The following is a 56,978-nucleotide window of genomic DNA, read 5'->3' as shown; positions in this document are numbered from 1 at the left end:
TCCACGTCGTAGGGCGAGAACAGGTACATGTCCTCGTCTTTTTTGGCCAGCTCGAACGTGATGTCGGGCACGACGACGCCGAGGGACAGCGTCTTGATGCGCACCTTCTCGTCGGCGTTCTCCCGCTTGGTGTCGAGGAAGCGCATGATGTCGGGGTGGTGCGCGTGCAGGTAGACCGCACCGGCACCCTGGCGGGCGCCGAGCTGGTTGGCGTAGCTGAAGGAGTCTTCGAGCAGCTTCATCACGGGGATGATTCCGCTGGACTGGTTCTCGATCTGCTTGATCGGTGCACCGGACTCACGGATGTTGCTGAGCAGCAACGCCACGCCGCCGCCGCGCTTCGACAGCTGCAGCGACGAGTTGATGCCGCGGGAGATCGACTCCATGTTGTCTTCGATGCGGAGCAGGAAGCAGGAGACGAGCTCGCCGCGCTGCGCCTTGCCGGAGTTCAGGAAGGTGGGGGTGGCCGGCTGGAAACGGCCGGCGATGATCTCCTCGACGAGGGAGATCGCGAGCTGCTCGTCGCCCTGGGCCAGGCCCAGCGCGGTCATCACGACGCGGTCTTCGAAGCGTTCGAGGTAGCGCTTGCCGTCGAACGTCTTCAGCGTGTACGAGGTGTAGTACTTGAACGCGCCGAGGAAGGTCTGGAAGCGGAACTTCTTCGAGTACGCCAGCTTGTTGAGGTCGGTGATGAACTCGAACGAGTACTGGTCGAGCACGGCCTGCTCGTAGTATTCCTTCTCAACCAGGTAGTCGAGGCGTTCGCGCAGCGTGTGGAAGAACACCGTGTTCTGGTTCACGTGCTGCAGGAAGAACTCCCGCGCGGCTTCGCGGTCCTTGTCGAACTGGATTTCCCCGTTCGGGCCATACAGGTTGAGCATGGCGTTCAGGGAGTGATAATCCATCGCCAGGCCGGCTGCCGGGTGAGCCATCGTCTTCACGGCTGTTGCTTCCAAAATGATTCCAATCCGTCGTGGACGATGCGCACATCATCCGGAGTTCCAAATACTTCAAAGCGAAACATGTGGGGCACCTTGCACTTCTGGGCGATGATGTCCCCGGCGAGGCAGTACGCCACGCCGAAATTGGTGTTGCCCGCGCCGATGACGCCGCGGATGAGCGAGCGGTTCCGCTCGTCGTTCAGGAACTTGATGACCTGCTTGGGAACCGCGCCCTTGTTCTCGCCGCCGCCGTAGGTCGGCACGACCAGCACATAGGGCTCGTCGACGACGAGCGGCTCGTCGCGCGCGTGGAGCGGGATGCGGGCCGCCGGGCGGCCCAGCTTCTCAATGAAGCGGTGCGTATTGCCCGAGGTGCTGGAGAAGTAAACGATATCGGTCATGGAACACCCCCTGTCGTTGAGAAGTCGGCACGCCAAACGCCGCAGTTTTCTGCGACGCCGCCCCTGGCGACGCGGTGTTACGCGAGGCGCTGCGCGAGCTCGTTGATCTTGTCGGGACGGAAGCCCGACCAGTGGTCCTCGTCGGTGATGACGACGGGAGCCTGCAGGTAGCCCAAGGCCTTGACGGCTTCCAGCGCGTTCTCGTCGACCGACAGGTCGAGGATTTCGTATTCGATGCCCTTGTTGTCCAGGGCGCGGTAGGTCGCAGTGCACTGCACGCAGGAGGGCTTGGTGTAGACCGTGATTGCCATGGTGGGCCTTTCTCGTCGTTCAGGAATCAGTTTCAAACTCAGTTCAAACATCGTGCTCAAAATCGGTTTTCATGTGAAATCTGAAGTTCAAGACGTGCTGTATGTCGAACTTCAATACTACATCTAGTGATGCTCAAAGGGAACGGCCACTACATGCAGTAGTTACAAGTATGTAGTTATCCACCGACATTCCACCGGTTGTGCACAGCCCCGCGGATGCGAGTCGAGCCGAATCACGCGGAAGGCGGCCGAGTTATCCACAGGCACCCCCCGGGCAGAACTCGCGCCTGTGGAAACCCTGTCGGCGTGTCGCGCCCGACCCGCGGCCCGGCACCTCGCTCGCGGCTCCACGGTCGCGGCTCCACGGTCGCGGCTCCACGGTCGCGGCTCCACGGTCGCGGCTCCACGGTCGCGGCTCCACGGTCGCGGCTCCACGGTCGCGGCTCCACGGTCGCGGCGCACCTTATGGAAGCGGGCGCACGTTAGAGCGTGCGCCTCCTTCCATAAGGTGCGCCGCGACGGCCGCAGGATGCGCCACGGCATCCGTCAGGCCCGGGGCACCCCGTGCTCGGCCAGGAACCGGTGGAAGCGCTGCGGTGAGAGCGCCAGGTCCCACACCCAGCGGTCGAAGCTGTTCGAGTGGCGGCGCAGCGCATCCTCCCGGCGCTTCTCCGCCCAGACCACCTCCCCCGGATCCCGGTCGCCGAGCACCGCACCGCGGGTGTACTTCTGCTTGCCGTCGAACTCACCGATCTTGCGAATGCGGCGCCAGTAGAAGTCCACCCAGTAGTCCTGCCCGTCCACGTCGGGAAAACAGACCTGCAGCTCGGGCACCTCAAAGCCGAGCTGGAACATCCGCACCCGGCTGAGGGACTCACCGCCGTTCGCCGACAGCCCGTTCCCGAAGGCGATGGCGCGCTCGGCCTGTCGCGCGCCGGCACGCGGGCTCACCGCCGCAAGCTCGGCGAACAGGTCCTCCTTGGTGAGCGCACGGCGACCACGGATGCCTCGGTGCGCCTCGGACGCGACCCGCTCCTGCTCGACTCGCAGGGCATGGTCGATCATGGTGACGCCCACGAGAAAGCTGGTGCTCGCCGCGACATCGACCAGGGTGCGCGGCAGCGAGGTCACCGCGATTCCCTCGATGAGGACCGGGTCGGGTGCAGGGGCCCCTCGATGGCTGGTTGTGAACCGGGCGTTGCTGCCTCCGGAGGCATCCGGGTCGATCATGTGCACGGTGCGTGGCCAGGCCCCGATGATCGGCAGCCCGTGCAGCACCGCGGCGGAGCCGTGCGACAGCACGAGCGGCCGGGCGGCGGCCAGGGCCGTCGAGAGCACGAACAGACGGTAGCGCTGATCGGGGTCGGCCGCGCGCCACACCTCCCCCGGCACGTAGATGCCCCGGCGCGTGCGCACGAGTGCTCCACCGCGGATCAGGGAGTCAACGGCGTGCGAGTTGAGGCCGCTTTCTCGGAGCGCGGCGTAGGTGATGAGCCCGTCGAGGCGAGCGCTGACGATGTCCAGGAGTTCAGTCATGCCTCACCCTGCGGCCGGACCGCCGGCCCTGAGCGGGTGCGACGGGCATCCGTGCACAACGGGGGAAAACGGCGGCTGGGGACGACAGGATGCGGCAACCTCGGTCTCGGTCGAATACCGGCGCCCGGCCGCACGCGCCCCGCCGTCTCCGACGCGGCTCACGGCGCACCCTGTGGAAGGAGGCGCACGTTAGAACGTGCGCCTCCTTCCACAGGGTGCGCCACGACGAAAGTCCGGAGTGCTCGAGCGGAAACGCCGGGAACACGCGTCCGAACGGATGCGCCGTTGCCGCATCCGTGCCAGGCACGCGAAGTGGCAGGCACGCGAAGTGGCAGGCACGCGAAGTGGCAGGCACGCGAAGTGGCAGGCACGCGAAGTGGCAGGCACGCGAAGTGGCAGGCACGCGAAGTGGCAGGCACGCGAAGTGGCAGGCACGCGAAAGGGCCGACTCCGTGAGGAGCCGGCCCTTTCGTCTGGATGCTGTGATGCAGGTGTACTGCCGGGTTGTTACTCGGTCAGCGGGGCGAGGGTCGGGTCGTTCGCGTATGCATCGGCCGCGTTGTCCTTGGTCACGATGACCGGGGGCAGCAGGTAGGCCGGGACGACGATCTTGCCGTTGTCGTAGGACTCGGTGTCGTTGACCTCGGGGGTGTCGCCCTTCTGGAGGACGTTGACCATGTCGATGGCCTGGGCCACGAGCACGCGGGTGTCCTTGTTGATGGTGGAGTACTGCTCGCCGGCCATGATCGACTTGACCGACTCGACTTCGGAGTCCTGACCGGTGACGATCGGGATGTCCTTGCCGGCCGCCTTCACCGAGGTGATGATGGCACGGGCGAGGGTGTCGTTCGGGGAGAGAACGCCATCGAGCGTCTTGTCGCTGTACGTGCTGGTGAGCAGCGCGTCCATGCGGCTCTGAGCGTTCTCAGCCTTCCAGCCGGCGGTCGCCGTCTGCTTGATGTCGGTCTGGCCCGAGGCGACGACGAGGGTTCCGTCGTCGATCTTCGGCTGCAGAACGCTCATGGCGCCGCCGAAGAAGACGGCCGAGTTGGCGTCGTCGGAGGAACCGGAGAACAGCTCGATGTTGTACGGGCCGTCACCCTTCGTAGCCAGTCCGTCCAGGAGCGCCTGGCCCTGGAGTTCACCGACGTTGAAGTTGTCGTACGCCACGTAGTAGTCGACAGCCTCGGTGTTCAGGATGAGGCGGTCGTAGGCGATCACGATCGCGCCGGCGTCGCGGGCCGACTGCACCTGGGTGGCCAGCTGGCCACCGTCAGCGGCACCGATGATGATGACCTTGGCACCGTTGGTGACCATGGCCGAGATCTGGTCCTGCTGGTCCTTGACCGTGGTCGAGGCACCCGCATACTGCACGTCGCCCTTGTAGCCGGCTTCTTCGAGGCCGTCTTCGAAGAGCCCGCCGGCGAGGACCCAGTTCTCCGAGGTCTTCGAGGGGAGCGCAACGCCGATGACCGAGTCTTCGGCGAAGCCGGCAGCAGCGCCGTCTCCGCCCGCGGTCTCCGTGCGGGTGGAGCAACCAGAGAGTGCCATCAAGGCCACTGCGGCGATCGCAGTTGTCGCAAGAATCTTTCGCATTGTGATTACTTTCTATTCGTTGGGGTTTGGTGAAGGGATAGGAATGGGAGGCGCGGACGCCCGGCTAGTTAGGCAGGGTCGACTGCGGCCGAGCGCTCTCCGGGGTGCCGGAGTCGGGAACGACCAGGGGCGGTTCGGCGGGGAACTCGGCGGTCTTCTTCTTGCGGGTCAGCAGGCCGATGATCGACGGGCGGCCCTGACTCTTGTTCCAGACGTCCACACCCACGGCCACGAGCAGCACCATGCCCTTGATGATCTGCACCCAGTCGGAGCCGACGCCCAGCAGCTGCAGTCCGTTGTTGAGCACGGCCATCACGAGGCCACCGATGATGGAGCCGATGACGGTTCCGATTCCACCGGACACGGCCGCACCGCCGATGAACACGGCGGCGATCGCGTCGAGCTCCCAGCTGAGGCCGTCCTGCGGGCCTGACGCCACCGAGCGGGCGACGAAGATCATGCCGGCGAGGGAGGCCAGGATCGACATGTTCATCATCACGAGGAAGTTCACCCGGCGGGACTTGACGCCGGAGAGTTCGGCAGCGAGCTTGTTGCCGCCGACCGCGTAGACGTGGCGGCCGAAGATGGTGTTGCGGGTGACGAAGGCGTAGAAGAGGACGAGCACGCCGAGGATGATCCCGGAGACGGGGAAGCTCGTGCCGACGCGGCCACCGGCGAACAGGATCGATGCGTAGACGATCACGGAGCAGAGCAGCACGACCTTCACGATGCTCACCCACAGCGGTGCGGGGGTGGAGCCCATGATCTTCTGCACGCGGCGTGCGCGCCACTCGGAGAAGATGACGGCCAGCACGATGACGAGGCCCAGCAACAGGGTCAGGTTGTTGTAGCCCGTGTTCGGGCCGACCTCCGGCAGGTAGCCCGATCCGATGATCGTGAAGCCGTCGGGCACGGGAACGGTGTTGGCGTTACCGATGACCTGGTTGCCACCGCGGAAGATGAGCATGCCGGCCAGTGTGACGATGAACGCGGGCACGCCCACGTAGGCCACCCAGGCTCCCTGCCAGGCCCCGATCAGCATGCCGACGACCAGGCCGAGCAGGATGGCCAGCGGCCAGGGCATGTTCCAGTCCCGCATGGCCGTGGCCACGACGATGCCCGTGAAGGCGGCCACGGAACCGACCGACAGGTCGATGTGACCGGCGATGATGACCATGACCATGCCGATGGCGAGGATCAGGATGTAGGAGTACTGACTGACCAGGTTGATCAGGTTGCCGGACGACAATGTCAGCCCGTCGGTCAGGTACTGGAAGAGAAGGATGATGGCGATCAGGCTGAAGAGGATGCCGAATTGCCGCAGGTTCGAGCTGCCGCTGCCGAAGATCTTCTTCAGATCACCGAGCGCGCTCGTGCGGGTACTCGTGTCTTCGCTCATATGCTCTGAACCTTCTTCCTTGCGGAGGTCATACTCTTCATCAGGGTTTCGGGATCGGCGGATTCCGCCGGGATGCAGTCGGTGATCGCGCCCTCGAAGACCGTATAGATGCGGTCCGCGAGGCCGAGGAGCTCCGGAAGCTCAGAGGAGATCAGGATGACTCCCTTACCCTGCTCGGCCAACTGCTGGATGATGCCGTAGATCTCGTACTTGGCACCCACATCGATGCCGCGGGTGGGTTCGTCCAGGATCAGCAGGTCAGGGTCGGTGAACATCCACTTGGCCAGGACCACCTTCTGCTGGTTGCCGCCGGAGAGCTTGCCGACGCCCGCATTGACGCTGGGGGTCTTGATCCGCAGGCTCTTGCGGTACTCCTCGGCGATGCCGAATTCCTTCGAGTCGTTGACGACCGGTCCGGACGAGATCTTCGCGAGTTTCGCCGAGACGATGGAGCGCTTGACGTCGTCGAGCAGGTTCAGGCCCAGCGCTTTGCGGTCCTCGCTCACATAGGCGAGACCGTGGTCGATGGCGTCGGCGACGCTCTTCAGGACGATTTCCTTGCCGTCCTTGTAGATGTGCCCGGAGAGGAAGTTGCCGTAGGACCGCCCGAAGATGCTCATGGCCAGTTCCGTGCGGCCGGCACCCATCAGACCGGCGATGCCGACGATCTCACCCTTGCGCACGGTGAGGCTGGAGCCCTTGACGACCATGCGCTCCGCGACCTGCGGGTGCTGCACGGTCCAGTCCCGCACCTCGAAGAAGACCTCACCGATGTGCGGCGTGCGGTCCGGGAAGCGGCTCTCCAGGCTGCGACCGACCATGCCGCGGATGATGCGGTCTTCGTTGACGCCATCGGCGACGACGTTCAGGGTCTCGATCGTCTTGCCGTCGCGGATGATCGTGATCGAATCCGCGACCTGTTCGATCTCGTTGAGCTTGTGGGAGATCATGATCGAGCTGATCCCCTTGCCCTTGAGCCCGCGGATCAGGTCCAGCAGGTGCATGGAGTCCGACTCGTTCAGGGCCGCGGTCGGCTCATCGAGGATGAGCACCTTGACCGACTTGTTCAGGGCCTTGGCGATCTCGACGAGCTGCTGCTTGCCGACGCCGATGTTCTTGATCAGGGTGTCCGGGTCGTCGCGCAGCCCGACTCGGGCGAGAAGCTCGAGCGCGGTCTTCTTGGCGGTGATCCAGTCGATCGCGCCCCACTTGGTCGGCTCGTTGCCGAGGAAGATGTTCTCCGTGATGGAGAGCTCCGGGATGAGCGCCAGCTCCTGGTGGATGATGACGATCCCCGCTTCTTCGCTCGAACGGATGTCCTTGAAGTGCACGTTCCGGCCCTGGTAGATGATGTCGCCCGTGTACGTGCCGAAGGGGTAGACACCGGAGAGCACCTTCATCAGCGTGGACTTGCCGGCGCCGTTCTCGCCGCAGATCGCGTGGATCTCACCGCGGTTCACCGTGATGGAGACGTCCGACAGGGCCTTGACCCCCGGGAACTCCTTGGTGATCGATCGCATCTCTAGGATTACGTGGTCACTGGACATCGTTGGACTCCTCACGCCCGGGTCCACGACTGGCATCCCACACCGAAGACGGGCTGGATGCGCTGAAGGAGAAGCCGAACCCGCCCCCGCTCAGCAGGGCGGCAGCGGAGCTGCCGGGCAGGTGGAAAAGTGTGCTCACAAGCTTGACCTCAATGTCATGCGATTCGAAATTTGTGGTGGTGTCCGGTCATATGTGACCGATCACATTGTCACTATAGACCCGTCGGCGGTCGTGGTGTCAAGCTCCGTTTGTCACGCTTGCGTAACAGCGCCCGGCACCCGCCACAGCCCCTCACAAGCCGTCGGGCGATCGGTCAGAACGGCGGCGGCGCGGTCGATCCGCGCACCACCAACTTCGGAACGATCGGCTCCGGCCGAGCACTCGGCGGCCCGTCGCCGAGACTGCTCAAAAGCAGGGCGATGCACCGCCGGCCGAGTTCGGCGAAGTCCTGCCGCACCGTCGTCAGCGGCGGCCAGAAATGTGCCGCTTCCGGAATATCGTCGAAGCCGACGATGCTCATATCGCGGGGCAGCACCAGCCCGGCCTCACGACAGGCGTGCATGAATCCCAGCGCCATCTGGTCGTTCGACGCGAAGATGGCGGTGAAATCTCGCATCCGGAGGAGTTCCCGGCCGGCGTGATAGCCGAAGTCGGCGGTCCAGTCGCCCAGGATCGGCGCCATCGTGGGCACGTCCCTGTCCCACATCTCGTCGAGGAAGCCACGCATCCGCGCCTCGGCCTCGATCCAGTCCTGAGGCCCGGCCAGGTGGTAGATCTGGCGGTGCCCGAGGTCGATCAGGTGCCGCGTTGCTTCCCTGGCCCCGGTCATCTGGTCGACGGACAGCGAGTTGTCGTTGAGGAGGCCCCGGGACGACAGCGTGACGAAGGGCACCTCGATCGACAGTTGTTCGAGAACGTCGAAGACCCGCACCTGCGGCGCGATCACGACGATCCCCTCCACGGACTGGTTCATCAGGTGGTCGATGGCCGCCTCGATCGACTCGGGATCGACGTTCGTCAGGTTGGCCGTGTTGACGTAGTAACCGGCCTCCCGGGCCGCATCCTGGATCGCGGCGATGCTGCTGGCCGGCCCGTAGGCACTCTCGGCCGAGAGCAGGCCGATGGTGCGTGAGCGCCCGCGCGACAGCGCTCGGGCGGCCCGGTTCGGCCGGTACTGCAGGTCTTCCATGACCTGGAGCACCTTCGCCTTGGTGGAATCGCGAATGCTGGGGTGGTCGTTGAGCACGCGGGACACGGTCTGATGGGAGACCCCCGCCAGGCGCGCCACATCACGGATGCTCGGGGCACGTCCCTTGGGCAGATCGAGAGTCACAGGAAGACCTTGGTCGTATGTGCACGGTCACAATTGTGAACGCAGAACCAGTATGCACGCCGGGGACGCTGTGCGGCGCACCTGCGGCGACCCCGCGCCGCGGGAGCCCGGGAAACCGGGCGTGGGCGCTGTGCCGAGATGAATGCCCCTGCAGGCATGACGAGATGGAATCGATTCACCCAACGGCATGCGTTGCCCGGCGCGCCGACTGGTGCCGTTTCACCGCGTGCACCGCCACCGCCAGGGCGGCCAGTACCGCCGGGACGATCAGGTTGGAGCCCGCGAGCGCGAGGAGACCGATCGTGAGCACGACCGATACGACGGCCAACCACCAGCCCACCGTGTAGCGGTCGAGCAGGCGTACGGCCGCGATCGTGCCGAGCACGCGTAGATGGCAACCATCGAGCTGGTGTGGATCAGGATGAACGCCGACAGCGGGAGATCCCAGACGACCATGGCCGCAAAGTAAGCGCCGATCATGGCCAGCACGACGGTCAGGCTGCGTCGCGGGACTCCCCCGGCCTCCACGCCGGCCGCCATCCAGCGGGGCAGGTCGCCGTCGCGGCCGAGCGACGCGCCGAGCTTTCCGAACGCCCCCAGGTAGACATTGAGCACGCCGACGGCCACGACTGCGGCGATCACGGCGACGAGCACCGGGCCGACCCCCGGCGCGTTCGTCGCCACCAGGTCGAGCAGCGGAACCTCTCCCTGCGCCGCGGACTCGCCCAGAACGGCGACCGTGACGTACTGCAGCGCCAGATAGGCGACGCCGACCACGACCAGGGCGATCGCCGTGGCGAGGGGGATGACCCGTCGGGGATTCCTGAACTCCCCCGCAATGTGGGTGCCGACCTCCCAGCCCGCGAAAGCCCAGACGAACAGGCTGATGGCCTGGCCGACGCCGCCCCAGCCCTGTGGCAGAAACGGCGCGAAGTTGTCAGGGTCGGCGGACGGGAATGCCAGCGCCACCACGCCGACCACCACGAAGAGAAGCGCGCCGGTGAGGATCAGCTGCGCCGCCCCCGACACCCGCACGCCCAGGTAGTTCGATACGAACGGCGGCACCAGGATTAGGAGGGCGACCCACGGTACCGCCGAACGCTCCGCACCGACGATGGCCACGACATACTCTGCCCCGAGCACAGCCACCACGGGCGCCCCGACGCCGACGCCGAAGAAGAACCAGTACCCGGTCATCCGTGCCCAGGTCTGCCCGAGGGACCGGCGCACATAGCTGGCGACGCCACCGGGGTCCGGATAGCGGGACGCCAGGGCGGCGAACGTGCCGGCCAGTGGGATCGACAGCAGGAAGACGACGAACACCGAGACCAGAGATGCCGGCCCGGCCGCGGCGGCGGCCAGGCCGGGCAACACGAGGATGCCCGTGCCGAGCACCGCAGCGATGTACAGGGCCGTGCCCTGCAGCAGGCCGAGGCTGCCGGCTCCAGGCGTCGCGGCATCCGGTGCCGAATCGCCCGGCCGGCGGGAGAGTTCCTGCGAAGAAGTGGTCACCTGACTATGGTGCCGCACAGCTCAGCCCCTCCGGAACGGCAGAAATGACACACTCCTCGAAGAAACTGCCAGTCTGGTTCCGGCTAGACGGCCGCGAGGGCTCGATCGATGTCGGCGATGAGGTCGGCGACATCCTCGATGCCCACGGAGAGACGGATCACGTTGTCCGCCACTTCGAGTTCGGTGCCGCGCACCGACGCGTGGGTCATCTCGGAGGGGTAGTTGACCAGCGATTCCACGCCGCCGAGAGATTCGGCGAGCTGGAACAGCTGCGTGGACTCGGCGAAGGAACGCGCCGCGGCCGCGCCGCCCACGAAGGAGATCGAGAGCATTCCGCCGAAGCCGCTCATCTGCTTCTTCGCCAGTTCGTGGCCCGGGTGGGTCGACAGGCCCGGGTAGTAGACCCGGTCGATCGCCGGGTGACCCTGCAGGTGCTCGGCGATGGCCTGGGCGTTGCTGCAGTGGCGGTCCATCCGCACCGACAGGGTCTTGATTCCGCGCACGGTGAGCCAGGCATCCATCGGGGCCGAGACGGGGCCGGCGGCGAACTGCAGGAACTGGGCCTTCTCGGCGAGCTCGTCGTCGTTGATGATCAGGGCGCCGCCGAGCACGTCGGAGTGTCCGCCGAGGTACTTCGTGGTGGAGTGCACCACGACGTCGGCTCCGAAGGACAGGGGCTGCTGCAGCGCGGGCGACGCGAACGTGTTGTCCACGATCACGGTCACGCCGAAGCGGTGGCCGATTTCGACCAGGGCCGCGATGTCGCAGACCTTCATCAGCGGGTTGCTGGGCGTCTCAACCCAGAGGATCTTCGTTTCGCCCGGGATGATGGCCTGTTCGACGGCGGCGAGGTCGCTCATCTCCACGGTGGAGTTGAGGATGCCCCAGGCGCCGTGCACCCGGTTGATCAGCCGATGCGTTCCACCGTAGACGTCGTTGCCCAGCACGATGTGGTCGCCCGGCGCGAGCAGGGCGCGCAGGATGGTGTCTTCCGCGGCCAGTCCGCTGGCGAAGGACAGACCGTGCTTGCCGCCCTCAAGCGCGGCCAGCAGAGTCTCCAGCACCGTGCGGGTCGGGTTGCCGCCGCGGCTGTATTCATAGCCGCCGCGCAGGTGCCCGATGCTCTCCTGCACATACGTCGACGTCTGATAGATCGGCGGGATCACGGCGCCGGTCGTCGGGTCGAATTCCTGCCCGGCGTGGATGGCGATGGTATCGAAGTTGTGAGCCATTGATTCGTCCTTAGTCATGCTGTTCAGGCGCTCAGGTAGGTGAGCAGGTCGTGGCGGGTGATGACGCCGAGGGGTTTGCCGCCGTCGGTGACGAGCAACGCGTCGTGGCCGGTGAAAGCGGCCCGCGCGGCCGCGACGGGCTCGTTCACCCCGATCAGCGGGAGGGAGCCGGCGACGAACTCGCCGACGCGGTCGGCCAGTTTCGCCTCCCCGGAGAAGACGAGTTCCATCAGCCGGCGTTCATCGATCGCGCCGACGACCTCCCCCATCACCACCGGGGGCTTTTCGGTGAGCACCAGCACCTGGGAGACGCTGGCCTCGGTCATCACCCCGATGGCGTCGTGCACCGTGGCGCTGGGGTGCACGTAGACGAACGGCGGCAGGGCGCCGGTCTTGGCTGCGAGCAGGTCGCCGACCGTGTGCCCGGCGGGCGCGTTGGTGAAACCGTAGCTGCGCATCCAGCCGTCGTTGAAGATCTTGCCCAGGTAGCCGCGCCCGCCGTCGGGCAGCAGCACGACGATGGTGTCGTCGGGGCCGAGGGTTTTCGCCGCGCGCAGGGCGGCGACGACGGCCATGCCGCTCGAGCCGCCGACCAGGATGCCCTCTTCGAGGGCGAGCCGGCGGGTCATCGCGAAGGAGTCGGCGTCGGAGACGGCGATCACCTCGTGCACGACCGCCGGGTCGTAGGCCCCCGGCCAGAAGTCCTCGCCCACGCCCTCGACCAGGTATGGCCGACCGGTGCCGCCGGAGTACACGGAGCCCTCCGGGTCGGCGCCGATGATGCGCACGGTGTCGCCCGAGACCTCGCGCAGGTACCGGCCGGTGCCGGTGATGGTGCCGCCGGTGCCGACGCCCGCGACGAAGTGCGTGAGCGTGCCGTCGGTGTCGCGCCAGATCTCCGGACCGGTCGTCTCGTAGTGGCTGAGCGGGCCGTTCGGGTTGAAGTATTGGTTGGGCTTGAACGCACCCGGGATCTCCCGGGCCAGCCGGTCGGACACGCTGTAATACGAGTCGGGGTGGTCGGGGGCGACGGATGTCGGCGTCACCACGATCTCGGCGCCGTACGCCGTGAGCACGTTGCGCTTGTCCTCGCCCACCTTGTCCGGCAGCACGAACACGCACTTGTAGCCGCGTTGCTGAGCGACGAGGGCCAGTCCGACGCCCGTGTTGCCCGAGGTCGGTTCGACGATGGTGCCGCCGGGGAGCAGGAGGCCGTCGCGTTCGGCGGCATCGATGATGCGCACCGCGATGCGGTCCTTCGCGGATCCGCCCGGGTTCAGGTACTCCAGCTTGACCAGCACGGTGGCGCTGATCCCCTCGGTCACCTTGTGCAGTCTGACCAGCGGGGTGTCGCCGATGAGGTCGAGAACGGTGTCGGCAATTTTCATCGAAAGTCCTTCATCGACGGTCTGTCGTCGGGCGTGTGTCGTCGGGGTTTCGGGCCGTGCCAACTCTATCGGCGCCCGCTGTGCGGGACCAGTCAGCGTTACTCGGCGAGAAGTTGCGTCAGCGGCGCCGGCGGCGCCGTGACCTGCTCGGAGTACAGGCGCGCATAGACGCCGTCCGCGGCGAGTAGTTCGGTGTGGGTTCCGCTCTCCACGATCCGGCCGGCGTCCACCACGAAGATGACGTCGGCCGACACGATGGTGGAGAGCCGGTGCGCGATGGCGATGGTCGTGCGCCCGCGGGACGCGGTGTCCAGGGCCGCCTGCACGACGCGCTCGGAGATGGCGTCAAGGGCGCTGGTGGCCTCGTCGAGGATGAGCACCTCCGGGTCTTTGAGCAGCACCCGTGCGATGGCGATGCGCTGCTTCTCGCCACCGGAGAGTCGGTAGCCGCGCTCCCCCACCACCGTGTCGTACCCGGCCGGGAAGGAGGCGATGGTGTCGTGGATACTCGCCGACCGGGCAGCGGCCTCGAGTTCGGCATCCGTCGCCTCCGGTTTCGCGTAGCGGAGGTTCTCCGCGATGGTGGCGTGAAAGAGGTAGGTCTCCTGGCTGACGATGCCGATGTGCGAGACGAGGGACTGCTGCCGGAGGGCGCGCACGTCGACGCCGGAGAAGAGCACCCGGCCCGCCGAGGCTTCGTAGAACCGCGGGATGAGGTAGGACACGGTGGTCTTGCCGGCGCCGGACGGGCCGACGAACGCGGCGAACTGGCCCGGCTCGATCGTGAAGCAGACATCGTCCAGGGTCGGGCGGGACTCCTCCCCGGCGTCCGGATAGGCGAAGGTGACCCGGTCGAAGGCAACCCGCCCCACCGCCTCGCCGGCCGTGGGCACGGGGGCTGCATCGGGGGCGTCCCGGATCAGCGGGGTGAGGTCGAGGTACTGGAAGATCCGCGCGAACAGGGCGCTCGAGGTCTGCAGGTCGAGCGCGACGCGCATCAGGCCGAGAAGCGGGAACAGCAGACGCGACTGCACGGTGGTGAACGCCACGATCGTGCCGGCCGTGATGTCGGTCGTGCCGCTGCCCATCAACAGCCCGGCCACGAGATAGACGATCGCGGGGATGCTGGAGAGGAAGATGCTCACCATCGCGAAGAACCACTGACCGCTCATCTGCTGGCTGACCTGCAGCTGCACCTGGTTGGCGTTCTCGTCGGCGTACCGACGGATCTCCGTCTGCTGCCGGGTGAAACTCTTGGAGAGCAGGATGCCGGAGACGCTCAGCGTCTCCTGGGTGATCGCCGTCATATCCGAGAGCGACTCCTGGGTCTTGGCTGCGATCCGGGCGCGCACCTGGCCGACCCGGCGCTGAGCGAAGACCAGCACGGGCATCAGGATCACGGCCACGATGGCCAGTTGCCAGCTCAGCAGGAGCATGGCGACCAGGGCCGCGATCACGGTGACGGCGTTGCCGAGCAGGCTGGAGACCGTGTTGGTGAGCACGCTCGCGACGCCGCCCACGTCGTTCTGCAATCGCGATTGGATGACGCCCGTCTTGGTGCGGGTGAAGAAGCTCAGTTCCATCGATTGCAGGTGGGTGAACAGCCGCACCCGCAGAGCACCCATCACCGAGTTGCCCACGGTGGCGGTGAGCCAGGTCTGCCAGACGCCGAGCAGCTGGGACCCCAGGTAGATGGCGATCATCACACCCACGAGCACGGCGAGGTGCTGCACGTTCGGGCTGCCGTCGGGCGGGAACAGACCCTCGTCGAAGGCGCGCTGCACGAGCAGGGGTGGCACCACCGAGAGCGCCGCGCCGATGAAGACGAGCACCACGGTGACGGTGAGTGCTGCCCGGTGGGGTGCGAACAGGCCGCTGATGCGGCGCAGCAGATGGGGGATGCGTGGGGCTTCGGCGTTCTCGGCGCGCTGCGCCACGGCGTCGCCACCGCTGACCCGGCCCCGCCGACCGCCGCCTCCTCCGCCTCCGTGCATTCCACTCATGAATTCACTCTAAACTCCTCCGCGACTGCCTCCCCGCGACCCCGGACCGGCCCCCGCCGCAACCCCGGCCGCAACCCCGCGGAGACACAACTGTGCCCGTTCCGGACATGTGTTGCCCGTGGGGCGGGAACACTTGTCCGAAACGGGCACAGTTGCTGATGCGGCTAGCCCTTTGTCGAACCGGCCAGGAGGCCGCGCACGAAGTAGCGCTGCAGGGAGAAGAACACGAGCAGCGGAACCAGGATCGAGATGAACGCGCCCGCGGTGAGCAGATGCCAGTCCTGGCCCCGGGTTCCGGTGATCTCGGCCAGCAGTTTGGTCATCGGGGCGACCGCGCCGTCCGCGAAGATCAGCGCCACCAGCAGGTCGTTCCAGACCCACAGGAACTGGAAGATGGCGAAGGATGCGATCGCCGGCATGGTGAGCGGCAGCACGATCCGGAAGAAGATCTGCCCGTGCCCCGCACCGTCGACCCGTGCGGCTTCGATGACGTCGGCGGGAATCTCCGACACGAAGTTGTGCAGCAGGTAGATGGCCAGCGGCAGGGCGAACATCGTGTGCGCGATCCACACCTGGGAGTAGCCGCCGGCGTCGCTGATGGCGGAAACCACCGGGATGCCGAAGATCTCACCCTGCGAGAAGAACTGCAGGAGCGGAACGAGTGCCATCTGCAGGGGCACGATCTGCAGAGCGAAGACCGCGATGAACAGCACGTTCTTGCCGCGGAAGTCGATCCAGGCGAAGGCGTAGGCGGCCAGGCTGGCCACGATCAGCGGGAGCAGCGTGGCGGGGAGGGTGATCGCGATCGAGTTGATGAACGCGCCGGCCAGGTTCAGCTGGCTGTTACCGGCCTGCAGAACGTCGCTGTAGTTGTCGAGGGTGAGGCCCCAGTTCGAGAAGAGCGTCCACCAACCGGTGGTGCGCACCTCCTGCGCCGGACGGAACGAGGAGACGAACAGCCCGAACGTCGGGATCGTCCAGAGTACGGCGATCACGAGGGCCGCCATGGTGGCGCCGCGGCTGGTCAGCCGCTTCTTGGTGCGTTTGGCCGCTGTCGATTCCTGACGGCGTTCACCGCGGCGAATCTGGCTCTGGGTGGCTTCGTCGGGAAGCTCAACCGGAAGTATCGCGCTCATCGGATTTCCCTTTGCTTCTGGATCTGGCGGGCGTTGTAGACGACGATCGGGAGCACCAGCAGGAACAGGATCACGGCGAAGGCCGCGGACCGACCCTGCTCGAAGTTCTTGAACTGCGTGTACATCTCGTTCGCGATGACGCTGGTGTCGTTGGCGCCTGCGGTCATGGTCCTAACGATGTCGAAGACCTTGAGGGAGGCGATGGAAATCGTCGTCAGCACGACGACCAGGGCGCTGCGGATGCCGGGGACAGTCACGTTGGTGAACTTCTGCCAGGCGTTGGTGCCGTCGAGTTCGGCGGCCTCCATCTGCTCGGCCGGCACGCCCTTGATGGCCGCGGACAGCACGACCATGGCGAATCCGGTCTGCACCCAGATCAGGACGACGATCAGGAAGACGGTGTTCCACGGGGCGTTCGCCAGGAAGTCGACCGGCTGGCCGCCGAACCACACCACGACCTGGTTGAGCAGGCCGATCTGGTTCTGGTCGGCCGGGCGGGCCGTGTAGATGAAGCGCCAGATGATGGATGCCCCGACAAACGAGATGGCCATGGGCATGAAGACCATGATCTTGAAGTACTTCTCGCCGCGGCTCTTGTCGATGAAGACCGCGTAGGCCAGGCCGGCGACCGTGGACACGAGCGGGGTGATGAGCACCCAGACGATCGTGTTGAGCACCGTGCGGATGGCCTCCGGCTGGGTGAACACCCAGACGAAGTTGTCGAAGCCGATGAACTCGGTACCCCGGGAGTTCATGAAGGCCTGCACCGTGGTCTGGATGGTCGGGATGATGAGGCCGATGATGAGGAGCAAGATGGCCGGCGAGAGGAAGCCGAAGAGCTGGAAGAGGTAGCCGGCGCCGGCACGCGACCGGTAGTCGACGATGAAGAAGACACCACCGAGCACGGCTGCCGCGGCGGTCGCCCACCAGTACGATCCGGCGGCCAGCAGGATGAGCATCGGAGCGGCGACGCAGACGGCGAGGCGGATGACGGTGTAGACGGCCCCCTTGCGCGGGGCTATTTCGACGAAGAACAGGATCGCGGCCACCAGGGCCACAAACGTGAAGATGATTATGGGGACTTGCGCGAGTGCCGGCAAATCAGCCAGCCAGGCAAGGAATGCCGACATTTGAAACCTCTCGAGTACGACTGCGGACTCACAGTGTTCGCTGGTGGGGCGGAAAACTACCGCCACGGTACACCAGCAGAGGGGTGCGGGTCGCCCTTTTCGTGGGGGCGACCCGCACCGTTTGGTGCTCGTACTGCACGTGCTGATTCAGTGTGTGCAGATACTCAGTGTGTGCTGCTGTGGAACGACTGCGACTAGCTGGACGGCCAGCCGGCTTCGATGCTGGTGAGCACCTCGTCGGTTGACGTGCCGTTGACCCAGTTGACCATTCCCTTCCAGAAGGTGCCGGCGCCCACGGAGCCGGGCATCAGGTCGGAGCCGTCGAAGCGGAAGGTGGTTTCCGGGTCCTGAAGGATCTTGATTGCTTCCTGCAGGATCGGGCTCTTCGCGTTCTTCGGGTCCAGACCCGAGTTGGCGCTGATGACACCACCGAGGGCAACGCGGCTGTTCGCCCAGTCGTCGCTGGAGAGGTACGTCTGAACGGCCTGCGTGTCGGCGTCATCGGCGAATGCGGCGACGATCTCGCCACCACCGGTCACAGCCTGGCTGCCGGCTTCTTCGGCCGGGGTGATGAAGGCCCAGACGTCACCGTCGGGACCGACCTCTCCGCCGGCATCCGTGATGAAGCCGTCGAAGAAGGATGCCTGGTGGTGCAGCGCGCAGGTACCCTCGGCGAGCGGCGTGGCCACGTCACCGAACGCGGTGCTGTTGATCGAGCGGACGTCACCGAATGCGGCGTTGACGTAGGCCGGGTTCAGCAGGATCTCTCCGACGGAGTCGAAGGCCGACTTGATCGCAGGGTCAGTGAACGGGATCTCGTTGGCAACCCACTTGTCGTAGGTCTCCGGCCCAGCCTGGCGCAGGACGAGGTCTTCGACCCAGTCCGTGCCCGGCCAACCGGTGGCGTCACCCGAGCCGAATCCGGCGCACCACGGGGCGCTGCCGGTCGTCTCCTGGATGGTCTTCGTCACGGCGAGGAGCTCGTCCCAGGTTTCGGGAACTTCAACACCCCACTCGGTGAACTTGGCCGGGGAGTACCAGATGAAACCCTTGACGCTGGCCATCAGCGGAGCGCCGTAGAACGTGTCGCCGACGGTGCCGTAGGCCTTCCAGTCTTCGGACCAGAACTCGTCGACGTTGTCCTCGACGGACTTCGGAGCCGGCTTCAGGAAGTCGCGGCTGGCCAGGTCGGCCATCAGGCCGGGCTGCGGGAAGATCGCGATGTCGGGAGCGCTGCCGCCCTGGGCGCGGATGGCGATCTGAGCTTCGAATTCCTTCGACGCTTCGTACTGGATGTCAATGTCGTTTTCTTCTTCCCAGGCAGCCCAGGACTCTTCCAGGAGCTCGGCCTCGGTGTCTCCGATGGTGCCGTAAACGGATACGACGCCGTCGCCCTCTGCTCCGGCTTCGCTGTTCGTGCTGCCGGGACCGCCGGAACAACCGGCCAGGGTCAGACCTGCTATCGCCGCGATGGCGATGGGTGCTGTGATTCGGCGGTGGAATGACCGCATTTTTCCTCCTCGTTGAGTGATGGCGGTGTGCGAATGGTTTTTTCCAACGACACCGAGGTGATGCAGGTACTGCTTGTGTGCTGAAAACGATCAGATAAGGAACCGGTTCCACACGACAAGTTACGGCACGAAGGAGCGAATCGCAAGACCGGCTTTGTCACGGAATGGCAAAGATCGCGCTCCCACGGGAAAAGTCCGTCATCCTGCGCAGTGGATCGCCGTCAAATCATGCACATTTCATGGAACCGGTTCCAGCGGCGGCCCGGGAGCTGTACAGTAATCGGAACGGATCCAAGGGCGGAGGCTGGAATGAGCGCAATTGCAGATGTCGCGCGCCTCGCCGGCGTGGCGAAAGCCACCGCATCCCGGGCACTGAGCGGTCGGGGCTATGTGTCGGAGGAGACCCGGCGCAAAGTCATCGAGGCAGCCAGGGAGATCGGCTATGTCGCCTCCCCGAATGCCGCCAGCCTGGTCACAGGACGCACCAAGAGCATCGGGGTGATCATTCCGTTCATCAGTCGCTGGTTCTTCTCCGAGGTGCTGGAGAGCATGGAACAGGCACTGCTGGACGAGGGGTACGACATGACCCTCTACAACCTGCCGGCCCCGTCACCGGAGCGGGAGCGGGTCTTCGACTACTTCCTGGCCCGCAAGCGCTTCGACGGCGTGATCTCGGTGGGGGTGGCCCTCAGCGACAACGAGGTCAACCTGCTGCACCGTCTGGGTCGCCCGCTCGTGGGTATCGGCGGCCCGATCCGCGGTGTGCACACGATCGCCATCGACGACGTGGCCTGCGCCCGGCTCGCGACAGAACACCTGCTCAGCCTCGGCCACACCGACATCGTGCACATCGGCGGGAGCAAGGAAGACGAGATGGACTTCCAGGTGCACAGCAACCGGCTCACCGGTTTCTACGCCGCCATGGATGAGGCCGGACTGCCGTCCGAGGGCTCCGGCTCGTTCTACGCCTGCGAATTCACCATGCCCGGCGGCTACCAGGTGGGCCAGGCCGTTTTCGGCGACCCGCGCACGCGTCCCACCGCGGTTTTCGCCGCGAGTGACGAGATCGCCATCGGACTCATCGTCGCCGCGCGGGAGCTCGGCATTCAGGTGCCGGCGGACCTCTCCGTGATCGGCATCGACGGACACCCGTACGCCGACATGTTCCGGTTGACGACGATCGAGCAGCACCCCCGGCGACAGGGCCGCCTGGCCGTGCTCTCGCTCCTGGCCGAGCTGGAAACGGCCACACCCGGCGAGGAGGATCACCTCACGGTGCTGCCGACGAACCTGGTCATCCGTTCGAGCACCAGCGGGCCGCGGCCACCGCACGGAGGCTGACCGGCCCGCCTGAGCGCCGGACCGGGGTTAAGGAGAGAAGGCGTCGCATCCGTTGGATGCGACGCCTTCTTCGTGTTGACGGCTTGCGCCGTCACGCATTCTCGAAGAGAACAGAACCCCTTGCGGGGCCCCGACTACTTGAGGGCTGCGGTGGCGCCGGCAGCTTCGAGAGCAGCCTTGCCCTTTTCGGCAGCTTCCTTGGAAACGCCTTCGAGGACGGCCTTCGGCGCGCCATCGACGACGGCCTTGGCCTCGCCGAGGCCCAGGCTGGTGAGCTCGCGCACAACCTTGATGACCTGGATCTTCTTGTCGCCGACAGCCTCGAGGATGACGTCGAAAGCGGACTGCTCTTCGACCTCTTCAGCGGGTGCAGCAGGACCGGCAGCGCCGGCAACGGCGACCGGAGCAGCAGCGGTGACCTCGAAGGTCTCCTCGAACGCCTTGACGAACTCGGAGAGCTCGATGAGGGTGAGGCCCTTGAACTGTTCGAGCAATTCCTCGGTGGAAAGCTTTGCCATGATTTTTCTCCCTATAGTTTCTTAGTTACTCACCGCGATGCCAGGCCGATGCCTAGTTCGCGGACTCCTGCTTCTCACGCAGCGCGTCGATGGTGCGAACAGCCTTCGACAGCGGTGCGTTGAACAGATATGCGGCTCCGAACAGCGAGGCCTTGAATGCGCCGGCCAGCTTGGCCAGCAGCACTTCGCGGGACTCGAGGTCGGCGAGCTTGCCTACCTCTGCGGCGGTGAGCGGGTTACCGTCGAAGTAACCACCCTTCACTACCAGGAGAGGGTTTGCCTTGGTGAAGGCACGCAGGGTCTTCGCGACGGCGACAGGGTCTCCGTGCACGAATGCGATTGCGGACGGACCGACAAGCTCGTCGTCAAACGACGTGATGCCGGCGTTGTTCGCCGCAATCTTGGTCAGCGTGTTCTTCACCACGGCGTACGTGGCGTCCGCACTGATGGAAACGCGCAGCGACTTGAGCTGCGCAACAGTGAGACCGCGGTACTCGGTGAGCAGAACGGCGGTCGAGCTCTGGAATTTCTCCGTAAGCTCGGCGACCGTTGCTTCCTTGTTCGCCATGGCGCTCCTCTTGGTTTCATGTGCCGGTAGCCCGGGGCGCAGACATGAAAAAAGCTCCAGCGCAGGCGCCGGAGCTGGGAACGCATTCCATGGGAATGCAGTCTGACTTCGAATCCTGCGCGGGCCGTTCACGTGAATGAACCTTCGATTGCCCCTGTATTTCTACATGGCAATAACCGGCGGTCTTTGGCTTTCCCCCACGTTACGGGACGAGGATGCCCGGCGCAAATCGACATCCGTGCCCTACCGCCGTCACTGCGCGGAGAAAGTAGTTGACGTGTGTCCACTAGATGCATATAGTTGCAGCTTGTCAACAATCTCCAGGAGTCGCATGTCCCGCGCCCAGCGCCCCACCCCCGCCTCGCCCCGGCGCACCATCTCCGCCGACGGCAGCATGACGCAGCGCCAGGTGCTCGAAGCCCTGTCCGGGCTGCTGATGGGCATGTTCGTCTCGATCCTGGCCGGCACCGTGGTCGCCACCTCCATGCCGGTCATCATCTCCGACCTGCACGGCGACCAGTCCGCCTACACCTGGGTGATCACCGCCACCCTGCTCGCCACCACCGTGAGCACGCCGATCTGGGGCAAGTTCGCCGACCTCTTCAACCGCAAGCTGCTCATCCAGCTGGCCCTCGCGGTCTTCGTGATCGGGTCGGCGCTGGCCGGCTTCTCCCAGGACACGGGCACCCTGATCGCCTTCCGGGTGCTGCAGGGCCTCGGTGCCGGCGGCCTCGCAGCGCTCAGCCAGATCATCATGGCGGACATCATCAGCCCGCGTGACCGAGGCAAGTACGCCGGCCTGTTCGGCGCGGTCATGGCTCTCGGCACGGTCGGCGGCCCCCTGCTCGGCGGAGTGGTGACGGATGCGTTCGGCTGGCGCTGGAACTTCTTCATCGCCCTTCCGGTGGCCGTCATCGCCATCGTGCTGCTGCAGCGCACACTGCACCTGCCGCCGCGGATCAAGCGCGTGGTGCGGATCGACTACCTCGGCGCGGTGCTGATCACCGGGGGCGTCTCGCTGCTGCTGATCTGGGTGACCCTGGCCGGAACCCAGTTCGAATGGGCATCCGTCGCCTCGTTCGCCATGGTTCTCGGCGCGGGCCTGCTGCTGCTCCTGGCCGTGCTCGTGGAGTTCCGGGCACCGGAGCCGATCATCCCGCTGGGCCTGTTCCGGAACCGCACCTTCACGCTGGCCACCATCGCCAGCATCTCCGTCGGCGTGGCCATGTTCGGCACCTCGGTGTTCCTCAGCCAGTACATGCAGCTCGCCCGCGGCGCCACCCCGACCGAGTCCGGGCTGCTCACCATCCCGATGATGGGCGGGTTCCTGATCTCCTCGACCCTCTTCGGCACCCTGATCAGCCGCACCGGCAAGTGGAAGTCGATCATGGTCTCCGGCAGCGTGCTCGTGATCGTGGGGCTGCTGCTGCTCGGCACCCTGGACTACCGCACCAGCCTGGTCTTCGTCGGCGTGTTCATGTTCGTGCTCGGCGCTGGCCTCGGCATGCTGATGCAGAACCTCGTGCTCGTGGTGCAGAACTCGATCGAGGTGAGCCGCCTGGGCGTGGCCACCAGCGCAGTGACCTTCTTCCGCAGCCTCGGCGGCACCATCGGCGTCTCCGTGCTCGGCTCCGTGCTCGGCACCGTCGTGGCCCGGCAGATCAGGGACGGCATCGGCGGGCTCAGCCCGGCCAATCAGGCTGCCGCCGCGGAGACCCTCGGCTCGGGGGCCATCCCCCACATCAACGCGCTGCCGGATGCCCTCCGCCTGCTGGTCGAATCGGCCTACGGCTCCGGCGTGGGCACCGTGTTCCTGCTCGGCGCCCCCCTGGCCGTGATCACGCTCGTGATGGTCTCGCTGCTGCCCAACACCTCGCTCGGGGAGCAGAGCGCGATCGCACGCGCCCACGCGGAGGACACCGCGGCCGACGTCCACCGTGAGCTCGAGGACGCCGAGGACATGCTGATCGAGGTGAGCGCGGCATCCGCGGGGCTGGTGCCGTCGGGTCGGAACCACCCGACCGGCACGATCCGGCTGCCCGAGGCGGCGCCCGGGTCCCGCGGCGAACCCGGCGAGGCCCCGCCTCGGGCGACGCGTCAGTAGTCTGTGACCATGACGAACCCGGCGGCACCCCAGACCGCTTCAGGCACGGCAGGCTCGGACACAGCAGGCTCGGACACGGGAGGCTCGGACACGGCGGCGGCGATCGCCGAGGTGGAGCAGGAGATGAGCATCCTGGCCGGGCACATCCGGGCCAGCATGCGCGACGCGGCACTCTGCATCGACCCGAGCCTGCAGCCGTTCGGACTGAAAGTGCTGCGCCTGCTCAGCCGGAGCGGGCCGATGCACGCCAGTGCCGTCGCCGGCGCGCTCTACGTGGACAAGAGCGTGATCAGCCGCCAGGCCAAGGTGCTCTGCGGGCTCGGCCTGGTCGAGACCCAGGTGGATCCGGAAGACGGACGCGCCCGGTTCCTCGCGGTGACGCCGGCCGCGGTGCGGAAGCTCGCCGAGGTGCGGGCCGGCGACACGGCGATCATCCACCGGCGGCTGAGTCGCTTCTCCCCCGAGGACCTGCACCGGCTCACGGCCCTGCTCGCCCAGCTCAACACGCCCTAGCCTCCGCGCGTGGCCGCCGCAGGACATCCGTCGCCGGCTCTGCCCGAACGAATTCGCAAGGGGGCACGAGGCGGTGGGGCGCAGCAGGTCAGGTCAGCGGGAGCGAGACGCGGAAGCAGGTGCGGCCGGGGCGGCTCTCCACCCCTATCTCGCCGTGGTGCGCCGCCACAACCGCCTGGGCGATGGCCAGGCCCAGGCCGGTGCTGCCCGTGCCGCGGAAGCGCGAGCTGTCGCCGCGGGCGAAACGCTCGAACAGGGTGGACTGGAGGGTCTCGGGGATGCCGGGCCCGTCATCCGTCACCGTCACGACGGCACGGTCGCCCTCGACCGTGAGGGCCACGTCGACCGTGGTCTCGGGGGGCGTGTGGATGCGCGCGTTGGCGAGCAGGTTGGCGAGCACCTGGTGCAGCCGCGCGGCGTCGCCGACGGTCTGAACCGGCTCGTCGGGCAGATCCAGGCCCAGGACCCGACCCGGGCCGGCCGCGTGGGCGTCGCTGACGACGTCCACGAGCAGCCTGGTCAGGTCGACCGGGCCGCGATCCAGTTCCCGGCCCTCGTCCAGGCGGGCGAGGAGCAGCAGGTCTTCGACCAGGCCGGTCATGCGCACCGACTCCGACTCGATCCGGCCCAGCGAGTGCAGCGCGTCCGGCGGCAGTTCCTGGTCGGAGCGGCGGGTGAGCTCCGCGTAGCCGCGGATCGACGCGAGTGGCGTACGCAGCTCGTGGCTGGCGTCGGAGACGAACTGGCGCACCTTGCGCTCGCTGGCCTGGCGGGTCTCCAATGCCACGTCGACGTGGTCGAGCATCCGGTTCAGGGCCGAGCCCACTCGGCCGACCTCGGTGCGGGGGTCGGTGTCGGCGGCCGGCACGCGCTCGACGAGTGACACCTCTCCGTGGTCGAGAGGGAGTTCGGCTACCCGGGCTGCGGTTTCGGTCACCCGCACCAGAGGGCGCAGCGCCAGACGCACGATCCAGGTGGCCAGCAGCGCCGCGACAAGGATGCCGCCCAGCGACACGACCGCGATGATCAGGCCCAGCTGGGTGACCGTGTTCTGCACCCCGGACAGTGGCAGGCCCACCAGAAAAAGAGTGCCGCCCCGGTTCGTGTCCGCGCGGACCCGGTAGTCGCCGGCGTCGCCGCCGAGGTCGACTGTCACCGCGGTGGACTCCTGCATGGCCCCGGCCAGGATCTGCACCTGGTCGTTGGTCAGCGCGGTGATCTCGCCGCTGTCCTCCTCGGTGTATCCGGCCGTCACGATGGTGCCGTCGTAGACCAGGGCAAGGGTTCCGGGCTGCTGGGCCGGGCCGTTCAGAATCATCTGCGCCGTCAGGGGGAAGTACGCCTCGCCGCCGCCGTCGTCGTCGTCACGGCGCACGTCGATCACCGAACCGGAGCGCCCGGAGGCCGAGGCGAGCTGCTGGTCGAGCCCGTCGATCAGGGAGGCCCGGAGAATTGCAACGCTGACCAGGCCGATGCCGACGCTGACCAGGGTGAGCAGGCCGACGACGGCGAGCACGAGGCGGCGGCGCAGGGTCCACGGCGCGCGCCGTCGACCGGCGTCGACCTCGCCCGCCCGGTGGGAGGAACGAGGGGTCATGAAGCGGTCTTCAGCATGTAGCCGGCACCGCGCACCGTGTGGATCATGGGTTCCCGGCCGGCGTCGACCTTCTTACGCAGATAGGAAATGTAGATCTCCACGACGGAGGACTTGCCGCCGAAGTCGTAGCTCCACACCCGGTCCAGGATCTGGGCCTTGCTCAGAACGCGCCGGGGGTTGCGCATCAGGAATCGCAGCAGTTCGAACTCGGTGGCGGTCAACTCGATCGGGTCCTCCCCGCGGAACACCTCGTAGCTGTCCTCGTCGAGGGTGAGGTCACCCACTGTGATGCGGGGATCCAGCGAGTCCGCCACGGTGAGCGTGGACCGCCGGATGAGCCCCCGCAGCCGGGCCACCACCTCCTCGAGGCTGAACGGCTTCGTGACGTAATCGTCGCCGCCCGCCGTCAACCCCTTGAGCCGGTCGTCGAGGGAGTCCTTCGCCGTGAGGAAGAGCACCGGGGTCTCCTGACCGCCGGCACGCACACGCTGCAGCACCTGCAGGCCGTCGATATCGGGCAGCATGATGTCGAGCACGATCGCATCGGGCCGGAACTCCCGGGCGATGGTCAGCGCCTGGCGCCCCTCGCCGGCCGTGCGCACCTCCCAGCCCTCATAGCGCAACGCCATCTGGAGCAGATCGGTGAGCGTGGGCTCGTCGTCGACCACCAGCACCCGGATGGGACTGCCGTCCGCCTTGGTCAAGCGCGGTGCGCGGACCACTCGATCGTTCTCGCTGGTGCTCATGATTCCTCAGTATCCGAATGCCGGCTATGAAAAGCCTATGGGCCGTCCGTGTCTCTCCTGTGAAGAATTCCCGGCAACCGCCACTCAGGTCTTACACAGGTTGGCCATAGTCTCACCATAGAACGTCTCCTTAGTTTCAGTTTCGGAGGTCACGCGACCACCGGAACTGGAGACCCATGTTTTTCACCTACCTGCGTCGGGAACTCGCGGGCCGCCGCAAGCAGACCGCCATCGTCTCGATCGGCATGGCGCTGGCCATCGCCCTCGTCATCATCGTGAATTCCGTGTCCAGCGGGGTGCAACTGGCCCAGGCCAGCGTGCTCGGCTCCGTCTACGGGGTGGGCACGGACGTGACGGTCACCCAGACTCCCACCGCCCCGGAGGAGGGTGCCGCAGCCGGCGGGCGGCAGCGGTTCGATTTCGGGGCCGCGGAGGGCACGACGGCCGACGGGACGACATCCGTCAGCCAGTCCCGGCTCGACGCCGACCTGGGCACGTCCACCTTCGATGCGACGGCCCTCGACACGGTCGGAGCCGTCGACAACGTGCACGCCGCGGCCGCGACCCTCGCTCTGCGCAACACCACGTTCAACGGGGCTCTGCCCGGCTCGGCCGACATGCCCGCGGCCGCGCCGACGGATGACGCCGCCACCGGCGCCGAGCGACCCGAGGGCGGCCCGGACGGCGCCGGCGGCAGTTCCTTCGACGTCGACTCCTTCACCGTGCTCGGCCTCGACCCGGGCGGAGAGGCCGTGGGCCCGCTCTCGGCGGTCAGTCTCACCGACGGCCGTTCACTGGCCACCACGGATGCCGGCACAAACGTGGCCGTGCTGGACTCGAGCTACGCCACGACCGCGTCCCTGACCACCGGCGACACCGTCTCCATCGCGGGCACCGACTTCACCGTGGTCGGCCTCGTCAGCGCCGCCTCCGCCGACGCCGACACCGCCGCGAACGTCTACATCCCGCTCGACGTGGCCCAGAGCCTCTCAGGCCTGACCGGCCAGGTCTCCAGCATCTACGTGCAGGCCGCCTCGTCGACCGACATCGAGCAGGTGCAGGCCGACATCGAGGAAGCGCTCCCGGCCACGACCGTGAACACCCAGGCCGACCTCGCCTCCAGCGTCTCCGGTTCGCTGGCCAGTGCCGCCGACCTCGTGAAGAACCTCGGACTGTGGCTCTCGCTGATCGTGCTGGCGGCGGCCTTCCTGATCGCCATCCTGTTCACCATCTCCGGTGTCACCCGGCGCACCCGGGAGTTCGGCACGCTCAAGGCGATCGGCTGGTCGAACGGCAGGATCGTGCGTCAGGTTGCCGGCGAGTCGCTCGTGCAGGGGCTGATCGGCGGCGCCGCGGGCATCGCCGTGGGCCTGCTCGGCATCCTCGTGGTCAACCTGATCGCCCCGACCCTGACCGCCGGCGCCACCAGTGCGGCGACAGTCGCCGGGCAGGGCGGACCCGGCGGGCGCGGCTTCGGCGGCGCGGCCCCGGCCGTGGCCACCTCCGACGTGGTGCTGACGGCGCCGGTGACCGTCTCGGTCGTGCTCCTCGCCGTAGGCCTGGCCGTGCTCGGCGGTCTGCTGGCCGGTCTGGTCGGCGGCTGGCGCGCCTCCCGGCTGCGCCCGGCCGAGGCCCTGCGCAGCATCAACTGACCGGTTCGCACCCTTCACCTCTCTCCTCCTCTCTCTTCTCTTCTAAGGAACCCACCGTGTATGTATTGACGAACGTCACCAAGAAATACGAGCAGGGCAAGCGCACCGTGACCGCGCTGAAGAATGTCAGCCTGACGATCCCGGATGGCCAGATGGTCGCCATCCAGGGTCCCACCGGCGGCGGCAAATCCACCCTGCTGCAGATGCTCGGGGCGCTGGACCGGCCGACCGACGGCACGGTCTCCCTGGGTGACGCGGACCTGTCCGAGCTGGGCGACGGCCGGCTCGGCCGGATCCGGGCCCAGGAGATCGGCTTCGTCTTCCAGGGGTTCAACCTGATCCCCACCCTCAGCGCGCTGGAGAACGTGGAGACCGCTCTGGCGCCCCTGGGCGTGAGCAGCGCGGATCGCCGGGAACGCGCGTCGGCGGCGCTGGCCTCCGTGGGTCTCGGCGACCGCCTCGGCCACCTCCCCGACGAGCTCTCCGGCGGCCAGCAGCAGCGCGTGGCCATCGCCCGCGCGCTGGTGAAAAAGCCGACCGTGCTGCTGGCCGACGAACCGACGGGCAACCTCGACGAGGGGACCCGCGACGAGATCATGGACCTGCTCGAGGGCCTGTGGCGGGAACAGGGCCTGACCCTGATCCTGGTCACGCACGACACGGCCGTGGCCCGCCGGGCGCAGCGGCGTCTCCTGATCAAGAAGGGAGCGCTCACCGAGGTAGCCTGACCGGGCGACCGGCGTGGGGGGCCGGCGTGGGGGCCGGCGTGGGCGGGGCGGGCGTGGGCAGGCCCGGCGAACGGGCACAATGGAACAGTGACGAACCTGATGCTCTCCTTGTTCGACGAGGAGGAGCATCCGTCGCCCCCCGGCCCGGTTCCGGCCCGGGCCTCGGTCGCCGCGTCGCACCTCGCGCGCATCGTCGCCGATTCCACCGACCGGGTGGCCTGGCTGCGGGCCCGCGCCCAGGGCATCACGGCCACGGATGTCGCCAAGCTCGCCACCCCCAAATCGCTGCAGACCGCCGTCTACGACAAGCTCAACGGCAGCAGCTTCAGCGGCAACAGCTACACCGACCACGGCCGCGCCCGCGAACCGGAGATCGCCGCCTGGGTGCAGAACCGCTACGGCATCGAACCCAGCACCGCCCTGTTCCACGCCGCGGACCACCGACGACACCTGGCCACCCCCGACGGTGTGGGCCTCGGCACGGGCTCGAGCGCCGGCGGCCTCGAGCTGGCCGAGATCAAGACCACGAGCAAGGCGTGGCGCAGCATCCCGCGCTCGTACCTGCGGCAGGTGTGGTGGCAGCAGTACGTGCTCGGGGCCGAACGCACCCTGCTCGTCTGGGAACAGCACCAGGATTTCGTGCCCGTGAACGCCGAGCCCGAGTGCCGGTGGATCGAACGTGACGAAGACCAGATCGCGATCCTGGTGGGCTACGCGAACAACCTGATCGCCCTCCTCAACCAGCAGACCACGTCGGGGCCGCCGGTCGGTCACGGCTGACCACTGCCGGAGCGAGGGCAACCGCCTGGGTGGCCGCATGCCGGGTAGTGCATGCGGCCATCCATCGACGTTGCACCCTGGCGCCGGGGCGAGTTCGTGCCGCTTCGGGTGCGGTACGACTCATTCGTGACAGACCCGGGCCGGGCTCAGCGAACGGTCTCGGTGCACATGACACCGAGTCCTGGGGAGACCGGGTGGCCGGCAACCAGGGGTCTCGTGCCGTCCATCGGGGTCGGTCCCCCTTTGAGAGGACAGACTATGCGCCGGAGGCCCCTCCCGGCCAGCCTGAATATGGTGCCGCCGCCCCGATCGCCACCCCCAAATCGAGGGGGCACGCGCCCGAAGCCCCCACCGCGGCAGGGGAGAATAGGCAGATGGGAAACGTCACGAATCTGCCACCGACCATGCGAGCCCTCGTCATCGACCGCCCCGGAACCCCCGACGAACTGCACCTGGCCGAGGTCACCGCGCCGACGGTGGTGTTCGACGAACTCCTCGTGCGCGTCGTCGCCGCAGGCGTAAACCCGATCGACGCGAAGACGCGGGCGGGCGGCGGCGTCTCGGCGGCCATCCCGGCCTACCCGGCCGTGCTCGGCCTGGACTTCAGCGGTGTTGTGGTCAGCACGCCGTATGCGGCGTTCCCCCTGCAGCCCGGCGACGAGGTCTTCGGCGTGGCCCGGGTGCCCCGCACCCCCGGCAGCTACGCCGAGCTGGTGACCGTGTCGAGCCTGAACGTGGCACGCAAACCGGCACGCCTCAGCCACGTCGAAGCGGCGGCCGTGCCGGTCGCCGCTCTCACCGCCTGGGGCATGGTCGTAGACGTGGCCGAGGCGGCGCCCGGAATACGGATGCTCATCCATGCCGGCAGCGGCGGCGTCGGCCACTTCGCCGTGCAGTTCGCCAAGGCCTTCGGCGCCCACGTGACCGCCACCGGGTCCACCCGCAACATCGACTTCCTGCGCGAACTCGGCGCGGACGAGGTCATCGACTACACCGAGGTTCGGTTCGAGGACGTGCTCTCCGGTCTGGATGCGGTCATCGACCTCGTCGGCAACGTGCACGACAACACCGGCACGCGGTCACTCGCGGTGCTGCGGCCCGGCGGCATCCTGGTGAACGCGCCCACCGGAAGCTGGCCGACCATGGCGGAGGAAGCGGCGGCCCGGGGTATCCGTGCGACCGGCTTCAAGGTGGCCGCCGATGCCGGCGTGCTCGACTACATCACGGAGTTGATCGACGACGGGAGCGTGCGCGTGCACGTGGACCGGGTGTTCGATCTGGCCGACGGCGCTGCCGCGCACCGCCTGATCGAGGAGGGTCACACACGGGGGAAGATCGTGCTGCAGGTGACGGCTGACCCGGGTGCTGCGGGCGTCGGTGAAGCTGCTGCTGCTGCTGGTGCTGCTGCTGTTGACGCTGCTGCTGGAGCCGCGGGGGCACTTTCATGAGCGGCGACGGTCCCTCGCTGGTCTGGTTCCGCGACGATCTGCGCCTCGCGGACAACCCGGCCCTCACGGCCGCGCTCGACCGAGGCAAGCCGATCGTGGCCGTGTACGTGCTGGACGAGGAGTCCCCGGCGGTCCGGCCGCTCGGCGGCGCGGCCCGGTGGTGGCTTCACGGGAGCCTGACCTCGCTGGCCGAGTCGCTGGAACGCCTCGGCGGCCGGTTGACGCTCCGCCGGGGTCCGGCGGACGGCGTGATCCGGGAGCTCGCGGCATCCGTGGGCGCGGACGCCGTGTTCTGGAACCGCCGCTACGGCCAGGCCGAGCGGGAGGTGGACACCCGGATCAAGTCGGCGCTGACCGCGAGCGGCACCGAGACCCGCAGCTTCGCCGCGTCGCTCCTGTTCGAGCCGTGGACGATCCAGACCGGTCAGGGTGGCACCTACTCGGTGTTCACCCCCTTCTGGCGGGCCTGCACGGCCGGCCCGCCACCGCGCGCGCCCTTCGACCCGCCCGCGTCGATCCCCGGCTTCACCGGCGCGATCGCCTCCGACCTGCTCGACGACTGGGCGCTGCTGCCGACCCGGCCGGACTGGGCCGCGGGCCTGCGGGAGGCGTGGCAGCCCGGCGAGGCATCCGCTCACCGACTGCTCGACCTGTTCCTGCACGAATCGCTCGCCCGCTACGCCGACGAGCGGGACGAGCCGGCCCAGGCCGTCACCTCGCGGCTGTCACCGCACCTGCGCTGGGGCGAGATCAGTCCATTCCAGATCTGGCAGGCGACCGAGCAGGCCCGGATCGGCCTCACCGGCACCGCGCAGGCCAGTGCGACCCGGTTCCTCACCGAAATCGGCTGGCGGGAGTTCAGCTACCACGTGCTGTTCAACAACCCGACCCTCGCGACCGTCAACCTGCGGCCGGAGTTCGACGCGTTCCCCTGGCCGAAACTCGACCAGCAGGTGCTCGAGGCCTGGCAGCAGGGCCGCACCGGAATCTCCCTCGTCGACGCCGGCATGCGCGAACTCTGGCGCACCGGCAGCATGCACAACCGGGTGCGCATGGTGACGGCGTCGTTCCTGATCAAGAACCTCCTGATCGACTGGCGGCTCGGCGAGCAGTGGTTCTGGGACACCCTCGTCGACGCCGACGCCGCCAGCAACCCGTTCGGCTGGCAGTGGGTGGCCGGTTCCGGCGCCGACGCCGCGCCCTACTTCCGGGTCTTCAACCCGGAGCTGCAGGCGAAGAAGTTCGATCCGCACTCGGAGTACATCCGTCAGAACGTGCCCGAATACGGCACGGATGCCTACCCGGCCCCGATCGTCGACCTCGGCGAGACGAGACGCGCGGCCCTCGCCGCCTACGAGCAGATCAAGGGCATGAAAGAGCACGCGATCGCGGCCCGCGCGGCCGGTGACACGGCGTACGGCACCGTTTAGAGCGCCCGCTCCATCACGAAGTCGTCTTCGTACCGTTCACCGACGAGGAAGCGCTTCTCGCCGACCGTGACGAACCCGTTCTTCTCGTAGAAACGGATGGCGCGCACGTTCTCCTGGTTCACGCCGAGCCAGCTGCCGGCCGCCCCGCGCGCCCGGGCGGCATCGAGCGTCGCGGTCATCAGCGCCGCGGCCACCCCGCGGCCGTGGGTCTCGGCGCGCAGGTAGCACTTGCTCAGCTCCACGGTAGGGCGGATCGTGGCGGCCGCCCGCGCATCGGCGTCGGCAGGCTCGGCGAACACGAGCATCGTGTAGCCGAGCAGGGCCCCGGCGTCCCCGGCGTCCTCGGCGTCCTCGGCGTCCTCGGCCACGAGGATCAGCCGGTCAGGGTCGGACAGGTAGGCGTCGAAGTTGCGCTCAGCGAGCACGTCGCGCAGGAACGTCGCGATGGCCTCGGCCGAGGTGTGCGGCGGGCAGGCGAGCGCGAAGGTGGCGGCGGCCAGCTCGGCCAGCGCTGCGGCATCCGTCGCCCCCGCCCTGCGAATCTCGATCATCGCCCCAGCCTATCGACGCCCCCCACCACCCCCACCCCACGCGAGAGCGCACAATATGCCCCCTCAGCAGCGCCGAAGGGGCAGATTGTGCGCTCTCGCGGCCCGGTCGGAGCGGCTACAGGTAGCGGGCGTAGGCGCCGACCGTGAGGAACGTCGGGAACTCGGGCTCGAGCGCGGATGCCCGGAACACCTCGAGCGCGTCGTCGAACCGGTCTCCGGGCGTGCGTTCGAGGGCCTCGTAGACCTCGATGAGCTGCTCCTCGACCCAGGTCTCATCGATCCGGATACCCTCGGCCGTGACCGAGCCCAGGTGGATCCACTGCCAGAGCTGTGAGCGGGAGATCTCCGCGGTCGCGGCGTCCTCCATCAGGTTGTCGATCGCGGCGGCGCCGACCCCGCGCAGCCAGGACTCCATGTAGCGCAGCCCGATGTTGATGTTGTCGTGCACGCCGGCCGCGGTGATCTGCCCGCCGATGGACTCCACATCGAGCAACTCCGCGGCCGTGACGCTCACCTCGGAGCGGGTGCGGTGCAGCTGGTTCGGCTTGTCGCCGAGCACCTGGTCGAATTCGGCCTGCGCCGTCGCGATCAGGTCCGGGTGCGCCACCCAGGTGCCGTCGAAGCCATCCGTTGCCTCGCGCTTCTTGTCGGCGGCGACTGCCTCGAGGGCCCGCCGGGTGATCTCCGGGTCGCGCCGGTTCGGGATGAACGCGCTCATGCCGCCGATGGCATATGCGCCGCGCCGGTGGCAGGTCGACACCAGCAGCTCGGTGTACGCGCGCATGAAGGGAACGGTCATCGTGATCTGCTTGCGGTCAGGGAAGACGAACCGGCTGCCGCGGGCGCGGAAGGTCTTGATGATGCTGAAAATGTAGTCCCAGCGGCCGGCGTTCAGCCCGGCGCAGTGGTCGCGCAGCTCGTAGAGGATCTCCTCCATCTCGAACGCAGCCTGGATGGTCTCGATCAGCACGGTGGCGCGGATGGTGCCGTACTCGATGCCGAGGCAGTCCTCCGAGTGGCTGAAGATGTCATCCCAGAGGCGGGCCTCGAGGTGGCTCTCGAGCTTCGGCAGGTAGAAGTAGGGACCCACGCCGCTGTCGATCAGGCGCTGGGCGTTGTGGAAGAAGTACAGCCCGAAGTCGACCAGGCTGCCGGACGCGTTGGTTCGGCGGTTCGCCCGGTCGACGAAGGTCAGGTTCTTCTCCACCAGCTGCCAGCCGCGCGGGCGCATCACGATGGTGGGGGTGGCGCCGGTGGCGTCGCCGGTGACGGCGTACTCCTTGCCCTCCGGGCTGGTGAAGCTGAGCTGTCCGCGCACCTGATCGAACAGGGTGAGCTGCCCCTCGATGACGTTCGCCCAGGTCGGGCTGGTCGCGTCTTCCTGGTCGGCGAGCCACACCTTCGCACCCGAGTTCAGCGCGTTGATGGCCATTTTGCGGTCGGTCGGCCCGGTGATCTCCACCCGGCGGTCGACCAGCCCGGGGCCGGCCCCCGCGACACTCCAGGTGAGGTCACGACGGATGTGCGCGGTCTCGGTGAGGAATCCCGGGTCGCGCCCGTTGGCGGCATCCACCCGCTTCCGCAGCCTCGTCGCCAGCAGGTCCTGCCGCGTTCCGGCGAACCGGTCGTGCAGCTCGGCCAGGAAGACCAGCGCCTCGGGGGTGAGGATTTCCTCATAGCGCGGTCCGAGATCGCCGGTGATCTCGAGGTGCGGCTGGATGGTGGCGAAGCTGCCGGTGTTCGTGGTGGTCGTGACGGACTGGACCTGGTCGGATGTCGCCACGGGCGGGGTGTTCATGGGCTGATCTCCTTCGAAACGTTTGTGGGAGTGCTGCTGGCCTGGCGCCGCCTGGGAGAGCGTCTGTGCTTGCCTGCGTCCAACTCTGGACCGGACGACCATCCCGCACCGCTCCCCCGGCAACAGAAGAACAACATTTCTTCTGCCTGTGAGAAGTTTTCGCCGGGGTGTGTGAGCATGGGGGCATGGTCATCGTCGATCCCACCCTTCGCCCGTCCCTGTCCGCGGATCCCGCCGAGGAGGCCGGACTCGATGCGCTCACCCTGGGGCGGCGCATCCGGGAACTGCGCACGAAGAAGCGCATGACGTTGGACGCCCTGGCCGCGGCCATCGACCGGGCGCCGTCGCAGGTCTCGATGATCGAAAACGGCAAACGCGAGCCACGACTGTCGATGTTGCTCACCATCGCGGCAGCGCTCGGCACCACCGTCGACGACCTGCTGAAAACGGATGCCCCGTCCGAGCGGGCAGCGCTGGAAATCGCCGTGGAGCGGGCCCAGCGGGGCCCCGTGTTCACGGCGCTCGGACTGGCGCACTTCCGCGTGGGCCGCGGAACCAGCGACGAAACCCTGCAAACCATGCTCAGCCTGCACAACGAAATCCTGCGCCTGCACCGGGAGCGGGCGGCCACCCCGGAGGAGGCCCGGCGCGCGAACGTGGAGCTCCGGGCCACCATGCGCGCCCGGGACAACTACTTTCCGGAACTCGAGGCCGAGGCGCAGCGGCTGCTCGCCGCGGTCGGGCACACCGGCGGGCCGGTCTCCCACCAGGTGGTCGCCGACATGGCCACCCACCTCGGCTACTCGCTGCACTATGTGGGCGACCTGCCGAACTCGACCCGGTCAGTGACCGACAAACGCAACCGACGGATCTACCTGCCCACGGAGCAGTCGGCTTCCCGCGACTCCCGCTCGCCCATCCTGCAGGCGTTCGCCACCCTGCTCTGCGAGCACGAGGAACCCGGAAACTATGCGGAATTTCTGTCGCAGCGGGTGGAGACCAACTACCTGACCGCGGCCATCCTGTTGCCCGAAAAAGACACCGTGAAACTGCTCACCGAGGCGAAGGCCCTGCGCCGCATCTCGATGGAGGACTTGCGCGACGCGTTCGCGGTGTCCTACGAGACCGCCGCACACCGGTTCACGAACCTGGCCACCGCCCGGCTCGACATCCCGGTGCACTTCATGAAGGTGCACGAGTCGGGCACCATGATCAAGGCCTACGAGAACGATTCGGTGCGCTTCCCGAGCGATGCCCTCGGCGCGGTGGAGGGCTCGACGGTCTGCCGCAACTGGACCGCGCGCACGGTTTTCAACGTGGCCGACCGGTTCAGCCCCTGGTACCAGTACACCGACACCCCCAGCGGAACCTTCTGGTGCACCTCCCGGATCGAGAAGGCGAAGGAGGGCGACTACTCCGTCAGCGTGGGCGTGCCGTTCACCCACGTGAAGTGGTTCCGCGGGCGCGAGACCACCAACCGGGCCGTGTCCACCTGCCCCGACGAGTCCTGCTGCCGCCGCGCACCCGACGAGCTGTCGGAGCGCTGGTCCGGGCAATCCTGGCCGGCCGCGCGCACGCCCACCAGCCTGCTCGCCGCCCTGCCCACGGGCACCTTCCCCGGTGTCGACCAGACCGAGGTGTTCCAGTTCCTGGAGGCGCACGCGCCGGCGAGCTGATGGCGGCGGCGCTGGCAGGCGCGGACTCCGGCCGTCGCGGCGCACCCTGTGGAAGCAGGCGCAGGGTAGAACGTGCGCCCGCTTCCACAGGGTGCGCCCCGGGTGCGCTCGCGAGACCTACGGGCCTGGCCACCGACCGGCTCCGGCTGTCATGATGAACGGGTAGCAGCGCCGCGACGAACAAAGGACGATCCGTGGGCACGACCATTTTCGAGCGGGCACGACCTGCCGCATCCGTCGTCGCCGGCGCTCTCGCCGGTACGCGTTCGGCCCCCTTCTGGCTGGACGACGTGGCGCCGCAGACCGGTTACCCGGCGCTCACGGCCGACGTCGACTGCGACCTCGCCATCGTCGGCGGTGGCTACCTCGGCCTCTGGACCGCCGTGATCGCCAAGCAGCGAGACCCGGGCGCCCGCGTGGTGCTGCTCGAGGCGCGCACCATCGGCTGGGCCGCGTCGGGCCGCAACGGCGGCTTCTGCGAGGCCAGCCTGACCCATGGCGAGGAGAACGGCCGTCGCCGCTGGCCGAAGGAGATCGACCGGCTCACCGAGCTGGGCCTGGCGAACCTCGACGAGATCGAGCGGGCTGTGGCCGAGCTGGGGCTGGACTGTGACTTCGAGCGCACGGGCGCCATCGACCTGGCCGTCGAGGAGCACCAGGTCGACTGGCTCCGTGAGGAACCGACCGGCGAGAACAGCGTGTTCCTGGATGCCGCGGCCCTCCGCGCTGAGGTCGACTCGCCTACCTACCTGGCCGGCGTCTGGCACAAGCGCACGAACGCGCTCGTGCACCCCGGCAAGCTCGCGACCGAACTCGCCCGCGTCGCCACCGAGCTCGGTGTCGAGATCTTCGAGCACACCCCGGTGCGGGACCTGGACACGCAGGGGCTCTCCCTGGCGCAGGGCACGCGGCTGCGCACCGCCTCCGGCGTCGTGCGCGCGCAGAAGACGGCGCTGGCGACCAACGTCTTCCCCTCCCTGCTCGCCCGCAACCGGCTGTCCACGGTGCCCGTCTACGACTACGTGCTGATGACCGAACCACTGTCACCCGACCAGCTCACCGCGATCAATTGGCAGAACCGGCAGGGGCTGAGCGACCTGGCCAACCAGTTCCACTACTACCGGCTGAGCGCCGACAACCGCATCCTCTTCGGCGGCTACGACGCGATCTATCACTACGGCGCCCGGGTGCGGAGCGGCTACGAGAACCGGCCGGAGAGCTTCCAACGTCTGGCCAGTCACTTCTTCACCACGTTCCCGCAGCTGGCGGGGCTGCGCTTCAGCCACCAGTGGGCCGGCGCGATCGACACATCGACGCAGTTCTGTGCCTTCTTCGGCACCGCCCGCGGCGGGCGGATCAGCTACGCCACCGGGTTCACCGGACTCGGCGTGGCCGCCACGCACTTCGCTGCGGAGGTCATGCTCGACCAGCTGGCCGGTCTGCAGACCGAGCGCACCCAGCTGGAGATGGTGCGCGGCCGGCCGCTCCCGTTCCCGCCCGAGCCTCTCGCCTCACTGGGCATCCAGACCACGCGCTGGTCCCTCGACCGTGCCGACCACAACCGGGGCCGGCGCAATATCATCCTGAAGTCGCTCGACGCACTGGGCCTCGGCTTCGACTCGTAGGGACCGGCGCCCGGCATCCGTGAGCTCCGAGTAGATGCCCGTCCCGGCGCAGGTTGTGGAAGCGGGCGCACGATAGAACGTGCGCCCGCTTCCACAGGGTGCGCCGCGGCAGCCGCCGGCCGGAAACGACGGATGCCGCCGCGCGACTCAGGCCTCCCGGGTGATCTCCACCGTGACGAAGAGTTCCGACCCGCTGGTGCCCGCGAACACGCCGCGCAGCGGGGGCACGTCGTTGTAATCGCGGCCGCGGCCGACCGACACGTGCCGGTCGCCGATGTCGATCGAGTTGGTCGGGTCGAAGCCGCGCCAGTCGCCGCAGAACCACTCCACCCAGGCGTGGGATTCGCCCCTGATCGTCTCCCCGATCCCTGCGTCGGGGCGCGGGTGCAGGTAGCCGGACACGTACCGGGCCGGGATGCCCACCGACCGCAGCGCGCCGAGGGCGATGTGGGTGATGTCCTGGCAGACGCCGCGTCCGTCGCCCCACGCCTCCCGGGCGGTGGAGTGCACCCCGGTGACGCCCTGCACGTACTGCATCCGGTCGCCGATGGTCGCGCAGATCTCGAGCGCCGCCTCGCACGGGCTCTGGTGGCGGGCCACGATCTCGGCCGCCAGCGCCGCCACATCCTCGGGCGGCTCGGTGAGCCGGGTCTGCCGCATGTGCTCCACCGTGGCGGTGCTCCGCACGGTGACGCCGGCCAGTTCGGGCCAGCCCATCGGATGCGCCAGGTGGGTGCGCGGCCGCACCTCCACGAGGCTGGTGGCGGTCAGCGTGAGCTCTGTGTGCGGGGTCAGCACCTCGAAACTCGACACCTGGGTGCCCCAGTAATCGACGTAGCCGTGGTTGCTCGACACCGGCGAGATATCAAGGCTCGAGTACAACACGAACTGGTCGGCCGAGCTGACCGGCAACATCCGTGCCTCGTTGTATGACGCTTCGACCTCGCCCTGGTAGCGGTAGCCGGTCACGTGGCGGATCCTGAGCCGGTTCACGAGGCCTCCCCCGTCCAGGTGGGCACGGCGCTGGTCGGGAAGTAACGATCCCCGATGGCCTCGGAGGCCGTGCTGACGGCCTCCTGAACAATGTCCATCTGAGTCGACAGATCGTTCAGGATGTCCATGATCGGCCGGTATTCCAGCTGGCTGCGGATCTGGCCCAGCACCCGCTGCGCCTGGTCGGTCACGCCGACCCGGTCGGTGCGCGGTTCCATCTCACGCAGGCACTGCTCCGCCCGGGAGATGGAGAAGACCACTGATCGCGGGAACAGCCGGTCCAGCAGCAGGAATTCGGCCGCGTTCCGGGCGGACGGCACACCGCGGTAGGTGCGCAGGTAGGACTCGTAGGCGCCGCAGGAGCGCAGGATCGTGGTCCAGGAGGGCCCGCTGGCCACGGTCAGCGACCGGGTGGCCAGCAGCCGGGCGGTCATGTCCGCCTGCTCCAGGCTGCGCCCCAGGTTGAAGAAGTGCCAGGCGTCGTCGCGGCTGACACCGGACTCGACGATGCCCACCGCGAGCGCGGAGCGTTCCCGAACCCAGCCGAAGAAGTCGTGCGTCTTCTCCGACGCGACCTTCCGCGGCATCCGCGCGCTCGTCGTGTTGAGGCACTCCCACAGCTCGGTGGGCACGATCTCCCGCGCCCGGCGCGCGTTCTCCCGCGCGGCCTTGACCGAATAGGCGATCGAGGCCGGATGCTGCCGGTCCACAGCCAGCGTGGCGAGCACATCCTTGCGGGTCAGCAGCCGATCGGCGGGAGCATCGCTGCCCATCAGGTGCAGCAGCGACTGGCAGGCGAGGCTCTCCTCGATCCAGGGGTCTTCCAGCAGCAGCTGGAGGTGCACGTCGAGAATGCGAGCGGTGCCGTCGCTGCGCTCGATGTACCGTCCGATCCAGAACAGGCTTTCTGCAATGCGGCTCAACATTCTCCGGCCTTTCTCTGCGGTGCGGGCGCTGCCGACGCCTGCTGTTGCTGCTGCTGCTGTTCCGTGTTGTCGCCCAACGGTTTGTCCTGCGGCGAGTGGTCCACGGCGTGGGTTCCGGCCGAGCGGGTGTTGGCTGCCTGGTCGGCGACCAGACCCTGGATGTTGCGGGCCGACGATTCGGAGAAGAAGTCGGGCTCCGTGCCGATCACCCAGGTGTCCTTCGACCCGCCGCCCTGGCTGGAGTTGACGACGAGCTCCCCCTCGGGCAGCGCCACGCGGGTGAGTCCGCCCGGCAGCACCCAGACGTCAGTGCCGTCGTTCACCGCGAACGGCCGCAGGTCGGCGTGCCGGGGGCGCATGCCCTCGTCGACGAGAGTGGGGATGGTGGAGAGCTGCACGACCGGCTGGGCGATCCAGCCCCGGGGATCCTTCAGCAGCTGCGTGCGCAGCGTCGCCAGCTCGGCGGCCGAGGCGGCCGGCCCCACCACGAGGCCCTTCCCCCCGGACCCGTCGACGGGTTTGACCACGAGCTCGTCGAGCCGGTCGAGCACCTCCTCGAGGGCGAGCGGGTCTTCCAGGCGCCAGGTGTCGACGTTGGGGATGATCGCGTCCTCGCCGAGGTAGTACCGGATCAGGTCGGGCAGGTAGGTGTAGACGAGCTTGTCGTCGGCGACGCCGTTGCCGACGGCGTTGGCGATGGTGACGTTGCCGAGGCGCGCGGCCATCAGGATGCCGGGCGAGCCGAGCTGCGAGTCGGCGCGGAACTGCAGCGGGTCGAGGAACTCGTCGTCGACGCGGCGGTAGATGACGTCCACCCGGGTGGGTCCGGCGGTCGTGCGCATCCAGACCCGCCCGCCGGAGCAGAACAGGTCACGTCCCTCGACGAGTTCGACACCCATCAGCCGGGCCAGCAGGGTGTGCTCGAAGTAGGCGGAGTTGAAGACCCCCGGGGTGAGCACCACGACGTTCGGGTCGTCGACGCTGGCCGGGGCGGAGGCGCGCAGGGCCTGCAGCAGCTTGTTCGGATAGTCGCCGACCGGGCGCACCCGCATCGCCACGAACAGTTCGGGCAGGGTCTGCGCCATCACGCGGCGATTGGAGATCACGTAGCTGACCCCGCTGGGCACCCGCACGTTGTCCTCGAGCACCCGCCATGCGCCCACCTCGTCGCGGATCAGGTCGATCCCGGAAACCTGGATGCGCACATTGTTCGCCGAGACGATGCCGGCCGCCTGGCGGTGGAAGTGGTTCGACGAGCTGATCAATCCGGCCGGGATCACGCCGTCGTGCACGGCCGCCTGGGGGCCGTAGATGTCGGCGAGGAACGCTTCGAGCGCCCGCACCCGCTGCTTGATCCCGGATTCGACCGTGATCCATTCCTCCTGCTCGATCACCCGCGGAACGGCGTCGAGCGGGAAGGGCCGCTCCTCGCCGGCGAAGTCGAACGTGACGCCCTGGGCGAGATACGAACTCGCCAGCGCAGCCGTTCGGCCCCGGAGTTCCTCCTGCGTCATTTTCGCCAGGGCGGCGAAGACATCCTTGTAGGCCGCCCTCGCTTCCACCGGCGTGAGGGAGGTGAGATCGGGGAACATTTCATCCCAGGCGCTGGGCGCGCCCCGTTCGGCCCGCAGTGCTGCGTTCGCGCCATAGCCCGTGAAGAGGTCAACCATGGTGGGAGCGTAGCGGCACGATATTGCAGGAATGTTACGACCACGAGTCGCCTAAGTTGTATGCAAATCTGCCCCCAGTACAGGTGCCAATCGCCAAATTAGACCATTCTGACCAGGTAAATCCGTCCAGATTGCATACAGTAAAACTCACCAGGCAACATGCAGGAGGGAAGTGGACCCATGGACGAGTTCCTTCCGCCGTGGGAACTCTCGACAGCACCGCCGGCGGCCGGAGACGAACCGATTCCCTCCGACCGCTTCCGCGCCTCGGCACTGCTCGACGTGCGGGGTCTTCAGATATCCGCCGGCAACCATCCGGATGCCCCGTCCCTGGTCCCAGGCATCTCCCTCTCCGTCTCGCGGGGCGAGGTTCTCGGGCTGGTCGGTGTCGCCGGTTCCGGAGCGACCGAGATCGCCCTGGCCATCGCGGGCCGGTTGCCTGTCCCGGCGGTGATCACGGCAGGCTCGATCCTTCTCGACGGACGCGAACTGGTCGGTGCCTCGCCGCGCGCACTCAGCCGATTGCGCGGCCGCGCCCCGTCGTTCGTACCCGCGGACGCGCACACGGGTCTGGTGCCCGACCGGCCGATCGGCCGCCAGCTCGCCCGCCCACTGCGCACGGAGCGAGGCCTGTCCCGCACGGCCTCCGCCCGGCGCGTGCTGGAACTGCTCGACCGGGTGGGCCTCCCCGATCCGCGCCGGACGTCACTCGAGCTGCCGACCCAGCTCGCACCGGTCGCGCTGCGGCGGGTGCTGATCGCCGCCGCGATCTCCTGCCACCCCGACCTTCTGATTCTCGACGAACCCACCGGCCCACGCCCGGCCGAGGCCGAAACCGCCGTCTTCGAGCTCTACCGGGGATTGCGCCAGGAGTTCGGCTTCTCGATCATCATGGCTTCCCGGGATCTCGGTGTCGTGGCAGCGGAATGCGGCCGCGTGGCCGTGCTGGAGGCAGGCCGGATCGTCGAGCAGGCGTCGGCGGCCGAGATCGTCAGCACGCCGCAGCATCCGCACACCCGACAGCTGCTCGAGGCCGCGCGGAACGCCGGCTTCCGCTAGAGCGGCGGCGCGTCCGCCGCGTCGTGAGGCGCTGAACCCACAATCGCGCCCGCGCCCTGAACCGCGACCGCATTGCGCGCAGCGAGGATGTGGCAGCGCATGGCCACCTCGGCCCAGAGCGCGTCGCCCGATCGGAGCGCGGTCAGGATGTCGCGATGCTGGTGGTTGCTGCCCGCCCGGAACGCGGCCGCATCCCGGCGGAAGAGCCGGGCCATCATCGGCGCCCGGCCGACCGACCCGGTCAGGATCAACAGCTGGCTGCTGCCTGAGGCAGCCACGATGATGCGGTGGAATTCGGCGTTGAGCACCGCCAGCCGGTCGATGCCGGCGTCGTCGGTGGCGCACACGAATTCCTCCATGGCCTCGATCAGCACGGCGAGCCGGTCGAGGTCGGCGGGCTCGATCCGAGCCGCCGCGAGGCCCGCCGCGCGGCTCTCCAGGGCTGCGCGCAGAAAATAGGTCTCCCGGATCTGCTCGGAAGTCCACTCCACGACGGTGGCGCCCCGATTGGGCACGAACTCCACCAGGCCGGCCTCATCAAGCCGGCGCAGGGCCTCCCGCACGGGGGTGCGACTGACGCCGAGCTCCTGGGCGAGAGCCGTTTCCCGCAGCGTGGCTCTGGCGGGCAACTCCCCCGAAAGGATGCGCGCGCGCAGGTTCGCGAATACGGTCTGGCCGCCTGTCACCGGCATTGTGCCCTCCCCCGGTTGATTCTCCCCCGCCGATCGGCCTGCCGGGCCCATCGATGTGCTTGCACACTCTCTCACAAATCGGCTCAGCCGAACGCGTTCAGGTCGGTCAGGGCGCGGCCCAGCACAAGCTGGTGGATCTCGTCGGTGCCCTCATAGGTGCGCACCGATTCCAGGTTCGCCATGTGCCGCATCACCGGGAACTCACTGGTGATGCCATCGCCGCCGAGGATCGCGCGGGCCTCGCGGGCGATCTGGATCGCCTCGCGCACACTGTTGAGCTTGCCCACGCTGATCTGGGCCGGGGTGAGTGTTCCCCGCTCCTTGAGCCGGCCGAGGTGCAGGGCGAGCAGAACACCCTTCTCGTACTCCACGAGCATGTCGGCGAGCTTGGCCTGGATCAGCTGGGTCGCCCCGATCGGCTTGCCAAACACCTCCCGGGTCTTGGAGCGGCCGATGGCGGCGTCGAGGCAGCTGCGGGCGGCGCCCATTGCCCCCCAGACGATGCCGAACCGCGCCTCGTTGAGGCAGCCGAACGGCCCGGACAGCCCCGCGGCACCGGGCAGGATCGCGTCGAACGGCACCCGCACGCTGTCCAGGAGCACGTCGCACTGGATCGACGCGCGCATCGACAGCTTGCCGTCGATGGGGGTGGCGGTGAAGCCCGCGGTGTCGGTGGGCACCAGGAATCCGCGCACACCGGCATCCGTCTGCGCCCACACGACGGCGACGTCGGCGATGCTGGCCAACCCGATCCAGCGCTTGGTGCCCTCGATCACCCAGCCATCGGCATCGCGGCGGGCGGTGGTCGCCATGGCGGCCGGGTCGCTGCCGCCGGTCGGTTCGGTCAGCGCGAAGCAGCCCACGAGCTCTCCGGCGGCCATCCCCGGCAGCCAGCGCTGCTTCTGCTCCTCGGAGCCGTACTTGTGGATCGCCGACATCGCCAGGGAACCCTGCACCGAGACGAAGGTGCGCCAGCCGCTGTCCGCAGCCTCCAGCTCGAGGCAGACCAGCCCGTAGCTGACCGCGCCGGCACCGGCACAGCCGTACCCGGTGAGGTGCATGCCGAGAAATCCGGCCCGGCCGAGCTCGGGGATCAGTTCGGCCCGGAAGTGCTTCGCCTCGAAATCTGCCTCGACAGTGGGCAGGATGCGATTGGTCGCGAACGCACGCGCCGCACGAGACCAGATGATCTCCTCCGGTTCGAGCAGGGCGTCGAGGTCGAACACGGCGTCGACGAGGGGGGCGTGCACAAGCGGGGTGGGGCGGGCTGCGGCGGTCACGAGAGTCCTTCGGGGGTCGGCGGAACACGAGCGGGATCGAGCCAGTCGGCACCGGCGTGCTCGCCCAGCCGCGGAGGGCACAGGCGGTACGCGGGCGGTCGGCCGGCGAGGTGGATGGGGTTGGCAACCTGCCGGCTGCTACGGCCGGCCTGATCGAGTTCGACCACCGGGTCCAGCCCCAGCGCGGAGGCGAAGGCGAAGGCCTCGTCGAGGGAGTTGACCTGGCCGGCCGGCACGCCGGCATCCGTCAGAATGCCCACCCAGTGCGCGGCAGGCTCGGGCCGGAGCAGGTCTTCGAGCACGGTCTTGAGCAGCGCCCGGTGCCGCACCCGGTCACCGTTGCCGCGAAACCGGTCGTCGTCGGCGAGTCCGGGCGCCCCGAGCAGGCGCACCAGGGTGCGGAACTGGCGGTCGTTGCCCACCGCGATCACCAGCGGCCGGTCGGCGGCGTCGAAGAGTTCGTAGGGGGCGATGCTCGGGTGGGCGTTGCCCAGCCGGACCGGCGACTGCCCGGTCGCGAGCGTGCCGGCGGCCTGGTTGGTCAGCGCGGAGAGCAGGGTGGTCAGCAGGTCCACCTCCACCCGGTGGCCGGCGGCGGTGCCGACGTCGGCGTCGGCCGCGTCGCGCGCACGCAGCGCGAGCAGGATGCCGCTCAGCGCGTTGAGCCCGGTGAGCACGTCCACGAGGGCCACCCCCACTTTGCTCGGCTCCTCGTCCGGGCGCCCGGTGACGCTCATCAGCCCGCCGACCGCCTGCACCAGCAGGTCGTATCCGGGCAGGCGCGCGCCGGTGCCCGCGCCGAAACCGGTGATCGAGCAGTACACGACCCGCGGGTTGGCGGCCGCCACCTGCTCGAAGCCCAGCCCGAAGCGGTCCATCACTCCCGGCCGGAAGTTCTCCACCACGACGTCGGCGGTCTCCGCGAGGTGCCGGGCCTCGGCCAGACCGGCGTCGGTGCCGAGGTCGCAGACGACGCTCCGCTTGTTGCGGTTCACCGATCCGAAGTAGGTCGAGTCTCCCTGCGCGTCCACCGGGGGCCGCCACTGGCGGGTGTCGTCGCCGGTTGGACTCTCGATCTTGATCACGTCGGCGCCGAAGTCGGCCAGCATCATGGTGGCGTAGGGCCCGGCCAGCACCCGCGAGAAATCGGCGACACGCAGGCCCGCCAGCGGCTGCGCGGTTCTGTCCTGCGGCACGACCCACCCCTGTCCCCGTCGACTCGACCACGGGCTCCGCCAGTGGTCGCTGTGAATTGATCCTATAGCGAATGATTGGCTCCGTCACCTCGACGCCGTTCCGCTAGATTGGGCCCATGGAGCCTCAGCTGCGACCCGGAGCCCGGGAGGCGATCTTCGCGCAGCTGGACGAAGCCGGGCGCGCCGAACAGGTCGCGCGGCGCCTCACCGACGCCATCATCCTCGGTGTGCTCACCCCGGGCGAGCGTCTGCCGAGCGAGCAGGAACTGGCGCGGCGCTTCGGAGTGGCCCTGATCACCGTGCGCGACGCCCTCGTCATGCTGCGTGACGCAGCCCTGGTCGAGACCCGTCGCGGCCGCGAGGGCGGCAGCTTCGTGATTCAGACGGATGCCCCGCACGGCACGCTGCTGCAGTCCCGGCTCCGCGGCCTGGCCCAGGTGGAGCTGTCCGACCTGTTCGTGTATTTCTCCACGATCCTCGAGGGCTGCGCCGAACGCGCTGCCCTGCGCGCCTCCCCCGCCGACGCCGACCGGCTCCGCGGATGGCTGCACACCGCGCCGGGAAGCGGGGCCGCCGGAGCCCGCGCCACCGCGGGCGGGTTCCTCCTCGAGCTCGCGGTCCTCAGCCAGTCGCCGCGGCTGGTGCGCGAGCACATCCGTTTGCAGGCGGAATTCGGTCCGCTGCTGCTGCTCGCCCTCGGCGACCCGCAGGCTCGCGACCGGGTGGCGACGGGCAACAGGGAGATCGCCGCCGCCATCGCCCGCGGCGAGCCGCTGGCGGCGCGCACCCTGGTCGCCGACCAGGCGCGGGAGCTGAGCGAGTGGCTGCTCGCGGCGAAGACGAGAACCGAACGGGGCGGGCCGCTCTATGCAGCCGTCGCTACCGCCTGAGTCCACGGATGCCCCGGTCACCCTGGCCTCCTGCGTCGCCGAGGTCAGCGACATCTTCGCCCGCGCCTTTCACATCCTCGGCGGTTGGCGCGACCTGATCGTCAGCGCCGGACCGGTACAGGCGGCGGAGTTGGATGCCCTGGTGGAACGGCTCGTCGTGCCCGCCCTGCGAGGCACGCCCCGGGCGATGACGCCCGACCCGGCGTCACTGATGATCGGCGCGGGCTTCATCGCTGCGCCGCAGTTCGTGACCGGGCGCGAGTTCCATTTCGCCTGGTGGCTGGGCCCGCTCGCCGGCACCCCGTTGCTCGGCACCACGACGGCGCCGAGCCGGCTGGACCTCGCTGCGCGGGTGAACACCGAATTCCTGCGCGATTTCCGGGAGCTGGAGTGGTACCAGGTCCCCGAAGCGACCGCCCGGACCCATGTCACCGGCCCCTACGTCGACCACCTGTGCACGTTCGACTACGTGATCACGCTGACCATGCCTGTGCGGGTCGGGGAGGAAATGGTCGGCGTCGTCGGAGCGGATGTCTCCGTGAAGAGCCTCGAACAGGTGTTGCTGCCCCATTTCCTCGCCCTGGCGAGCCCGGTTGCACTGGTCAACGCGGCCGGTCGCGTCGTCACGTCGACCGAGCCCTCGCTGCCTCCCGGTGACGTGCTGCCGAACGGGCGGCATCCGCTGGCCGATTACGTGCAGGTGCCGTGCCCGGGCACCCCGTTCCTGCTCGCCATGCGGGTGCGGACTGCCCCGCACTGACCATCGCGGCCCGTGACAGGAAAGCCGTCGCACCCTCAGGCCCCCGTCAGATAGCACCTTTCCGGTCGAGAGTGCCCGTTCCGCGGGTCACTCTCGACCGGAACGGGAACTGTCGCCGGAAAATCAATCATCCGGTTCTATACCTTTGATGGCGGGCATCCACTATGTTGAGCACACCCACGAGATGCCCGCGGCCACGTCTGGGTGGCCGCGTCCCTCCGGCTCGATCGGAAAGGTCATGATGTCAGCGAACTCATCTCCACAGAAGAAGGGGCTCGGCGACGCCGAGCACCTCAAAGCCCTCGGCTACGAGGACTCGTTCCATCGCTCCATGTCACTCTGGGGCAACTTCGCCCTGGGATTCACCTACCTCTCCCCACTCGTGGGCGTGTACTCGCTCTTTGCGCTCGCCCTGAGCACGGGCGGGCCACCCTCGATCTTCTGGCTCGTCATCGTGGGCACCGGGCAGCTGCTCGTGGCCCTCGTCTTCGGGGAGGTCGTGTCCCAGTATCCGATCGCGGGCGGCATCTACCCGTGGACCCGGCGCCTCTGGGGCAAGCGCTACGCCTGGATGGCCGCCTGGGTCTACGTCTGGGCGATGCTCGTCACGATCACCGCCGTCGCGGAATTCGGCAGCGGCTTCCTCGGCAGCCTGATCAACGCCCCCGTGACCAAGGAGGTGACCCTCGGCCTCTCGGTGCTGTTCCTCGTGGTTGCCTTCCTGTTCAACTTCTCCGGCACGAAGATGCTTGCGCGGGTCGCCCGCATCGGTCTCGCCGCCGAACTGGTCGGCGTGATCGGCCTCGGCCTCTACCTGCTCGTCTTCCAGCGCAAGCAGGAGTTCGGCGTCTTCTTCGACACCATGGGGGTGCAGGGCGACGGCACCTACGCCGCCGCGTTCCTGGGTGCCGCCCTCGCCGGCCTGTTCCTGTTCTACGGATTCGAGGCCTGCGGCGATGTCGCCGAGGAAGTGCCCGACCCGGCCAGGGGCATCCCGCGAGCCATGATCCTCACCATTCTGGTGGGCGGGGTCTCCGCCCTCTTCTCCTTCGGCGGCTACGTGCTGGCCGCACCCGATCTGCAGGCCGTGGTCGACGGCACCGATGTGGACCCGATCCCCGCGATCCTCGACGCCACCCTCGGCACGGTCGGCGCCAACCTGTTCCTGGTCGTCGCGATCACGGCGTTCCTGTCCTGCGTGCTCAGCCTGCAGGCCGCGGCGAGCCGGCTCCTGTTCTCGTTCGCCCGGGACGGCATGATCCCCGGCAGCACCTGGCTGGGCCGCGTGTCCCCCCGCACGGCCGTCCCCGTCAACGCGCTGATCGTGGCCTGCACGATCCCGCTGCTGTTCTGCATCCTGATCTATGTGGGTGGCAGCACGATCCTGACCCAGATCACGGCTTTCGCGGTGCTGGGCATCTACGTCGCGTTCCAAGCCGTGGTGCTGGCTGCGCTCCGCCAGCGCGTCAAGGGCTGGCGGCCGGCCGGGCCGTTCAACCTCGGGCCGCTCGGATTCATCGTGAACGTGATCGCCCTGGCGTACGGCATCTTCGCCATGGTCCTGCTGGCCCGGCCCGGCACGTCCGGGGTGTTCCTCGACGACTGGATCGTGCTGATCGGGCTGGGCGTGGTGATGGGAAGCGGCCTGCTCTACCTCTTCATCGCCCAGCCGCACAGCGCGTCGCACCAGCCGGAGGGAGACGCGATCGCCGTCGCGGCCATGCTCCGCGCACATCCGCAGAACGCCGAGCGCACGGATGCCCGCCCAACGGCCGCCCACGACTGAGCACCTGCCCGGGCCTCGCGTCCGCCGGCGTTAACGAAGGAAGGGCCCGTCTCGCGACGGGCCCTTCCTGGTGCGGCAGAACCGCGGTGAAACTGACTAGATGCTGTTCACATCGAGCTGGATGCCGGGGCCGAACGTGGTCGAAACGGCACCCTTCATGATGTAGCGGCCCTTGGACGAGCTGGGCTTGAGGCGCACGATCTCCTCGAGAGCCGCGCTGATGTTCTCGTTCAGCTGCTCGGCGGTGAAGGACGCCTTGCCGACGACGAACTGCACGTTGGCGTGCTTGTCGACGCGGAACGCGATCTTTCCGCCCTTGATGTCGGACACGGCGCGCGCGACGTCGGGCGTCACGGTTCCGGTCTTCGGGTTCGGCATGAGGCCGCGCGGGCCGAGGACCTTACCCAGACGACCGACCTTGCCCATGAGCTCCGGGGTGGAGACGGCGGAGTCGAACGAGGTGTAGCCGGCGGCCACCTTCTCGATGAGCTCGTCGCCACCGACCTCGTCGGCGCCGGCAGCGATGGCCGCCTCGGCCGCGGGGCCCGTTGCGAACACGATGACGCGGGCGGTGCGGCCGGTGCCGTGAGGAAGAATCACGGTGCCGCGAACCATCTGGTCAGCCTTGCGGGGGTCCACGCCGAGCTTGAGGGCAACCTCAACGGTCGAGTTGAAGTTAGCGGAACCGGTCTCCCGGGCCAGAGTGACGGCCTCGGTCGGGGTGTAGAACTTGTCGGCGTCGATCTTCTCGGCCGCGGCCCGGTAGGCCTTTGACTTCTGTGCCATGTTGAATCTCCTGTAAAACGAAATTGAGAGTGTGGTGCGAGCCTGGCGGGCTCTTCCACGTCGTGCTGGTGGCGGATGCCGGGTGGAGGTGGTTACGCCTCGACCGTGATGCCCATGGAGCGGGCGGTGCCGGCGATGATCTTCGACGCTGCGTCGAGGTCGTTGGCGTTGAGGTCAACCATCTTGGCCTCGGCGATTTCGCGGACCTGAGCCTTGGTGAGCTTGGCAACCTTGACGGTGTGCGGGGTGCCGCTGCCCTTGGCGACGCCGGCCGCCTTCTTGATGAGCTCCGCCGCCGGCGGGGTCTTCAGGATGAACGTGAATGAACGGTCGTCGTAGACGGTGATTTCCACCGGGATGACGTTGCCGCGCTGGGATTCCGTCTGAGCGTTATACGCCTTGCAGAATTCCATGATGTTGACGCCGTGCTGACCCAGTGCCGGCCCGATGGGCGGTGCGGGGTTGGCGGCGCCGGCCTTGATCTGAAGCTTGATCAGACCAGTTACCTTCTTCTTCGGTGCCATTGTTCTTCCTTACTTTGTAATGACGAGCAGCCAGGGCCGCTCTCCCGGTGGCCCGGACGGGCCCCGGTGAACTTAAATCTGTGGGGTGCGGGCGCGAACCCGTGTGGTGCTGGGCGGTCTAGAGCTTGGTGACCTGGTCGAAGCTGAGCTCCACCGGGGTCTCGCGCTCGAAGAGGGAAACCAGCACGATGAGCTTGCCGCTCTCCGCCTTGATCTCGCTGATCGATCCGGGCAGGCCAGCGAACGAGCCTTCCTTGATCGTGATCGTCTCGCCGATCTCGTAGTCGATCTCGGCCGGGAGGGCGCGGGTCGGAACCTTGCCGCCGTGGCCGCCGGTCTTGGCGGTGGGGACGTCCTGAATCTCGACGAGGCTCTTCAGCATGCCGAAGGCTTCCTCGAAGCGCAGCGGCGTGGGGTTGTGCGCGTTGCCCACGAAGCCGGTGACGCCGGGCGTGTGACGCACCACGGACCAGCTGTCTTCGTTGAGGTCCATGCGGACCAGCACGTAGCCGGGGATGCGCACGCGGGTGACCATCTTGCGCTGGCCGTTCTTGATCTCGACGACGTCTTCCATCGGAACCTCGACCTGGTAGATGAAATCTTCCATGGCCATGGACTGCTTGCGGTTCTCGATGTTCGACTTCACACGGCGCTCGAAGCCGGCGTAGGAGTGGATGACGAACCACTTGCCGGGCTGGAAGCGCAGCTCCTTGCGGAATTCTTCGTAGGGGTCTTCGGGGGTCTCGTCTTCGGCGGGCTCGGCCGCGGCATCCGTTGCCTCGGCGGCATCGGCTGCCTCTTCGCCTTCAACGGCTTCGACGGCGGCCTCGGCCTCGTCGGCGGAGTCGATGTCGAGGGCGTCGTCGACGAGTGCGTCAGCGGCCGGGTCAGCGGTCTCGGCCAGCGCGTCGAGCGCGGCGTCGAGGTTGACTTCCACGCCCACGCTCGGATCGAACACGTGCACGGCGACCTGCTCGGCGGCCTCTACGGAGTCTTCGTCGGCGGCGAGGGTGTTGCCCTCCTGCGCCTCGTCCTCGGTGGAGGACTGCTCGGCGGCGGTGGCCCAGTCGACGTCGTCGCGATTCGTGTCAGTCACTAAATTTCAATCCTTTTCTATTGCATGGGCACGAATTCGTGGCCCAGACAGCGTTTGCCATGAATTTTGCAGTGACTCTTCTTCACTGGTGCGTGGCCATGATCGCTCGATGCGACCCGGCTACGGCAGCTGAGTTATCCGCCCGGCGTTCCGAACACATAGGTGACGGCGAGTGCGAACACCCAGTCGAAGGCGGAAACGATGACCATCATGATGATGACGAAAACCAGCACGACTCCCGTGTAGCTCAGGAGCTCCTTGCGGGTGGGAGTGACGACCTTGCGGAGTTCCGCCATGACCTGCTGGATGAACAGGGACATCCGAGCGAAAGGACCGCGCTTGGAATCGCGCGCAATTTTCGCGTTCGCGACGATTTCCTCACTGGGTTCGTCGACAACTTTTCGGGCCACCTGATTACACCTTTCATGTGCCGACGGAATGCCACCGACTTGCAGGGCGGACAGGACTCGAACCTGCAACCTGCGGTTTTGGAGACCGCTGCTCTACCAATTGAGCCACCACCCTATGGAACGAATTCAGACTACCTCGTCGTGCACACTCCCCGAAAATGAACCACAAAGCGGGCGCAAAAAAGCATGGCAGAATTCAATTACCTCATCGAGTCTAGGTCACGGGACGGCCACTGTAAAGCTGGGGCAGCCCCACCAAAGTGAGGATGCCCCGTATGCTCGAAGCGTGGCCCACGAACTGAAGCGAATCTCTACCCGTATCGGCTCCATTGCGGAGTCGGCAACCCTCAAGGTGGACGGCAAGGCCAAGTCCCTGCAGGCCGCCGGCCGGCCGGTCATCAGTTTCGCCGCGGGCGAGCCTGACTTCCCCACCCCGGAACACATCGTCGAGGCGGCCCTCGTCGCCGTGCGCGACCCGAAGAACCACCGGTACACACCGGCGGCCGGGCTCCCCGACCTGCGCGAGGCCATCGCGGCCAAGACCCTCCGCGACAGCGGCCTCCAGATCTCCCCCAGCCAGGTCGTCGTCACCAACGGCGGCAAGCAGGCCGTCTACCAGGCCTTCGCCACGCTGCTCGACCCAGGCGACGAGGTCCTCGTTCCCACCCCGTACTGGACCACCTACCCGGAGTCCATCCGCCTGGCCGGCGGCGTGCAGGTCGACGTCTTCGCCGGCAGCGACCAGAACTACCTCGTCACCGTCGAGCAGCTCGAGGCTGCTCGCACGCCCCGCACCAAGGTGCTGCTGTTCGTGTCCCCGTCCAACCCCACCGGTTCCGTGTACTCACCCGAGCAGACCAAGGCCATCGGCGACTGGGCCGAGGAGCACGGCCTCTGGATCATCAGCGACGAGATCTACCAGAACCTGACGTATGACGGCGTGCGCGCCACCTCGATCGTGGAGGCCGTGCCCGCCCTGGCCGACCGCACCATCCTGGTCAACGGCGTCGCCAAGACCTACGCCATGACCGGCTGGCGCCTGGGCTGGATGGTCGGCGCGCAGGACGCGATGAAGGCCGCCGCCAACCTGCAGTCGCACCTGACCTCGAATGTGTCGAACATCTCCCAGCGCGCGGGCATCGCCGCCCTGAACGGGCCTCAGGATGCCGCGATCGCCATGCGTGACGCCTTCGACCGTCGCCGCCAGGTCATCGTCGCCGAGCTGAACAAGATCCCCGGCATCGTCGCCCCGACGCCGCAGGGCGCGTTCTACGTCTACCCCGACGTCACCGGCCTGCTCGGACGCACCTGGGGCGGCGTCACCCCGACCACTTCCCTGGAGCTGGCCGACCTCATCCTGGACCAGGCCGAGGTTGCCGTCGTACCCGGCGAGGCGTTCGGCCCCAGCGGCTACCTGCGCTTCTCCTACGCGCTCGGCGACGCCGCCCTGCTCGAGGGTGTGCAGCGCCTGCAGCGCCTCTTCGCCTAGCGGCGCGCGCCGGTGAACCGACAGCTTTGAGGGGTCAGAAGCTCTCTCAACCCCCCACTCTTGGCGGTTCGGCGGTGCCTGTGCACAATCTCCGGCGCCGTCGGCACCGATAGGGCAACCTCGAGGCGTGACCGCGCGCTCGCCTCTACCTCCGCCGCTCGATGCCGGCGCCTTCCGCGTGGGCGACGGCCTGCGCGGGGGCCTCTCGCGGGATCGAATGCGGGCCACGGACCTGGCTCGGCCGTTCTGGGGAATCCGCGTCGTCGCATCCGGTGCCCTGACCACGCTCGAGCGGTGCAACGCAATTCTGCGACGGATGCCTACCGGCTCCTTCTTCAGCCATCACACAGCCGCGCTGATCATCGGCATCCCCGTGCCGCTCCCGCTGTCGGAGCGGGACGAGGTGCACATCGGCGTCGCCGCTCCAGACCGTTCCCTGCGCAGCAACGGCATCGTCGGGCACTCCCTCCGACTTGACCGCACCGATCTGCGGCTCTGGCACGGCCTGCCGGTCACCAGCCCGGCGCGCACCTGGTGCGATCTGGCGACGGTCCTCACCCTGCGCCAGCTCGTGGCAGCCGGTGACTACCTGATCCACAGGCGGATGCCGCTCGTCACCCTGCAGGAGCTCGCCGGGGCCGTCGAGCGGCACGCCGGTCGACGGGGGCACGCTCTGCTGCGCCAGGCGCTGCCGCTGCTCAGCGACCGGGCCGAATCGCCGCCGGAGTCGGAGGTGCGGGTCATCACCGTCACGCACGGGCTGCCGAAGCCTCTGGTCAACCATCCCATCCATGACCGGCATGGCCGCCTGATCGCACGCGCAGACCTGTATTTCCGGGACTACGGCGAACTGGTCGAGTATGAGGGCGACCATCACCGAACCGACTTGGCCCAGTGGCGCCGCGACCTCACCCGAACGGCCGATGTCGAGGCGGAGGGCCTCCACGTCACCCGGGTCAACGCCGACGATCTGCACCACGAGGCCGCCCTGGCCGGGCGCATTGCCGCCAACCTGCGCCGTCGGGGCTGGACCGGTCAGCTCCGGCCGCCGAAACGACGACTTTGAGGGGTGCAGGCGGGCCTGCACACCTCAAAGTCGTCGTTTCGCGCGCGACGCTTCCTCCGGGGAGCTGGGCATGCGACCCTTCTCTCATGGAACATTCCTCCCCGGTCGTGCGTGTGCGCGACCTGCGCAAGTCCTACGGAAACTTCGAGGCGGTTCGCGGCATCAGCTTCGACATCGAGGCCGGTGAGACCTTCGCCCTGCTCGGCCCGAATGGGGCAGGCAAGAGCACCGCGATCGAGATCCTCGAGGGATACCGCGACCGCAGCTCCGGCGAGGTCAGCGTGCTCGGGGTCGATCCGCAACGCGGCGGCCTGGCCTGGAAGTCGCGCCTCGGCATCGTGCTGCAGTCCACCGGGGAGAGCGGCAACGTCACCGTCACCGAGCAGCTCACCCACTTCGCCGGCCTGTACCCCCGGCCGCGCCGCGTGGCCGAGGTGATCGAGGCCGTAGGGCTGGAGGCGAAGGCGAAGACCCGCATCAGCAAACTCTCCGGCGGGCAGCGCCGCCGCGTCGACGTGGCGCTGGGCATCATCGGCCGCCCGGAACTCCTGTTCCTGGACGAGCCCACCACGGGCTTCGACCCCGAGGCGCGGCACCAGTTCTGGGACCTCGTGCGCCGCCTCAAGGCCGAGGGCACGACCATCCTTCTCACCACGCATTACCTCGACGAGGCCGCCCAGCTCGGTGACCGGGCGGGCGTGATCAACGACGGCCTCCTGATCGACATCGGCGCCATCGGCGAGATCGGCGGCACGGATGCCCGGGTGCCGCTCGTGCGCTGGCGCGACGCCTCCGGCCGGCTCCAGGAAAAACGCACGCAGGAACCGGCGCGACTCGTGGCGGAGCTCGGGGCGGCATCCGGCGGTGAACCCGCCGATCTCGAGGTGATCCGGCCCAGCCTGGAGGACATCTACCTCGGCCTGGTGCGTGGCAGCCGGCCGTCGAACGACGCGGCAGACTCCCTCGAGGACGACACGGAGGTGCTCGCATGAGCAACGGCATTCCCGGAACAGACTCCCGCACCGCGGCGAGCGCCAGAGCAACCGCCGCGGCGAGCACCGCGGCGAGCGCCGAGAGCCCGCGTCCCCGCACCGGGGGGCTCAGCGTGCTGCGAATCGGCCTCTCCCGGATCGGCTACGAGACCCGGATGTACTTCCGAACCACGGACAGCGTGTTCTTCACCTTCCTGTTCCCGTTCATCATGCTGGCCATCTTCACGGCCGCGTTCGGCGCCTCCGGCAACATCGGCACCGCACCGGACGGCTCCGGCGGCATCAGTGTGGGTGCCTACTACCTGCCCGGCATGCTCGCCGCGGGGATGCTGCTCTCGGGGGTGCAGAACCTCGCCGTGGACATCGCCGGGGAGAAGGGCGACGGCACGCTCAAGCGACTCGGCGGCACCCCGCTCTCACCGCTGAGCTACTTCATGGGCAAGATCGGTCAGGTTCTGGTCACCGGAATCTTCCAGGCAGCCCTGCTGATCCTGGTGGCCCGCGTGCTGCTCGGCATCGACCTGCCGACCGAGCCGGAGAAGTGGCTGACCTTCGCCTGGGTGTTCCTGCTGGGCGTCATCACGAGTGCGTTCCTCGGCATCGCCCTTTCCGCTCTGCCTCGCTCGGGCAAGAGCGCGACCGCCGTGATCATCCCCATCGTGCTGATCCTGCAGTTCATCTCAGGCGTCTACCTGCAGTTCTACGTGCTGCCTGAATGGATGCAGAATCTCGCCAGCGTGTTCCCGCTGAAGTGGATGGCGCAGGGCATGCGCGGCGTGTTCCTGCCCGACAGCTTCGCCAGCCTGGAGCAGACCGGCGCCTGGGAATTTCCGCTGATCGCGCTGAATCTGGCCATCTGGCTGGTGGTGGGACTCGTGCTCAGCCGGGTCACATTCCGCTGGATCCGCAAGGACACCTAGGCGCCCGGCCCGGGGCATCCGTGGCCGGCTCGACCGGGCCCGGCGTCGCCCGGGATTGTCGGTGCGGTGCACCGCGGGCACACTGTCAGGATGACCGACCCTCCCGACAGTCAGACGACGCCGCCGCGGTCGGGCCCGGCAGGCCCTGGGCCCGGCCGCGGCAATGACTTCTTCGCGGCCATGCGCACTACGGGGATCGTGCGCGGCACTGACCGCTGGCTGGCCGGGGTCTGCGGCGGCGTGGCGCTGCGGGCCGGGCTGAACCCCACTCTCGTGCGCGTGGTGACGATCGTGCTGGGCGTGCTCGGCGGCCCGGTCCTCTTCGCCTATGCGGTCGGCTGGGCGCTGCTGCCCGACGCGACCGGGCGCATCCATGCCGAGCAGACCGTGC

The 56,978-nt window shown here is 67.9% G+C and carries 51 protein-coding genes and 1 tRNA gene (2 of these 52 only partly in view); 19 read left to right on the top strand and 33 right to left on the bottom strand.

Annotated features, from left to right (window positions below; genetic code table 11):
- The 16 genes from nrdE to AC0J5J_RS11765 form a co-directional block, all read right to left on the bottom strand.
- Positions 1–932: the beginning of a class 1b ribonucleoside-diphosphate reductase subunit alpha gene (gene nrdE / locus AC0J5J_RS11840; RefSeq protein ID WP_474900223.1), read on the bottom strand. Its footprint begins 1,201 nt before the window's first position; 932 of the gene's 2,133 nt are visible here — the first part of the coding sequence; its start codon is at positions 930–932; its stop codon lies off the left edge, out of view.
- Between the two features lie 5 nt (positions 933–937).
- Positions 938–1,342: a class Ib ribonucleoside-diphosphate reductase assembly flavoprotein NrdI gene (gene nrdI, locus AC0J5J_RS11835; protein WP_134424732.1), complete on the bottom strand. Its 405-nt coding sequence runs from the start codon at positions 1,340–1,342 to the stop codon at positions 938–940.
- A 77-nt stretch (positions 1,343–1,419) separates the two neighbouring features.
- A complete protein-coding gene (gene nrdH / locus AC0J5J_RS11830; RefSeq protein ID WP_134363478.1) occupies positions 1,420–1,653 on the bottom strand; it encodes a glutaredoxin-like protein NrdH in 234 nt (77 codons plus the stop codon).
- Between the two features lie 546 nt (positions 1,654–2,199).
- Positions 2,200–3,189, bottom strand: a complete 990-nt coding sequence (locus tag AC0J5J_RS11825) for a hypothetical protein (protein ID WP_474898141.1) — start codon at positions 3,187–3,189, stop codon at positions 2,200–2,202.
- A gap of 507 nt (positions 3,190–3,696) precedes the next feature.
- Positions 3,697–4,785 carry a substrate-binding domain-containing protein gene (locus AC0J5J_RS11820; RefSeq protein WP_134424730.1) on the bottom strand — a complete coding sequence of 363 codons (1,089 nt, stop codon included), beginning with the start codon at positions 4,783–4,785 and terminating at the stop codon, positions 3,697–3,699.
- Between the two features lie 64 nt (positions 4,786–4,849).
- Entirely contained in the window at positions 4,850–6,184 is a 1,335-nt protein-coding gene (gene mmsB / locus AC0J5J_RS11815) for a multiple monosaccharide ABC transporter permease (protein WP_134424729.1), read from the bottom strand.
- A complete protein-coding gene (gene mmsA, locus AC0J5J_RS11810; protein ID WP_134424728.1) occupies positions 6,181–7,731 on the bottom strand; it encodes a multiple monosaccharide ABC transporter ATP-binding protein in 1,551 nt (516 codons plus the stop codon). The genes mmsB and mmsA overlap by 4 nt, the downstream gene beginning before the upstream one ends.
- On the bottom strand, positions 7,721–7,870 hold the full coding sequence (locus AC0J5J_RS11805; protein WP_474898139.1) for a hypothetical protein: 150 nt from the start codon (positions 7,868–7,870) through the stop codon (positions 7,721–7,723). The genes mmsA and AC0J5J_RS11805 overlap by 11 nt, the downstream gene beginning before the upstream one ends.
- 175 nt (positions 7,871–8,045) lie before the next feature.
- Complete coding sequence (locus AC0J5J_RS11800; protein ID WP_134424727.1) at positions 8,046–9,065, bottom strand: LacI family DNA-binding transcriptional regulator; 1,020 nt, start codon at positions 9,063–9,065, stop codon at positions 8,046–8,048.
- A 267-nt stretch (positions 9,066–9,332) separates the two neighbouring features.
- On the bottom strand, positions 9,333–10,577 hold the full coding sequence (locus tag AC0J5J_RS11795) for an APC family permease (RefSeq protein WP_474898137.1): 1,245 nt from the start codon (positions 10,575–10,577) through the stop codon (positions 9,333–9,335).
- Between the two features lie 83 nt (positions 10,578–10,660).
- On the bottom strand, positions 10,661–11,809 hold the full coding sequence (locus AC0J5J_RS11790) for a cystathionine gamma-synthase (protein WP_134424725.1): 1,149 nt from the start codon (positions 11,807–11,809) through the stop codon (positions 10,661–10,663).
- 23 nt (positions 11,810–11,832) lie between these two features.
- On the bottom strand, positions 11,833–13,197 hold the full coding sequence (locus tag AC0J5J_RS11785) for a cystathionine beta-synthase (protein WP_134424724.1): 1,365 nt from the start codon (positions 13,195–13,197) through the stop codon (positions 11,833–11,835).
- Between the two features lie 98 nt (positions 13,198–13,295).
- Positions 13,296–15,200, bottom strand: a complete 1,905-nt coding sequence (locus AC0J5J_RS11780) for an ABC transporter ATP-binding protein (RefSeq protein WP_474898135.1) — start codon at positions 15,198–15,200, stop codon at positions 13,296–13,298.
- Between the two features lie 164 nt (positions 15,201–15,364).
- Complete coding sequence (locus AC0J5J_RS11775) at positions 15,365–16,336, bottom strand: carbohydrate ABC transporter permease (RefSeq protein WP_134424723.1); 972 nt, start codon at positions 16,334–16,336, stop codon at positions 15,365–15,367.
- Positions 16,333–17,466: a carbohydrate ABC transporter permease gene (locus AC0J5J_RS11770; protein ID WP_134424722.1), complete on the bottom strand. Its 1,134-nt coding sequence runs from the start codon at positions 17,464–17,466 to the stop codon at positions 16,333–16,335. Before AC0J5J_RS11770 ends, AC0J5J_RS11775 begins: the two co-directional genes overlap by 4 nt.
- 194 nt (positions 17,467–17,660) lie before the next feature.
- Complete coding sequence (locus AC0J5J_RS11765) at positions 17,661–18,977, bottom strand: ABC transporter substrate-binding protein (protein WP_134424721.1); 1,317 nt, start codon at positions 18,975–18,977, stop codon at positions 17,661–17,663.
- A 309-nt stretch (positions 18,978–19,286) separates the two neighbouring features.
- Between AC0J5J_RS11765 and AC0J5J_RS11760 the strand changes: the two genes are divergently transcribed.
- On the top strand, positions 19,287–20,318 hold the full coding sequence (locus tag AC0J5J_RS11760) for a LacI family DNA-binding transcriptional regulator (protein ID WP_134424720.1): 1,032 nt from the start codon (positions 19,287–19,289) through the stop codon (positions 20,316–20,318).
- Between the two features lie 134 nt (positions 20,319–20,452).
- Here the strand turns inward: AC0J5J_RS11760 and rplL are convergent, their stop codons facing one another.
- Positions 20,453–20,836, bottom strand: coding sequence for a 50S ribosomal protein L7/L12 (rplL, locus tag AC0J5J_RS11755; RefSeq protein WP_134363492.1), 384 nt, complete (start codon positions 20,834–20,836; stop codon positions 20,453–20,455).
- A 52-nt stretch (positions 20,837–20,888) separates the two neighbouring features.
- Positions 20,889–21,404 (bottom strand): 50S ribosomal protein L10, encoded by a 516-nt coding sequence (rplJ, locus tag AC0J5J_RS11750; RefSeq protein ID WP_104100771.1) that lies wholly within the window; start codon positions 21,402–21,404, stop codon positions 20,889–20,891.
- Between the two features lie 394 nt (positions 21,405–21,798).
- On the opposite strand from rplJ, the gene AC0J5J_RS11745 reads away from it, so the two are divergent.
- Positions 21,799–23,508, top strand: a complete 1,710-nt coding sequence (locus AC0J5J_RS11745) for an MDR family MFS transporter (protein ID WP_134424764.1) — start codon at positions 21,799–21,801, stop codon at positions 23,506–23,508.
- A 9-nt stretch (positions 23,509–23,517) separates the two neighbouring features.
- A complete protein-coding gene (locus tag AC0J5J_RS11740; protein WP_134424719.1) occupies positions 23,518–24,021 on the top strand; it encodes a MarR family winged helix-turn-helix transcriptional regulator in 504 nt (167 codons plus the stop codon).
- Positions 24,022–24,109: 88 nt separating this feature from the next.
- Here the strand turns inward: AC0J5J_RS11740 and AC0J5J_RS11735 are convergent, their stop codons facing one another.
- Together AC0J5J_RS11735 and AC0J5J_RS11730 are read right to left on the bottom strand one after the other, a co-directional pair.
- Positions 24,110–25,618 carry a sensor histidine kinase gene (locus AC0J5J_RS11735; RefSeq protein WP_474898133.1) on the bottom strand — a complete coding sequence of 503 codons (1,509 nt, stop codon included), beginning with the start codon at positions 25,616–25,618 and terminating at the stop codon, positions 24,110–24,112.
- On the bottom strand, positions 25,615–26,364 hold the full coding sequence (locus AC0J5J_RS11730; RefSeq protein ID WP_134424717.1) for a response regulator transcription factor: 750 nt from the start codon (positions 26,362–26,364) through the stop codon (positions 25,615–25,617). Before AC0J5J_RS11730 ends, AC0J5J_RS11735 begins: the two co-directional genes overlap by 4 nt.
- Before the next feature lie 176 nt (positions 26,365–26,540).
- On the opposite strand from AC0J5J_RS11730, the gene AC0J5J_RS11725 reads away from it, so the two are divergent.
- The 5 genes from AC0J5J_RS11725 to AC0J5J_RS11705 all read left to right on the top strand — a co-directional run bounded on the left by AC0J5J_RS11725 (position 26,541) and on the right by AC0J5J_RS11705 (position 32,402).
- Positions 26,541–28,016 (top strand): ABC transporter permease, encoded by a 1,476-nt coding sequence (locus AC0J5J_RS11725; protein ID WP_474898132.1) that lies wholly within the window; start codon positions 26,541–26,543, stop codon positions 28,014–28,016.
- 56 nt (positions 28,017–28,072) lie between these two features.
- Entirely contained in the window at positions 28,073–28,744 is a 672-nt protein-coding gene (locus AC0J5J_RS11720; RefSeq protein WP_134424715.1) for an ABC transporter ATP-binding protein, read from the top strand.
- 99 nt (positions 28,745–28,843) lie between these two features.
- On the top strand, positions 28,844–29,524 hold the full coding sequence (locus AC0J5J_RS11715) for a YqaJ viral recombinase family protein (RefSeq protein ID WP_474900222.1): 681 nt from the start codon (positions 28,844–28,846) through the stop codon (positions 29,522–29,524).
- Positions 29,525–29,898: 374 nt separating this feature from the next.
- Positions 29,899–30,972: an NADP-dependent oxidoreductase gene (locus AC0J5J_RS11710; RefSeq protein ID WP_474898130.1), complete on the top strand. Its 1,074-nt coding sequence runs from the start codon at positions 29,899–29,901 to the stop codon at positions 30,970–30,972.
- Positions 30,969–32,402 (top strand): cryptochrome/photolyase family protein, encoded by a 1,434-nt coding sequence (locus AC0J5J_RS11705; protein WP_474898128.1) that lies wholly within the window; start codon positions 30,969–30,971, stop codon positions 32,400–32,402. Before AC0J5J_RS11710 ends, AC0J5J_RS11705 begins: the two co-directional genes overlap by 4 nt.
- Here the strand turns inward: AC0J5J_RS11705 and AC0J5J_RS11700 are convergent.
- Both AC0J5J_RS11700 and aceB read right to left on the bottom strand, forming a co-directional pair.
- On the bottom strand, positions 32,399–32,953 hold the full coding sequence (locus tag AC0J5J_RS11700) for a GNAT family N-acetyltransferase (RefSeq protein ID WP_474898126.1): 555 nt from the start codon (positions 32,951–32,953) through the stop codon (positions 32,399–32,401). The two genes, AC0J5J_RS11705 and AC0J5J_RS11700, sit on opposite strands and share 4 nt — an antisense overlap.
- Before the next feature lie 115 nt (positions 32,954–33,068).
- Positions 33,069–34,751 carry a malate synthase A gene (gene aceB, locus AC0J5J_RS11695; protein ID WP_474898124.1) on the bottom strand — a complete coding sequence of 561 codons (1,683 nt, stop codon included), beginning with the start codon at positions 34,749–34,751 and terminating at the stop codon, positions 33,069–33,071.
- Positions 34,752–34,936: 185 nt separating this feature from the next.
- Here aceB and AC0J5J_RS11690 point away from each other — a divergent pair, with 185 nt between their 5' ends.
- Both AC0J5J_RS11690 and AC0J5J_RS11685 read left to right on the top strand, forming a co-directional pair.
- Positions 34,937–36,427 (top strand): helix-turn-helix transcriptional regulator, encoded by a 1,491-nt coding sequence (locus AC0J5J_RS11690; protein WP_134424711.1) that lies wholly within the window; start codon positions 34,937–34,939, stop codon positions 36,425–36,427.
- 194 nt (positions 36,428–36,621) lie between these two features.
- A complete protein-coding gene (locus tag AC0J5J_RS11685) occupies positions 36,622–38,052 on the top strand; it encodes an NAD(P)/FAD-dependent oxidoreductase (protein WP_474898122.1) in 1,431 nt (476 codons plus the stop codon).
- A gap of 147 nt (positions 38,053–38,199) precedes the next feature.
- Here the strand turns inward: AC0J5J_RS11685 and AC0J5J_RS11680 are convergent, their stop codons facing one another.
- Genes AC0J5J_RS11680 through AC0J5J_RS11670 form a run of 3 tightly spaced genes read right to left on the bottom strand, consistent with a single transcriptional unit; the run spans position 38,200 to position 41,641 of the window.
- Complete coding sequence (locus AC0J5J_RS11680) at positions 38,200–39,045, bottom strand: transglutaminase family protein (RefSeq protein WP_474898120.1); 846 nt, start codon at positions 39,043–39,045, stop codon at positions 38,200–38,202.
- On the bottom strand, positions 39,042–39,971 hold the full coding sequence (locus AC0J5J_RS11675) for an alpha-E domain-containing protein (RefSeq protein ID WP_134424708.1): 930 nt from the start codon (positions 39,969–39,971) through the stop codon (positions 39,042–39,044). Before AC0J5J_RS11675 ends, AC0J5J_RS11680 begins: the two co-directional genes overlap by 4 nt.
- On the bottom strand, positions 39,965–41,641 hold the full coding sequence (locus tag AC0J5J_RS11670) for a circularly permuted type 2 ATP-grasp protein (protein ID WP_474898118.1): 1,677 nt from the start codon (positions 41,639–41,641) through the stop codon (positions 39,965–39,967). Before AC0J5J_RS11670 ends, AC0J5J_RS11675 begins: the two co-directional genes overlap by 7 nt.
- A gap of 180 nt (positions 41,642–41,821) precedes the next feature.
- On the opposite strand from AC0J5J_RS11670, the gene AC0J5J_RS11665 reads away from it, so the two are divergent.
- A complete protein-coding gene (locus tag AC0J5J_RS11665) occupies positions 41,822–42,700 on the top strand; it encodes an ATP-binding cassette domain-containing protein (protein ID WP_474898116.1) in 879 nt (292 codons plus the stop codon).
- Here the strand turns inward: AC0J5J_RS11665 and AC0J5J_RS11660 are convergent.
- The 3 genes from AC0J5J_RS11660 to AC0J5J_RS11650 form a co-directional block, all read right to left on the bottom strand.
- A complete protein-coding gene (locus tag AC0J5J_RS11660) occupies positions 42,697–43,392 on the bottom strand; it encodes a GntR family transcriptional regulator (protein WP_474898114.1) in 696 nt (231 codons plus the stop codon). The two genes, AC0J5J_RS11665 and AC0J5J_RS11660, sit on opposite strands and share 4 nt — an antisense overlap.
- An 83-nt stretch (positions 43,393–43,475) precedes the next feature.
- On the bottom strand, positions 43,476–44,642 hold the full coding sequence (locus tag AC0J5J_RS11655; protein ID WP_134424761.1) for an acyl-CoA dehydrogenase family protein: 1,167 nt from the start codon (positions 44,640–44,642) through the stop codon (positions 43,476–43,478).
- Between the two features lie 26 nt (positions 44,643–44,668).
- On the bottom strand, positions 44,669–45,868 hold the full coding sequence (locus AC0J5J_RS11650; protein ID WP_474898112.1) for a CaiB/BaiF CoA transferase family protein: 1,200 nt from the start codon (positions 45,866–45,868) through the stop codon (positions 44,669–44,671).
- A gap of 116 nt (positions 45,869–45,984) precedes the next feature.
- Here AC0J5J_RS11650 and AC0J5J_RS11645 point away from each other — a divergent pair, with 116 nt between their 5' ends.
- From AC0J5J_RS11645 to AC0J5J_RS11635, 3 genes are all read left to right on the top strand, one after another.
- Positions 45,985–46,758, top strand: a complete 774-nt coding sequence (locus tag AC0J5J_RS11645; protein ID WP_474898110.1) for a FadR/GntR family transcriptional regulator — start codon at positions 45,985–45,987, stop codon at positions 46,756–46,758.
- Positions 46,736–47,518 carry a cache domain-containing protein gene (locus AC0J5J_RS11640; protein ID WP_474898108.1) on the top strand — a complete coding sequence of 261 codons (783 nt, stop codon included), beginning with the start codon at positions 46,736–46,738 and terminating at the stop codon, positions 47,516–47,518. Before AC0J5J_RS11645 ends, AC0J5J_RS11640 begins: the two co-directional genes overlap by 23 nt.
- Before the next feature lie 238 nt (positions 47,519–47,756).
- A complete protein-coding gene (locus tag AC0J5J_RS11635) occupies positions 47,757–49,304 on the top strand; it encodes an APC family permease (RefSeq protein ID WP_474898107.1) in 1,548 nt (515 codons plus the stop codon).
- A 96-nt stretch (positions 49,305–49,400) separates the two neighbouring features.
- Here the strand turns inward: AC0J5J_RS11635 and rplA are convergent, their stop codons facing one another.
- From rplA to AC0J5J_RS11610, 5 genes are all read right to left on the bottom strand, one after another.
- Positions 49,401–50,090 (bottom strand): 50S ribosomal protein L1, encoded by a 690-nt coding sequence (gene rplA, locus AC0J5J_RS11630; protein ID WP_134363506.1) that lies wholly within the window; start codon positions 50,088–50,090, stop codon positions 49,401–49,403.
- A 92-nt stretch (positions 50,091–50,182) separates the two neighbouring features.
- Complete coding sequence (gene rplK / locus AC0J5J_RS11625; RefSeq protein ID WP_134424703.1) at positions 50,183–50,614, bottom strand: 50S ribosomal protein L11; 432 nt, start codon at positions 50,612–50,614, stop codon at positions 50,183–50,185.
- A gap of 118 nt (positions 50,615–50,732) precedes the next feature.
- Positions 50,733–51,710 carry a transcription termination/antitermination protein NusG gene (gene nusG, locus AC0J5J_RS11620; protein WP_134424702.1) on the bottom strand — a complete coding sequence of 326 codons (978 nt, stop codon included), beginning with the start codon at positions 51,708–51,710 and terminating at the stop codon, positions 50,733–50,735.
- Between the two features lie 134 nt (positions 51,711–51,844).
- Positions 51,845–52,120 carry a preprotein translocase subunit SecE gene (gene secE / locus AC0J5J_RS11615; protein WP_134424701.1) on the bottom strand — a complete coding sequence of 92 codons (276 nt, stop codon included), beginning with the start codon at positions 52,118–52,120 and terminating at the stop codon, positions 51,845–51,847.
- A 42-nt stretch (positions 52,121–52,162) separates the two neighbouring features.
- Positions 52,163–52,235: transfer RNA gene (locus AC0J5J_RS11610), tRNA-Trp, on the bottom strand.
- Between the two features lie 171 nt (positions 52,236–52,406).
- Here AC0J5J_RS11610 and AC0J5J_RS11605 point away from each other — a divergent pair.
- The 5 genes from AC0J5J_RS11605 to AC0J5J_RS11585 all read left to right on the top strand — a co-directional run.
- Complete coding sequence (locus tag AC0J5J_RS11605; protein ID WP_474898106.1) at positions 52,407–53,609, top strand: pyridoxal phosphate-dependent aminotransferase; 1,203 nt, start codon at positions 52,407–52,409, stop codon at positions 53,607–53,609.
- 127 nt (positions 53,610–53,736) lie between these two features.
- Entirely contained in the window at positions 53,737–54,675 is a 939-nt protein-coding gene (locus AC0J5J_RS11600) for a hypothetical protein (RefSeq protein ID WP_474898104.1), read from the top strand.
- Positions 54,676–54,761: 86 nt separating this feature from the next.
- The gene (locus tag AC0J5J_RS11595) at positions 54,762–55,667 is read left to right on the top strand and encodes an ABC transporter ATP-binding protein (protein WP_134424698.1); all 906 of its coding nucleotides are present in this window, start codon (positions 54,762–54,764) and stop codon (positions 55,665–55,667) included.
- Positions 55,664–56,587 carry an ABC transporter permease gene (locus AC0J5J_RS11590; RefSeq protein ID WP_474898102.1) on the top strand — a complete coding sequence of 308 codons (924 nt, stop codon included), beginning with the start codon at positions 55,664–55,666 and terminating at the stop codon, positions 56,585–56,587. Before AC0J5J_RS11595 ends, AC0J5J_RS11590 begins: the two co-directional genes overlap by 4 nt.
- A gap of 90 nt (positions 56,588–56,677) precedes the next feature.
- Positions 56,678–56,978 carry the 5' portion of a PspC domain-containing protein gene (locus AC0J5J_RS11585; protein WP_474898101.1) on the top strand. It continues 1,040 nt past the right edge of the window, so 301 of the gene's 1,341 nt are visible here — the first part of the coding sequence; its start codon is at positions 56,678–56,680; the stop codon falls past the right edge of the window.

The organism is Cryobacterium sp. TS_SC_7 (genome assembly GCF_056156285.1).
The sequence above is the reverse complement of the archived record's forward strand: the minus strand, read 5'-3'. Positions and strand labels throughout refer to the sequence as shown.

What these genes read in the sequence shown, in the direction of transcription:
- nrdI (WP_134424732.1), bottom strand. Translation starts at nt 1,342, where the DNA reads ATGACCGATATCGTTTACTTCTCCAGCACCTCGGGCAATACGCACCGC.
- nrdH (WP_134363478.1), bottom strand. Translation starts at nt 1,653, where the DNA reads ATGGCAATCACGGTCTACACCAAGCCCTCCTGCGTGCAGTGCACTGCG.
- AC0J5J_RS11825 (WP_474898141.1), bottom strand. Translation starts at nt 3,189, where the DNA reads ATGACTGAACTCCTGGACATCGTCAGCGCTCGCCTCGACGGGCTCATC.
- AC0J5J_RS11820 (WP_134424730.1), bottom strand. Translation starts at nt 4,785, where the DNA reads ATGCGAAAGATTCTTGCGACAACTGCGATCGCCGCAGTGGCCTTGATG.
- mmsB (WP_134424729.1), bottom strand. Translation starts at nt 6,184, where the DNA reads ATGAGCGAAGACACGAGTACCCGCACGAGCGCGCTCGGTGATCTGAAG.
- mmsA (WP_134424728.1), bottom strand. Translation starts at nt 7,731, where the DNA reads ATGTCCAGTGACCACGTAATCCTAGAGATGCGATCGATCACCAAGGAG.
- AC0J5J_RS11790 (WP_134424725.1), bottom strand. Translation starts at nt 11,809, where the DNA reads ATGGCTCACAACTTCGATACCATCGCCATCCACGCCGGGCAGGAATTC.
- AC0J5J_RS11785 (WP_134424724.1), bottom strand. Translation starts at nt 13,197, where the DNA reads ATGAAAATTGCCGACACCGTTCTCGACCTCATCGGCGACACCCCGCTG.
- AC0J5J_RS11780 (WP_474898135.1), bottom strand. Translation starts at nt 15,200, where the DNA reads ATGAGTGGAATGCACGGAGGCGGAGGAGGCGGCGGTCGGCGGGGCCGG.
- AC0J5J_RS11775 (WP_134424723.1), bottom strand. Translation starts at nt 16,336, where the DNA reads ATGAGCGCGATACTTCCGGTTGAGCTTCCCGACGAAGCCACCCAGAGC.
- AC0J5J_RS11770 (WP_134424722.1), bottom strand. Translation starts at nt 17,466, where the DNA reads ATGTCGGCATTCCTTGCCTGGCTGGCTGATTTGCCGGCACTCGCGCAA.
- AC0J5J_RS11765 (WP_134424721.1), bottom strand. Translation starts at nt 18,977, where the DNA reads ATGCGGTCATTCCACCGCCGAATCACAGCACCCATCGCCATCGCGGCG.
- AC0J5J_RS11760 (WP_134424720.1), top strand. Translation starts at nt 19,287, where the DNA reads ATGAGCGCAATTGCAGATGTCGCGCGCCTCGCCGGCGTGGCGAAAGCC.
- rplL (WP_134363492.1), bottom strand. Translation starts at nt 20,836, where the DNA reads ATGGCAAAGCTTTCCACCGAGGAATTGCTCGAACAGTTCAAGGGCCTC.
- rplJ (WP_104100771.1), bottom strand. Translation starts at nt 21,404, where the DNA reads ATGGCGAACAAGGAAGCAACGGTCGCCGAGCTTACGGAGAAATTCCAG.
- AC0J5J_RS11745 (WP_134424764.1), top strand. Translation starts at nt 21,799, where the DNA reads ATGACGCAGCGCCAGGTGCTCGAAGCCCTGTCCGGGCTGCTGATGGGC.
- AC0J5J_RS11740 (WP_134424719.1), top strand. Translation starts at nt 23,518, where the DNA reads ATGACGAACCCGGCGGCACCCCAGACCGCTTCAGGCACGGCAGGCTCG.
- AC0J5J_RS11735 (WP_474898133.1), bottom strand. Translation starts at nt 25,618, where the DNA reads ATGACCCCTCGTTCCTCCCACCGGGCGGGCGAGGTCGACGCCGGTCGA.
- AC0J5J_RS11730 (WP_134424717.1), bottom strand. Translation starts at nt 26,364, where the DNA reads ATGAGCACCAGCGAGAACGATCGAGTGGTCCGCGCACCGCGCTTGACC.
- AC0J5J_RS11725 (WP_474898132.1), top strand. Translation starts at nt 26,541, where the DNA reads ATGTTTTTCACCTACCTGCGTCGGGAACTCGCGGGCCGCCGCAAGCAG.
- AC0J5J_RS11715 (WP_474900222.1), top strand. Translation starts at nt 28,844, where the DNA reads ATGCTCTCCTTGTTCGACGAGGAGGAGCATCCGTCGCCCCCCGGCCCG.
- AC0J5J_RS11710 (WP_474898130.1), top strand. Translation starts at nt 29,899, where the DNA reads ATGGGAAACGTCACGAATCTGCCACCGACCATGCGAGCCCTCGTCATC.
- AC0J5J_RS11705 (WP_474898128.1), top strand. Translation starts at nt 30,969, where the DNA reads ATGAGCGGCGACGGTCCCTCGCTGGTCTGGTTCCGCGACGATCTGCGC.
- AC0J5J_RS11700 (WP_474898126.1), bottom strand. Translation starts at nt 32,953, where the DNA reads ATGATCGAGATTCGCAGGGCGGGGGCGACGGATGCCGCAGCGCTGGCC.
- aceB (WP_474898124.1), bottom strand. Translation starts at nt 34,751, where the DNA reads ATGAACACCCCGCCCGTGGCGACATCCGACCAGGTCCAGTCCGTCACG.
- AC0J5J_RS11690 (WP_134424711.1), top strand. Translation starts at nt 34,937, where the DNA reads ATGGTCATCGTCGATCCCACCCTTCGCCCGTCCCTGTCCGCGGATCCC.
- AC0J5J_RS11675 (WP_134424708.1), bottom strand. Translation starts at nt 39,971, where the DNA reads ATGTTGAGCCGCATTGCAGAAAGCCTGTTCTGGATCGGACGGTACATC.
- AC0J5J_RS11670 (WP_474898118.1), bottom strand. Translation starts at nt 41,641, where the DNA reads ATGGTTGACCTCTTCACGGGCTATGGCGCGAACGCAGCACTGCGGGCC.
- AC0J5J_RS11665 (WP_474898116.1), top strand. Translation starts at nt 41,822, where the DNA reads ATGGACGAGTTCCTTCCGCCGTGGGAACTCTCGACAGCACCGCCGGCG.
- AC0J5J_RS11660 (WP_474898114.1), bottom strand. Translation starts at nt 43,392, where the DNA reads ATGCCGGTGACAGGCGGCCAGACCGTATTCGCGAACCTGCGCGCGCGC.
- AC0J5J_RS11645 (WP_474898110.1), top strand. Translation starts at nt 45,985, where the DNA reads ATGGAGCCTCAGCTGCGACCCGGAGCCCGGGAGGCGATCTTCGCGCAG.
- AC0J5J_RS11640 (WP_474898108.1), top strand. Translation starts at nt 46,736, where the DNA reads ATGCAGCCGTCGCTACCGCCTGAGTCCACGGATGCCCCGGTCACCCTG.
- AC0J5J_RS11635 (WP_474898107.1), top strand. Translation starts at nt 47,757, where the DNA reads ATGATGTCAGCGAACTCATCTCCACAGAAGAAGGGGCTCGGCGACGCC.
- rplA (WP_134363506.1), bottom strand. Translation starts at nt 50,090, where the DNA reads ATGGCACAGAAGTCAAAGGCCTACCGGGCCGCGGCCGAGAAGATCGAC.
- rplK (WP_134424703.1), bottom strand. Translation starts at nt 50,614, where the DNA reads ATGGCACCGAAGAAGAAGGTAACTGGTCTGATCAAGCTTCAGATCAAG.
- AC0J5J_RS11595 (WP_134424698.1), top strand. Translation starts at nt 54,762, where the DNA reads ATGGAACATTCCTCCCCGGTCGTGCGTGTGCGCGACCTGCGCAAGTCC.
- AC0J5J_RS11590 (WP_474898102.1), top strand. Translation starts at nt 55,664, where the DNA reads ATGAGCAACGGCATTCCCGGAACAGACTCCCGCACCGCGGCGAGCGCC.